Source organism: Streptomyces sp. GbtcB7 (genome assembly GCF_019091445.1).
Taxonomy (GTDB): Bacteria; Actinomycetota; Actinomycetes; order Streptomycetales; family Streptomycetaceae; genus Streptomyces; species Streptomyces mirabilis.
The window spans coordinates 1-55,534 of record NZ_JAGXJM010000012.1 but is presented as its reverse complement, the minus strand read 5'-3'; the positions used below and the strand labels follow the sequence as shown (position 1 = coordinate 55,534).

Below are 55,534 nucleotides of genomic sequence, written 5' to 3'. Positions count from 1 at the left end.
CTCGGCGGCCTGGTCCTCCTCTCCGTGGTGACCAGCAACACCATCTGGCCGGTCATCGGGTTCATGGTGCTGCTCGGCTGGCCCCAGATCTCGCGCATCGCGCGCGGCTCCGTCATCACCATCAAGCAGAACGACTACGTCCAGGCCGCCCGCGCCCTCGGTGCCTCGAACTCCCGCCTGATGCTCCGGCACATCACCCCCAACGCCGTCGCGCCGGTCATCGTCGTCGCCACCATCGCGCTCGGCACCTACATCGCGCTGGAGGCGACGCTCTCCTACCTCGGCGTGGGCCTGAAGCCCCCCACGGTCAGCTGGGGCATCGACATCTCCTCGGCCTCCGCCTACATCCGCACGGCCCCGCACATGCTGCTGTGGCCCGCCGGCGCCCTCGCGATCACCGTGCTCGCGTTCATCATGCTCGGCGACGCGGTGCGCGACGCCCTCGACCCGAAGCTGAGGTGACGGCCGTGCTGCTCGAAGTACGCGATCTGCACGTGGAGTTCCGCACCCGGGACGGGGTCGCCAAGGCCGTCAACGGGGTCGACTACGGCGTGGACGAGGGCGAGACGCTCGCCGTCCTCGGCGAGTCCGGTTCCGGCAAGTCCGTCACCGCGCAGGCCGTGATGGGCATCCTCGACATGCCGCCCGGGCGGATCACCGGCGGCGAGATCCTCTTCCAGGGCCGGGACCTGCTGAAGCTCAAGGAGGACGAGCGGCGCAAGGTCCGCGGCGCCGAGATGGCGATGATCTTCCAGGACGCGCTGTCCTCCCTCAACCCCGTGCTCAGCGTCGGCGACCAGCTCGGCGAGATGTTCACCGTGCACCGCGGGATGTCCCGCAAGGACGCCCGCGCCAAGGCGATCGAGCTGATGGACCGGGTGCGCATCCCGGCCGCCGCCGACCGGGTGCGCGACTATCCGCACCAGTTCTCCGGCGGCATGCGCCAGCGCATCATGATCGCCATGGCGCTGGCCCTGGAGCCCGCCCTGATCATCGCCGACGAGCCGACCACCGCCCTCGACGTCACCGTCCAGGCCCAGGTCATGGACCTGCTCGCCGAGCTGCAGCGCGAGCTCGACATGGGGCTCATCCTCATCACCCACGACCTCGGCGTCGTCGCGGACGTCGCCGACCGGATCGCCGTCATGTACGCGGGCCGGATCGTCGAGTCCGCGCCGGTCCACGACATCTACAAGGCCCCCGCCCACCCGTACACCAAGGGCCTCCTGGAGTCGATCCCGCGCCTCGACCAGAAGGGCCAGGAGCTCTACGCGATCAAGGGCCTGCCGCCCAACCTGATGCACATCCCGCCCGGCTGCGCCTTCAACCCGCGCTGCCCGATGGCCCAGGACATCTGCCGCACCGAGGTGCCGCCGCTGTTCGAGGTGGACCGTGACGGGGTGGACCGCGCAGAGGTGGACCGGGAAGCCGGGGCTCGCACCAGCGCCTGCTTCTTCTGGCGGGAGTGCCTCGATGGCTGAGGCGATTCTGGAGGTCAGCGGCCTGGTCAAGCACTACCCGCTGACGCGGGGGATCCTCTTCAAGAAGCAGATCGGCGCGGTCAAGGCCGTCGACGGGGTCGACTTCGAACTCGCCGCGGGCGAGACCCTCGGCATCGTCGGCGAGTCCGGCTGCGGCAAGTCGACGGTCGCCAGGATGCTGGTCAACCTGGAGAAACCGACGGACGGGACGATCAAGTACAAGGGCGAGGACATCACCAAACTGTCCGGCAGGGCGCTCAAGGCCGTACGCCGCAACATCCAGATGGTCTTCCAGGACCCGTACACCTCGCTCAACCCGCGCATGACGGTCGGCGACATCATCGGGGAGCCCTACGAGATCCACCCCGAGGTCGCGCCCAAGGGCGACCGCAGGAGACGCGTCCAGGACCTGCTGGACGTGGTCGGCCTCAACCCCGAGTACATCAACCGCTATCCGCACCAGTTCTCCGGCGGCCAGCGCCAACGCATCGGCATCGCACGGGGGTTGGCGCTGCGCCCCGAGATCATCGTCGCCGACGAGCCCGTCTCCGCGCTCGACGTCTCGGTACAGGCGCAGGTGATCAACCTGATGGAGCGGCTCCAGGACGAGTTCGACCTGAGCTACGTCTTCATCGCGCACGACCTCTCCATCGTGCGGCACATCTCCGACCGGGTCGGCGTGATGTACCTCGGACGGATCGTGGAGACCGGCAGGGACGCCGAGATCTACGACCATCCGACGCACCCGTACACCCAGGCCCTGCTCTCCGCCGTGCCCGTCCCCGACCCCGAGGCCCGTGCGCGACGGGAGCGGATCATCCTCGCCGGAGACGTGCCCTCCCCGGCGAACATCCCCTCCGGCTGCCGCTTCCGCACCCGCTGCTGGAAGGCCCAGGAGCGCTGCGCGCTGGAGGTACCGCCGCTCGCGGTGCCCGCGGAGTTCCGCTCCGTGGGGGGTCCGGCCGCGCACGACTCGGCCTGTCATTTCGCCGAGGAGAAGCGGGTCGTACCGCCGGAGGAACCGCCCGAGCGGGCGACATAAGCCCTCAAATGATGGCGAACTTCGTTAACATGCAGGCAACTTGGCCGAAGCGGCACCGATATACGGACGCGTCAAGGTAATCAGCGTACGGCCGTGCGGGTGCCGTAGATGGGCCGGGGCGCGCCATGTCGCCCCGGCCCGTCGCATGTGTTCAGCCGGTCATGCCCAGTGATCGCTTCAGGAAGTCCACCTGGAGCAGCAGGAGGTTCTCCGCGACCTGTTCCTGCGGGGTCATGTGGGTGACGCCCGACAGGGGCAGCACCTCGTGCGGGCGGCCCGCGGCCAGGAGTGCCGAGGAGAGCCGCAGGGCGTGCGCGACCACCACGTTGTCGTCCGCGAGGCCGTGCACGATCATCAGCGGCCGGTGCGGCTCGGCGGGCGCGGACAGCCCGTCGTCCGTGATCAGCGAGCTCTTCGCGTACGCCTCCGCGGCCGTCGCCGGATCACCGAGGTAGCGCTCCGTGTAGTGGGTGTCGTACAGCCGCCAGTCGGTGACCGGGGCGCCCGCGATGCCCGCGTGGAAGACGTCGGGGCGGCGCAGCACGGCGAGCCCCGCGAGCCAGCCGCCGAACGACCAGCCCCGGATCGCCACCCGGGACAGATCCAGCGGGAACCTCTTCGCGAGGCCGTGCAGCGCGTCGATCTGGTCGTCGAGGGTGAGTGTGAAGTCGTCGCGGACCGCCTTCTCCCAGGCGGGGGAGCGGCCGGGGGTGCCGCGGCCGTCGGCGACGACCACCGCGAAGCCCTGGTCGGCGAACCACTGCGAGGTGAGGTGCGCGTTGTGCGCGGCCAGCACCCGGGGGCCGTGCGGACCGCCGTAGGGGTCCATGAGGACGGGGAGGGGAGTGACACCGTCGTAGTCAGTAGGCATAAGCAGGGCGCATGAGATTTTCCGTGCGCCCCCCTCGGTGAGCGTCACGCGCGGGGACAGACCGGGACTTTCTGCATACGACGTGACAGTCGCCGCCCGCTTTCCGTCCCGCAGCACCTGCACCTGGGCTCCCGGGCGGTCCGGCACCGAGGAGACCAGCACGGTCACGCCCCCGCCGCGCACCGCCGCGTGCACGCCGGGTTCCTGGGAGAGACGCTCGACACCGAGCTCGTTGACGCGGTAGACATGCACCTCGCCCGTCTCCGGGACGGTCGCCGCCTCGCCGGCCGACGCCGCGATCAGCACGTCGTCGTCCGAGACGTCCAGCACCGCGCGCACATGCAACTGCGGTCCCGTGAACGGGCGTTCGCCGAAGGCCAGGACCCGCGCCCCGCCCTCGTCGGCGATCCGTACGAGCTGTCCCGCGGGGCTCCAGCACGGCACGCCAGGGAAAAGATCCAGCCATTGTCGATCTTCGTCGGCGTGCACCATCCGGGTCGCCCCGGTGTCCGGGTCGACGGCCAGGAACAGCTGGCTGCGCTGGTCCCGCGCCTGTACCAGAATCAGTGGCGCGCCCGCCGCTGACCAGTGCACATGCGCCAGGTACGGGTAGTGCGCCCGGTCCCAGACCACCTCCGTGCGCACCCCGTCGAGGCTGACCACGAAGAGCCTCACGTCCGCATTGTCCGTTCCGGCGGCCGGGTAGCCGACCTGCTGCGGAGCGCGTTCCGGTTGTGCGGGATCGGAAATCCACCAGCGCCGCACGGGCGCGTCGTCGACCCGCGCGACCAGCAGCCGGTCCCCTTCCGGAGACCACCAGAAACCGCGCGAACGCCCCATCTCCTCGGCCGCGATGAACTCAGCCAATCCATAGGAAACCGTCCCCGAATCCGCATCGGACTCCGGCTCCACGAGCGCCCGGTCGCCGTCCCCCTCGGCGCCGACGACCCGCAGGGCGCCCCCGCGGACATACGCCACGAGCCGTCCGTCGGGCGAGGGGCGCGGGTCGATCACCGGTCCCGGGACCCGGAGTTCACGTGCCGTACCGGCTCGCAGCTCCGCCGTGAAAAGCCGCCCTGACAAGGCGAAAGAGGCCAGCTCGACCGCCGTGTCCGTGGCATAGCCGACGATCCCCGCGCCGCCCTCGCGACTGCGCTCGCGGCGCGCCCGCTCCGCCGCCGACAGGCGCTCCGTGGCGCCGCCGAGCAGCGTCCCCGGGTCGGCCGCGACGCGCTCCTGCCCCTCCGCGACATCGAGGACCCACAGCTGATTCGCCCGGTCCGTACCGGAGGAGGACCTCAGGAACACCACCCGGGAACCGTCCGGGGAGACGGTGAACGCGCGGGGCGCGCCGCGGGTGAAGCGCTGCGTCCGGGCGTACCGGCGGGGGAAGGAGAGAGGCTCGGTCGTCATGCCTTGACCATATTGGCCATGCGCCCCCTTGTGCGGCCGTGCGCCGATCGATGCGCGCGTATGGATAGTTATGATCACTGGCGGTGTGTGGGTATGAACCCGCTGGCCGCTGTATGGATTTACCGACCCCCATGTCCGACCCCCCATGTCCCTGGGATCTTTGGAGGTGAGCCGCCGTGGCACTCTCGATTTCGGCGGTGGTGCTGCTGGCGATCATCGTCGTCATCCTGGTCAGGAAGTCCGGGTTGAAGGCCGGCCATGCGGTCGTGTGTGTCCTGTTCGGCTTCTATCTCGCCTCTTCGACGATGGCCCCCACGATCAGCGACCTGACGACGAACGTCGCGGACATGATCGGCAGCTTCAAGTTCTGACGGGGAGCTTCACGTCCTGGCGGGGAGCTTCACGTCCTGGCGGGGAGCTTGCGCCACGACCCGTGCCCGCCTCGGCGGTGGGCCGGGCGCCTCGTAGGGTGGGTTCCATGACGGAACTGCCCGACCGGCGTCTGCTCCTGGTGCACGCGCACCCGGACGACGAGTCGATCAACAATGGCGCGACCATGGCCAGGTACACGGCCGAGGGCGCCCATGTGACGCTGGTGACCTGCACCCTCGGCGAGGAGGGCGAGGTCATCCCGCCCGAGCTGGCGCATCTCGCGCCCGACCGCGAGGGCGGGCTCGGCCCGCACCGGATCGGTGAGCTGGCCGCCGCAATGAAGGAGCTCGGGGTCACCGACCACCGCTTCCTCGGCGGTCCCGGGCGCTTCGGCGACTCCGGGATGATGGGCCTGGAGCAGAACCGCCGCGCGGGCGCCTTCTGGTCCGCCGACGTCGACGAGGCCGCGGAGTACCTGGTCGAGGTGATCCGCGAGGTCCGCCCCCAGGTGCTCGTCACCTACGACCCCGACGGTGGCTACGGACACCCGGACCACATCCAGGCCCACCGCGTCGCCGAACGCGCCGTCGAGCTGGCCGCGGACCCCGCCGCCCGCCCCGACCTCGGCGCGCCCTGGGAGATCACCAAGGTCTACTGGAACCGTGCCCCGCGCTCCGTCGTCGAGGAGGGCTTCCGACGGCTGCGCGAGGCCCTGCCCGGACTGCCCTTCGAGCACTCCGCCGCCGTGGCCGACGTACCCGGCGTGGTCGACGACACGGTGGTCACCACCGCGATCGACGGGACCGCGTACGGCGCCGCGAAGGCCGCCGCCATGCGGGCGCACGCCACCCAGATCGAGGTGGCCGAACCCTGGTTCGCGCTGTCGAACGCACTCGCGCAACCGCTGTTCACCACCGAGTACTACGAGTTGGTGCGCGGGGAGCGCGCGGGACCCGGTCGTGAGACCGACCTCTTCGCGGGGATCGAACAGGGTTCCACGGGGACTGGACAGGGTTCCACGGAGACCGAGCAGAGATCCACGGAGACCGAGCAGAGATCCACGGGAACCGAGCAGAGATCCACGGGAACCGAGCAGGGAAAGGCAGACGCGTGATGAGCATGTCGGGACAGCGGGGGAGCGCGCTCGCCCAGCCGCTGCCGCGGCCCTCGGCCGGGCGGATCGTGGCCCACCTGGGCCTCTTCCTGCTCGGCGCGGTGGTCGGGGCCGCCGGAACGCTGGTGCAAGCCGCCTGGTTCCCGGGCGGGTTGCTGCTCGCCCTGGTTGGCGCGGCCGGGCTCTTCCTGGGCGGATCGCGGGCGACGGGCTCCCGGGCCGGCGCCGTCGCGCCCGCGGCGGGCTGGATGATCGCGGTCGTTCTGCTCACCTCCACCCGCCCGGAAGGGGACTTCTTCTTCGGCGCGGGGTTCGGTTCCTACCTCTTCCTGCTCGGCGGGATGGCCGTGGCTGTGATGTGCGCCACGCTTGGTCTGGGGCGGCAACCGCACGACTCCGTCGTCCGACTTGGGAAGTGACGTCCCACTTCGCCGTACCGGACACGTGCGGGTCCCGTGCGAGTTTCCTGGGCGGGCGAGGTTTGCGCGCCGAATGCGGCCAGTATGGTGGTGCGCGCCGCCGAGCTGCCCGAGATGAGGTCGAGTAAACGGGCGGCGGAGCCAACCGGGAGAACCTGCCTTGAGTCGTGAAACTGACAGTTCGTCCTCCGGGCCCAACGGGCGCGGTGGAGCCGCGTACCCGTCGGGGACGCCCCCCTACGGGACCCCCACGGCTTCCGAAAACGGTGCCGACGCGGGCCGTTCGGCCGGCGGCACCCCGCCGGAGGAGCGCAAGACCGAGACCACGCTGACGACACGGATCCGGATCAACATCCCCGGATCGCGGCCCATCCCGCCGGTCGTCGTGCGCACACCGGTCGGGGACGCCGAGTCGCCCCCCGAGTCCGCCGGTTCCGCGGGAGCCCCCGCGGAGGCGCAGCGTGCCGTGAGTGCGCCCGTGGCAGCGGCCACGGCCACCGAGACCTCGGCCGAAGCCGCCGCCGCGGGCGGTGCTCCGGCCCGAGAGAAGACCAGCGACTGGTTCGCGCCCCGCAAGTCCGGTGCGCCGGGCGGCGGTACGGGCGGCGGGTCCACCAACGGGGCGGGCCTGCCCGGCGGTTCGGGACCCACGGGTCCCGCGGCGCCGCAGGGCGCGGGTACGCCGGGCGGCAACGGCACCGGCGGTGCGCGTCCGGGTGCCCCCGGTGGCGCGAACGGTGCCGGTCCCCTGGGCGGCGCGGGCGGTGCCCGGCCCGGCGGGGCGAACGCGCCCCGCCCCGGGAGCGGCGGTACGAACGGTGCCGGGCTGCCCGGTGCCACCGGCGCCGGACCCGTGGCCCCCGGTCACGGCGGCGGCACCGGTTCCTTCGACGTCTCCGCGGCGCTGGGTAACACTGCCTCGTTCCCTGCCATAGGAAGCGACGGCCCGGGCGGGCCCGGTGGCCCTGGAGGCCCTGCAGGGCCCGGTGGCGAACCGCGCCGTGACGACCTCCCGTACTTCGCGGAGAACTTCTCGGAGAACGGCAGGGGCGGTCCCGCGGGTCCGACCGGCGGTCCGGTCACCGGTGACGGCCCGTTGGTGCCGCCGGTCGGCCCGGGCGTGGCTCCGGGCAGCCTGGCCGGTGGCCCCGGTGGCCCCGGTGGCCCCGGTGGCCCCGGTGGCCATGGCGTCCCCGGCGGGCACGGCGCGGCCGGCCTCGGCGCGGGATACCCCGGTGGCGGCCTCAGCGACGACACCGCGATCCTCACCCCGCAGAAGCCCGCGCCCGATCCGGGCGGCCAGGGCTACGGCGGCGGCCCGGTGGACAACGTCTCCGGGCACACCCTGACCAGCGGCATTCCCGTCGTGCCTGCCGCCCAGAACTCGCCGTTCGGGCCGGGCGCGCGCACCGACGGACCGCTGCCGCACACCCCGCCGAAGGCGCCCGAGCCGGCCCCGAAGCCCGCCGCCCCCTCGAAGAAGCCGGCCAAGAAGAAGGGCCGCAGCAAGCTGACGCTCCTTGTGGTCGGCGTGGTGTTCATCGGCGGTGGCGTCTACGGCGCGGGGCTGCTGATGAACCGCTCGGACGTCCCCAAGGGCACCACGGTGCTCGGCGTCGACATCGGCGGCGGCACCCGCGACGACGCCGTCAAGAAGCTCGACGACGCCTTCGGGGCCCGTATGAACAAGGCGCTCCAGCTGTCGGTGGACGGCACCACGGTCTCGCTCAAGCCGGACCAGGCCGGGCTCCAGTTCAACGCCCAGGACACGGTCCGCGCCGCCGCGGGCAGCGACTACAACCCGGTCTCCGTGATCGGCTCGCTGTTCGGTCAGCAGCGCGTCGTCGAGCCGGCGATGCCCGTCGACGAGGAGAAGCTCCAGGCCGCCCTGGAGCGCACCGCGAGCGGCTCCGGTTCGGCGAGCGACGGCACCATCAAGTTCGAGTCCGGTAAGGCCGTCGCCGTGTACGGCAAGGCGGGCAAGGGCATCGACGTGGCGGCCTCGACCCAGGCCGTCGAGGACGCGTACCGCGCCCAGGTCGAGACCGGCACCACCGCCCCGGTGAAGGTCGCCACCACGACCCGTCAGCCGACCGTCTCGAACGCCGAGGTCGACCGGATGATGAAGGAGTTCGCCGAGCCTGCGATGTCCGCCCGCGTCACCATTCAGACCGACGCGGCACACAGCATCCCGTTCGGCGCCCTGTCACTGCCGAAGATCCTCGGCTTCAAGGCCGTCAACGGCAAGCTCGTGGAGACGTACGACCTCACGGCGCTCAAGAAGGCGTACGGCGCCACCTTCGACGGCGTGCTGATCCAGACCGCGAGCGGGAAGCGCGCTGTCACGCCACAGGACGTCGTCACCGCACTGGGCAAGGCCCTTCGCGGCAAGACGGCGGCGGAGCGCGTCGGAGTCATCGACATCAAACCGAGCTGACCTCTGGTCGTCCGGATGAACGGAGCCCCTGCCCGCACCGGGCAGGGGCTCCGTCGTCGCAGGGCGAACGCGTGGAGGCCCGTCCTGGGAGGACGGGCCTCCACGGGCTTCACGAGGTCACGGACGCGTGATGCAGTACAGGGCTATGTAGCCCTTGACGCCCTGGTAGTTGATCGCGATCCAGAAGTATCCGTCGGTGTGGCCGCAGGCGGTGTAGGTGCCCCCCTCCGAGGCCCCGCCGCAGTCTGCCCCCGCGCCCTTGGGGAAGAGCCCGAGGGCGGTCGAGCTGGTCGACTTCGACTGCCGGATCCGTACGCTCTCCTTGGCGTGGCAGTTGATGTCCTGGACCGAGACCGTGTCCGACGGCGCCGCCTGCGCCGGGGCGGCGAAGGCGAGGCCGGCGACGGCGGCCATGGCGGTGGCGGCGCCGGCAAGAAGTCTGCGCATCACAGTTTCCCCCTTGTGGTGGTTGTGCCTGGCGGGTCAAGCCGAGCGGCGATCAAACTACTTATCTTGGCACGTGCATGCCACCGAATTACCGGCATGTGCATACGCGCTCCACGCGCACCGAGGCCGCCACCGTGCCGGCCGAAGGGGTCGACCAGCACCAGGCACGACATGACATCTGTCATCCGGCAGTCAGGACCGCCGACACTGCCGGGCACCGGGCCCGCGCGGCCACGATGGTCCCCATGACGACAACAGCGGCGCCCGCCACCACCCCGGTGGTCGGGTTCGATCAGGTGAGCAAGAGCTACGGGAACGTACGGGCCGTCGACGGGCTGACGCTCGACCTGCACCCGGGCGAGACCGTCGCCCTGCTGGGTCCCAACGGGGCCGGCAAGTCGACCACGCTGGACCTGCTCCTCGGCCTCAAGCACCCCGACACCGGCGCGGTCCGGGTGTTCGGCGCCGGCCCCCGCGAGGCGATCGTCGGCGGCCGGGTGGGCGCCATGCTGCAGAGCGGCGGCCTGATGGACGAGGTGACGGTCGGCGAGCTGGTGAAGCTGGCCTGCGATCTGCACCCGAAGCCGTACAAGGTCAGTGACGTGCTGGCCCGCGCGGGCATCTCGCAGATAGCCGACCGCAAGGTCAACAAGCTCTCCGGCGGCCAGGAACAGCGCGTCCGCTTCGCGCTCGCCACCGCCGGCGCCAACGACCTCATCGTCCTCGACGAGCCCACCACCGGCATGGACGTCTCCGCCCGCCAGGCCTTCTGGGCCACCATGCGCGAGCAGGCCGACCAGGGCAGGACCGTCCTGTTCGCGACGCACTACCTGGAGGAGGCCGACGCCATCGCGGACCGCGTCCTCGTACTGCACCGGGGACGCCTGCTGGCCGACGGCACCGCCGCCGAGATCAAGGCGAAGGCCGGCGCCCGCCGTATCGCCTTCGACCTGGAAGGCCCCATCGACGAGGCCCCGCTGCGCGCCCTGCCCTTCCTGACCTCGATCGACGTCTCCGGGCACACCGTCCGCATCCAGTCCTCCGACGCCGACGCGACCGTACACGCGCTGTACGGGCTCGGCCTCTACCCCCGCAATCTCGAAGTCGCCGGGCTCGGGCTCGAGCAGGCCTTCGTCGCCATCACGGCCGCCGAGGAGGCGAAGTCGCAGTGAACAGCCTCATCAAGCTCGAGATCACCCGCGCCCTGCGCAACAAGAAGTTCCTGTTCTTCTCGGTGGTCTACCCCTCGGCCCTGTTCCTGCTGATCGCGGGCAGCGCGGACAGCACCACCAAGGTGGACGGCACCGGGCTGACCCTGCCGACCTTCTTCATGGTCTCCATGGCCTCCTTCGGCGCCCTGACCGCCGTCCTGATGGGCAACAGCGAACGCATCGCGAAGGAGCGCGAGAGCGGCTGGGTACGGCAGCTCAGGCTCACCACCCTGCCGGGCCGCGGCTATGTCCTGGCGAAGACGGCCAGCGCCGCCGTGATCAGCCTGCCGTCGATCGTGGTCGTCTTCGCGGTCGCCGCCGCCGTGAAGCACGTACGGCTGGACGCCTGGCAGTGGCTCGCGCTCACCGGCGCGATCTGGGCCGGCAGCCTCGTCTTCGCCGCGCTCGGCGTGGCCATCGGCTATCTCGCGAGCGGCGACGCGGTCCGCCCGATCACGATGATCCTGTACTTCGGGCTCTCGGTGCTCGGCGGCCTGTGGATGCCCACGACCACCTTCCCCGACTGGCTCCAGAAGATCGCGTCCTGGCTGCCCACGCACGCGTACGCTGCCCTCGGGCGATCCATCGAACTGGGCGACGCCCCGCACGCGAAGGACCTCGCCATCCTCGCTGTCTCCTTCCTCCTCTTCGCGGGCGGCGCGGCATGGCTGTACCGGAAGGACACGCTGAAGGCGTGAGCAGCATCGGCATCGGGCAACGCCCGCAGAATCGCAGGCAGAAGATGGTCAAGGCCATCTGGACCGGCATCTGGCTCGTCTATCTGAGCGCGCCCGTCAGCGACTTGGTGCACGGCGGGCACAGCACCGGTGTCGTCGTACTCGGCTGGTTCGGCCTGGTGGCCTTCGTCGGGTGGTACGGGGCGCTGGTCTTCCGCACCGGCCGCGGCGAGACGACCCCCTTCGTGTTCGTCTCGCTCGTGGTCCTCGCGGCCGAGGCCGCCCTGCTCTCCTTCACCCTGGGGCGGGAGTGGCTCGTCCTGTTCGTGTACGTCTCGATCGCGTCCGGCGCGGTGCTTCCGCTGCGGATGGCGCGCTGGGTCATCCCGGCCGTCTCCGCCGTGCTGACGGGGATCGCCCTGACCGTGTCGGGCGGCAAGGCGTATCTGGCGGGGCTGCTCATCCCGGCCTTCCTCGGCGGGTTCGCCATGACCGGCGTCCGCGAACTGATCCGCACGACGATCGCGCTGCGCGAGGCCCGTGCGACGGTCGCCCAACTGGCCGCGAACGAGGAGCGCCTGCGCCTGGCCCGCGATCTGCACGACCTGCTGGGCCACTCGCTCTCCCTGATCACCCTCAAGAGCGAGCTGGCCGGCCGGATGCTCCCCGACCACCCCGAGAAGGCGGCCCAGCAGGTCGCCGACATCGAACAGGTCAGCCGGCAGGCCCTCGTCGACGTGCGCGAGGCGGTCACCGGCTACCGGCGCCCCCGGCTGTCCGGCGAACTCGCGGGCGCCCAGGTCGCGTTGACGGCGGCGGGCGTCACCGCGGACCTGCCCGCCGAGCCGGACCTCACCGACGTCGCCGAGGAGAGCGAGTCCGCGCTCGCCTGGGCACTGCGGGAAGCGGTCACCAATGTCGTACGGCACAGCGGGGCCCGGCGCTGCACCGTGGAGCTCGTCCGCCGCCAGACGCTGGACGGCCCGATGCTCGAACTGAGCGTGGAGGACGACGGTTCGGGCGGCTCGGGCCATGGTCCTGGCAATGGTCTGACGGGCCTGACCGAGCGGCTGGAGAAGGTCGGCGGAGCCTTGGAGGCGGGCCGGGTGCGGCACGGCTTCCGGCTGGTCGCACGGGTACCGGCGCAGGCCCCCTTCGAGGCCGCCGATCACCCCGTAGGATCCGGTGCATGAGCCGCACGATCAAGGTCCTGCTCGCCGAGGACCAGTCGATGGTCCGCGAGGCGCTGGCCGCGTTGCTGGGCCTGGAGCCCGACATCGAGGTGGTCGCCCAGGTGGCGCGCGGCGACGAGGTGCTGGCCGCGGCCCGTGCCCACGACGTGGACGTGGCGCTCCTCGACATCGAGATGCCGGGCAAGACGGGCATCGAGGCGGCGGCCGAGGTCCACAAGGAGCTCCCCGGCATCAAACTGCTCGTCCTCACGACCTTCGGCCGCCCCGGCTATCTGCGCAGCGCCATGGAGTCCGGCGCCGACGCCTTCCTCGTCAAGGACGCCCCGGCCGCCCAACTCGCCGCGGCGGTCCGCAAGGTGCTCGCCGGCGAACGGGTCATCGACCCCACCCTCGCGGCCGCCGCCCTCGCCGAGGGCGCCAACCCCCTGACCGACCGCGAACGCGAGGTCCTCCGCGCGGCGGCCGACGGTTCCACCAACGCCGAACTGGCCACCACCCTCCACCTCTCCCAGGGCACGGTCCGCAACTACCTCTCGACAGCGATCCAGAAGCTGACGGCCCGCAACAGGGCGGAGGCGGTCCGGATAGCGAGGGAGAAGGGCTGGCTGTAAGACCCCGGTTGGGCTGAGCGCCCCGAAAGGGGCGCGGGGCTGTGACATTGTGCGGCTCCGCCGCGTGGGCGCGACCAGCCACGACGAGCCCGCAGTCGCCCGAAGTCAGTTTTCTTCACGGCGCCTGGGCGAACTCAGTTCAACATCGCCCGAGCCGCCCGAGCCTGCCCCCGAACCTTCTCCGCCGAAGGCGGATCCACCGCGGCGACCACATCGGCGTAGGCATCCAACTCCGCGGCCCCACCCAGGAAATCCCCCCGCTGCACCAGCAACTGAGCCCGCTCGTACCGCAACCGCGCGGGATGCGACGGCAACAACAGCGCCAACTCCACGGCCCACAGGCCGACATCCGACCGCTCCGGCCGCGCCGCCGCCCACGCCCGGACGTTGTTCAGGATCCGCACGACCACGTCGAGGGGAGGGGCGGGGACGAGCATCGCGGGATCGAGGGGCGCCCCGGTGGCGCCCTGCACGAGCAGCTCGGCATCGGAGCCGCTCAGCACGCGCCCCCCGTCGAAGGGATCGGCGAGCACCTGCTGCTCGGCCGGCCCGAAGCCCACCACGAAATGCCCGGGCAGGGCGACCCCGTACACCGGCGCGCCGGCCCGTCTGGCCACCTCCATCCACACCACGGAGAGCAGGATGGGCAGCCCGCGCCGCCGCCGCAGCACCGCGTGCAGCAGCGACGACTCCAGCCGTTGATAGTCCCCGGGCGAGCCCCGGAACCCGCAGCGCCCGCCGAGCAGCTCGGCGAGCGCGGTAGCCCAGGACAGCGCCCCACCGGGCCGGAACGGCAGCTGTCCGGCGAGCCGGTCGAGTTCGATCTGGGCCGCGTCCGTCCCCGCCTCGTCCAGCGTGCCGTCCGCCGCCGCCCCGATCAGCAGACACAGCGCCGCCAGGTCGGGCCGCTCGGACCGTGCCTCCTCGGCGAACCTCCGCCGCACCTCGGCGGCTCGCTCCGGCTCCGGGGGATGGGGGGAAGGCATGGCGGTCTGGTACCCCATCACGCCGGTCGACGGCGGTCGTCGGCGGATGTCTCAGGCGCGCGGTAGTGGTGGTACGTGTGATGCGCCGCGAAGCCCATCCCGGCATACAGCGCCCGCGCTCCCGCGTTGTCCGCCTCCACCTGGAGCCAGGCCGCCGAGGCGCCCTCGTCCAGGGCACGGCGGGCGAGCGCGGCCATGACGGCGGTGGCGAGGCCCCTGCGACGCTGGGCGGGGTCGACCTCGACGGCCGCGAAACCGGCCCACCGCCCGTCGACGACACACCGCCCGATCGCGGCCGGAGGCTCCCCCTCGGCACCGGGCACCGTCGCGAACCACACCGAGGGTCCGCTGCCCAGGACGTGCAGCGCGACCTCGCTCAGCCCCTTGCGCTGGTAGCGGCCCAGCCAGGCCTCGTCGGCCGTGCGGGCGAGGACCACCCCGGAGGCCTCCGGTGCCTCGCGGTCGGCGAGTGGCGCGAGCGCGCCGATCCACAGCCCGGCACTCACCTCACGCGCCCAGCCGCGCGCCTCCAGCTCCGCACACAGCACCTCCTGCGTGCCCTCGGCCCCGGTGGCGGTCTGGACGTAGGCGGGCAGGTCACGGGCCGCGTACCAGTCGCGTACGTACGTCAGCGCCTCGTCGAGCGGCACGCCCGGGTCGCCGAGCGGCAGCACGGAATTCGCGCGCCGGGTGAACCCGGAGGCCGCCCGCAGCTCCCAGTCGCCGAGCCGCTCGCTCTCCACCGGCTGCCAGGCCCGCGCGGCGACCCGCGCCAGCTCCTCGTACGAGGCCGAGGGGCCCCGCCGACGCGCCGGGGCGGCCGGTACGACCTTGCCCGCGACCAGCGAGGATTCCGGAATCCGGACGATTTCGCCGTCGCGCCGTGTGATCAGCAGCACACTCTCGTCCCATGATGTGAGAACACCGACCGTGTCAGTGAACTTCTCACCGCCGGTGGCACCTTCGATATCTACGATCATCCGCCGAACAGAGACACGTTTGCCCACGTCAGCAGCGGTGATTCGGACCTCGAGACGTCCGGCCGCAGAGATTTCCACAGGTCAGTTCACCCCTCCTGTATGGATCACGCCCCGGAACGGAGATACTAGGTGCGGGCATCGACGACGCCGCGCTCCCGCGCGCCAGGCGGCGGAGCCTACGGAGGCCCGCCAGCGCCCTATCGAGGAGGAACGACAGCGTGACCTACGTCATCGCGCAGCCTTGTGTCGACGTCAAGGACAAGGCGTGCATCGAGGAGTGCCCGGTCGACTGCATCTACGAGGGCTCCCGGTCCTTGTACATCCACCCGGACGAATGCGTCGACTGCGGAGCCTGTGAGCCGGTGTGCCCGGTCGAGGCGATCTTCTACGAGGACGACACTCCCGAAGAGTGGAAGGACTACTACAAGGCGAACGTCGAGTTCTTCGACGAACTCGGCTCGCCCGGCGGCGCCAGCAAGCTCGGTCTGATCGAGCGCGATCACCCCTTCATCGCAGCGCTGCCGCCGCAGAACCAGTAAGCGGCCGCACCTACGCGCCGCCTCGGTCCCGTACGGTTCGATCCCCTCGATCGCCGTGCGGGGCCGAGGCGTTTGCCGTAGCGGCCCGTACCGGCCCCAGGCGCGCAGGCCGTGTGTGTACGGGTCGTACGAACGAGAAAGTGAGCCCGATCCCGTGTCCGCAGTCTCCGACCGGCTTCCCGTCTTCCCCTGGGACAAGCTGGAGCCCTTCAAGGCGACGGCCGCCGCTCATCCGGATGGCATCGTCGACCTGTCCGTCGGCACCCCGGTCGACCCGGTGCCCGAGCTGATCCAGAAAGCTCTGGTCGCGGCCGCGGACTCGCCGGGCTATCCCACGGTGTGGGGCACGCCCGAACTGCGCGACGCGCTCACCGGCTGGGTCGAGCGGCGGCTCGGCGCACGCGACATCACCCACCAGCACGTGCTCCCGATCGTCGGCTCCAAGGAACTCGTCGCCTGGCTCCCCACCCAGCTGGGCCTGGGCCCCGGCGACAAGGTGGCGTACCCGCGCCTCGCCTACCCGACGTACGAGGTCGGCGCGCGCCTGGCCCGCGCGGACCACGTGGTCTACGACGACCCCACGGAGCTGGACCCGACCGACCTGAAGCTCCTGTGGCTGAACTCCCCGTCGAACCCGACGGGCAGGGTCCTGTCCGCCCAGGAACTCGCCCGGATCGTCGCGTGGGCCCGCGAGCACGACATCCTCGTGTTCTCCGACGAGTGCTACCTCGAGCTGGGCTGGGAGGCCGACCCGGTCTCGGTCCTGCACCCGGACGTCTGCGGCGGCTCGTACGAGGGGATCGTCTCGGTCCACTCGCTCTCGAAGCGCTCGAACCTGGCCGGCTACCGTGCCGCGTTCCTCGCCGGTGACCCCGCCGTCCTCGGGGACCTGCTCCAGATCCGCAAGCACGGCGGCATGATGACGTCCGCGCCGACCCAGGCCGCGGTGGTCGCCGCCCTCGCGGACGACGTCCACGTCCGCGAACAGCGCGAGCGCTACGCGGCCCGCCGCACCGCCCTGCGCGAGGCCCTGCTGCGCCACGGCTTCCGTATCGAGCACAGCGAGGCGAGCCTGTACCTGTGGGCCACCCGCGGCGAGTCCTGCTGGGACACCGTCGCCCACCTGGCCGAACTGGGCATCCTCGTCGCCCCGGGCGACTTCTACGGCGAGGCGGGCGAAAACTTCGTCCGAGTGGCCCTGACGGCGACGGACGAGCGAGTGGCGGCGGCGGTAGAACGCCTGGCGCCCTAGGGGCGCGGGGAACTGCGCGATCAGCCCCCACCGGCCCGCACGCCGGGAACCGACACACGCGAAGGGGTCCAGGGAAACTCCCTGGACCCCTTCGCCGTACAGCTACAGCATGTGCACGGTCCCGGCGGCTAGCCGAGCGGCAGCCCCTTCAGCGGCAGCTGCCCGGTCGGCAGACCACCCTTGGTCACCGCGTCCGTCGGAAGACCACCACCGGCGGTCTTCGCGGTGTCACCGAGCAGACCCCCGGCCTGCCCCGCCGCGTCCCCGGCCACCTTCTGCGCGGCCGGCGTCGCCGTCCTGGCGACACTGCCACCCGTCTTGCCCGCGGCCGGGACGGCCTTCTTGAGGGCGTTGCCGCCGGTCGCGCCCGCGAGCCCGGTGACGTTCTGCGTCGCACCGTCGACCGTGTTGCCGACGTGCGCGCCGTCCAGAGCGGTCAGCCCGCCGAGGTCGGGGGTGGCCGGGAGTTCGGCCGCCGCACTGGCGGAGCCGGCCGCACCGACCACGGGCGCCGCTCCCGCTGCGATGAGCAGCGCGGCACGGGCGATCCGGCGGGTCAGGGGGAGGGACATGATGCTCCTTAGACGGAAGAGAACGGTGAAGTGTCCACCCGTGCCCGGGAGTTGACCGACCGGCCGCCGACCGGCTGTCGGGCGACCCGTTGATCGTTCCGGGCTCGGACGCAGTGACTACCGCTCGAGACCCGCGAAGGTTGCGGTGGCCCGACGTAAAGAGTTGGCAATGCGTCGCATTATCGGTTGTGGATAAAAACGGGCAAAGGGCATCCGGTCGGAAAGTCTGCCGAATCCTTACGGCCCTTTGTTTTCAAGGGGTCCGGCGGATTCCGGAGTGAGCACGCGAAAACCCGCTCGCAGCGGCAACGCGCCACGCCGCGCATCCCCCGTACAGGTGAGGCCCCGTACTACTGCGCGGTGACGATGCGGACCTCGCCGGGGGACTGCGTCGCCGTCGAACCGCCCGTGGTGACCGTCGCGCGCCACTCGCCGTTCCTTTCCCCGGCCGTCCACTCCCGCCCCGCGTAGGAGACCCGTTGGATGTGCAGCGCCGAGGAGTTGGCCACCGCCCAGTGCGCCAGCTCCCAGCCACGCTGGCGGACGGTGGAGTCGCCGGTGGGGTCCTTGCGCACGGGCACGGTCACGGTCCGGCCGGAGACGCTCGGCGAGGGGGCGAGCTTCGGCGAAGCCGTCGAGGAGGCGGGGGAGCCCGCGGTGCTCACATCGGCTCCCGCCTCCTGCAGCACCTCGCGCCCGAAGTCCCGTACGAGCGCGGCGCGCACCGAGTCCGGACCGCCGACCGGGGTCGCCCCCGGGCGGCCCTCGCAGGTCAGCGTGGCCGCCGCGCGGCCGGTCAGGGCCGCGGCCAGCAGCGTCGCGTCCGGCTCGTGCTTCGCGTACGCCTGCGGATAGCCGCTGCGCTGCACGCGCTGCGCGGCCACGGTGAGCGGCAGCCGCGTGTAGTCCGGCACCTTGGCCAGGTGTTCGTAGAAGATGCCGGCCGCGTACGTCGGGTCCATGATCTGTTTCGTCGTGCCCCAGCCCTGCGAGGGGCGCTGCTGGAACAGGCCGAGCGAGTCCCGGTCGCCGTGCTGGATGTTGCGCAGCCCCGACTCCTGGAGCGCGGTCGCGAGCGCGATGGCCACGGCGCGCTCCGGCAGCCCGCGGGTGGTGCCGACCGCCGAGATCGTCGCCGCGTTCACCGCCTGCTCCGGGGTGAACTCGTACGACGCGCCGTCGCTCTTGCCCGAGACGACTCTGCAGCGCGGCGCACCCGTCCCTCCTGTGAGGTACTGCACCGCGAGGTAACCCGCGAGCGCGAGCATGACTACGACGGCCGCCCCGAAACGGAAGAGGCGGCCGCGCCGGACAGGAGTGGGGGACGGCTCTGGCACGCGTACAAGGTACTGGAGGCGACTGTTGGCGACGTATGGGGTTGTGGACAATCCGTGTGCGGCAGAGCGCCGAGCAGGGGGCGCTAGGGTCGAGGGCATGGCCGACACCACCCTTGACCTCACGCTGGACGCCGCCGAGCTCACCGCGCGGCTCGTCGACTTCCCCTCGGAGAGCGGCAACGAGAAGCCGCTCGCGGACGCCGTCGAGGCCGCGCTGCGCGCCCTGCCGCATCTGACGGTCGACCGGTACGGCAACAACGTCGTGGCGCGTACGAACCTGCAGCGGGCCGAGCGCGTGATCCTCGCCGGCCACATCGACACGGTCCCCATCGCCGGCAACGTGCCCTCGCGCCTCGACGAGGACGGCGTCCTGTGGGGCTGCGGCACCTGCGACATGAAGTCCGGCGTCGCCGTACAGCTGCGCATCGCGGCCACGGTCCCCGCACCCAACCGCGACCTCACCTTCGTGTTCTACGACAACGAAGAGGTCGCCGCCCACCTGAACGGCCTGAAGCACGTCGCCGAGGCCCACCCCGACTGGCTGGCGGGCGACTTCGCGATCCTCCTGGAGCCGACGGACGGCCAGGTGGAGGGCGGCTGCCAGGGCACGCTCCGGGTGCTCCTGAAGACCAAGGGGGAGCGTGCCCACTCCGCGCGCGCGTGGATGGGCTCCAACGCGATCCACGCGGCGGCCCCGATCCTCGCCAAGCTCGCCGCCTACGAGCCGCGCACGCCGGTCGTGGACGGCCTCCGGTTCCACGAAGGCCTCAACGCCGTCCGCATCGAAGGGGGCGTGGCCACCAACGTCATCCCCGACACCTGCACCGTCGTCGTCAACTTCCGCTACGCGCCCGACCGCAGCGAGGCGGAGGCCGAGGCCTTCGTGCGTGACTTCTTCGCCGACTGCGACATCGACGAGTTCATCGTCGACGACCACACCGGCGGGGCCCGGCCCGGCCTGACGCACCCGGCCGCCGCGGCCTTCCTGGCGGCCGTCGGCGGCGAGGCCCGCCCCAAGTTCGGCTGGACGGACGTCGCCCGCTTCAGCGCGCTCGGGGTGCCCGCGGTGAACTACGGGCCCGGCGCGCCGCTCCTCGCCCACAAGGTGGACGAGCGGGTGCGGGCGTCGGAGATCCCCGAGGCCGAGGAGCGCCTGCGCGCCTGGCTGACGGCCTGAGGGGCCGCCCGAACCTTCGCGGTGCACGGCGGACATGCGCATGTCCCCCCTCCGTAACCCGCGTAGATCTACGCTGGGGCTGAACCACTTGCAAGCGGAGGGAGCGCACATGGCTACTGGCAACCCCGAGGGCAAGAAGCAGCCACCGGAGGAGCAGCGGCTGGGGCCGGTCCTGCGCAGGCGGGGCCAGGTGCAGGCGAGCACCACGGACCAGCGGCTGCTCGACGCGGGCGGCCCCTCCGACTGGGTGCACACCGACCCCTGGCGGGTCCTGCGCATCCAGTCGGAGTTCATCGAAGGCTTCGGCACGCTCGCCGAACTCCCGCCCGCGATCAGCGTCTTCGGCTCCGCGCGTACGCCGGTGGACTCGCCCGAGTACGAGGCGGGAGTCGCGCTCGGCCGAGGCCTGGTCGAAGCCGGCTTCGCCGTCATCACGGGCGGCGGGCCCGGCGCGATGGAAGCCGCCAACAAGGGCGCCTGCGAGGCCAAGGGCATCTCGGTCGGTCTGGGCATCGAGCTCCCCTTCGAACAGGGCCTCAACCCCTACGTCGACATCGGCCTCAACTTCCGGTACTTCTTCGTCCGCAAGATGATGTTCGTCAAGTACGCCCAGGGCTTCGTGGTCCTGCCCGGCGGCCTCGGCACCCTCGACGAATTCTTCGAGGCCCTCACCCTCGTCCAGACCCAGAAGGTCACCCGCTTCCCGATCGTCCTGTTCGGCACGGCGTACTGGGGCGGTCTCGTCGACTGGCTCAAGAACACCCTGATCGCCCAGGGCAAGGCCTCCGAGAAGGACCTCCTCCTCTTCCACCTCACGGACGAGGTGGACGAAGCGGTGGCCCTGGTCTCCAAGGAGGCGGGCCGCTAGCGGAGCGGCCCCGCAAGGGGCGCGGGGAACTGCGCGACCGGTGGGGGCGAGGAAGGTCTACGCCAGACCCCGGCGGGCCACCGTCGGTGGGCGGTGGCCCGCGATCGACGCCACCATGTCCAGGACCTGACGTGTCTCGGCGACCTCGTGCACGCGGTACACCTGCGCCCCCAGCCACGCCGACACCGCCGTCGTGGCCAACGTCCCCACCACCCGCTCCTTCACCGGCTTGTCGAGCGTCTCCCCGACGAAGTCCTTGTTGGAGAGGGAGACCAGCACGGGCCACCCCGTCTCCACCATCTCGCCCAGCCGCCGAGTCGCCTCCAGGCTGTGCCGCGTGTTCTTCCCGAAGTCGTGCCCGGGGTCGATCAACACCGACTCCCGGGGCACGCCCAGGGCCACCGCCCGCTCGGCCAGCCCCACGGTCACCCGCAGAATGTCGGCCATGACGTCGTCGTAGGCGATCCGATGCGGCCGCGTACGAGGCTCGGCGCCCCCGGCATGGGTGCACACCAGCCCCACCCCGTACCGCGCGGCCACCTCCGCGAGGCGTGGATCCACGCCACCCCACGCGTCGTTGAGCAGATCCGCTCCCGCCTCGCAGACCGCCTCCCCGACCTCGTGCCGCCAGGTGTCGACGCTGATGATCACGTCCGGGAACCGTCGCCGCACCTCGGCGACGAAACCGACCGTACGGCGCGCCTCCTCCTCGGCGGTCACCTCTTCCCCGGGCCCGGCCTTGACGCCTCCGATGTCGATGATGGCGGCGCCCTCGGCCACCGCCTGGTCCACACGCGCGAGCGCGGGCTCGTCGCGGAAGGTGGCTCCCTGGTCGTAGAAGGAGTCAGGGGTCCGGTTCACGATGGCCATGATCACCGGCTCGTGCGGGTCGAATTCGTGCCTGCCCAGCCTGAGCATCCCCTGTGACCTCTCCTATAAGTCCCGCTGCTTAGCCGCCTGCGACCTTAACTGTCAGACTCGCATGGCACGATCGGACCCTGACACTTTCAGCGCCGGACCGCTTCGGCACTCGTCAGACATTTTTCAGTAGCTTCAGTACTTTCGCGTCGGCGCCCAACGCGTCGGCACCAGAGCGTGGGGACCTCAGCGATGTTCATGTTCTTGTTCCTGGTCGTCGCGCTCGCCGTCGTGGTCGCCGCGGTGACACTGTCCGTGGTGGGCGGCGGCGAGAGCGCCCCCCTTCCCGACGCCGAGCCCGATCGGCTGGTGGACCCGCTGCCCCAGGACCGGCCGGTGAACCGCGCGGACGTGGAGTCCGTGCGCTTCCCGCTCGCCGCCCGCGGCTACCGCATGGCGGACGTGGACGACGCCCTCGGCCGGCTCGGCGCCGAGCTCGCCGAGCGGGACGCCAGGATCGCCGACCTGGAGGCCGCGCTGGCCGGCGCCCGCGCCACCGCGACCATGTCGCTGCGCAAGCCGGCCGAGGGGGAGCAGCAGTGAGCGACGCGCTCGCCGGGCCCGACGGCGCGCTGCGCTGCCCCTGGGCCCTGTCCACCGAGGACTACGTCTCGTACCACGACAAGGAGTGGGGCCGCCCGGTCCACGGCGACGACGCGCTGTACGAGCGGCTCTGCCTGGAGGCCTTTCAGTCGGGCCTGTCCTGGATCACGATCCTGCGCCGCCGGCCGGGTTTCCGTGCCGCCTTCGCCGACTTCGAGATCGCCTCGGTGGCCGCGTTCACGGACGCCGACAAGGAGCGCCTCCTCGGCGACCCGGGCATCATCCGCAACCGCGCCAAGATCGAGGCGACCGTCGCCAACGCGCGCGTGCTGGCCGACTGGGCGCCGGGCGAGCTGGACGAGCTGATCTGGTCCTTCGCCCCCGACCCGGCCGCCCGCCCGGCCCCGAAGCGGCTGGCCGACGTCCCGGCCGTCACCGACGAATCGACCGCTCTCTCCAAGACCCTCAAGAAGCGCGGCATCCGCTTCGTGGGCCCGACCACGGCGTACGCGCTCATGCAGGCGTGCGGCCTGGTGAACGACCACTTGGAGGATTGCGCGGCCAGGAGCGCTTCTTAAGGGGCGCGGGGAACTGCGCGACCAGCCACAGACGGCCCGCAGTTCCCGTACCGACCGCCGAATCCGGCGAAGCGTCACCGCCCCAAGTACTTCGGCTTCTCCTTGTTGACGAACGCCTGCACCGCGATCACATGGTCCTCGGACGCCCCGGCCCGCGCCTGCAGCTCGTCCTCCTTCTCCAGCGTCTCGTCCAGAGAGTGAGTGAGCCCGTACGCCACGGACTCCTTCAGCGCGGCGTACGCGACCGTCGGCCCCGCCGCCAGCGCCCGCGCCACCTTCTCCGCCTCGCCGCGCAGCTCGGACGACGGGACGAGCCGGTTGGCGATCCCGAGCTCGAAGGCCTCCTGCGCGGTGATGCTGCGCGGGAAGAGCAGCAGATCGGCGGCGCGGCCCGGTCCGATCACCCGCGGCAGGGTCCATGACATGCCCGAGTCGGCGGTCAGCGCGACCCCCGCGAAGGACGTGTTGAAGGCGGCGGTGTCGGCGACGATCCGGTAGTCCGCGCAGAGGGCGAAGCCGAAGCCGGCCCCCGCGGCGACGCCGTTCACCGCGGCCACCACGGGCTTCGGGGCCCCGGTCAGGGCGCGCACGATCGGGTTGTAGTGCTCGCGCACGGTGCTCATCGTGTGCCGCGACCCCGACTCCTTGTCAGCGGCCAGCAGCCCGATGTGCTCCTTGAGGTCCTGCCCGACGCAGAACGCCCGGTCACCTGCGGCGGTGAGCAGGATCGCCCGTACACCGCCGTCCGCCGCGGCGGCCTGGGCCGCGTCCCGGAGGGCGACCTTGGTCTCGGTGTTCATCGCGTTCATCGCCTCGGGGCGGTTCAGCGTGATCGTCGCGAGCCCGTCGCTCACCTCGTAGAGCACGGTGTCGGCCATGGTGGGTCTCCTCCGGTGTCGCGGCTCCGACGTACCGGTCGGTACGTCCTGCGTGCGAGGACAGCATGCAGGACAGCATGGCGGAGGTCACGGTCCGGGGCGTGCACAGGACATGTGACCTGCGTCAAAGAATTCCGCGCCGTGGAAGTCGATGCAGCGGCGCAGTATCGCAGTCACACCGCCGAATTGAGTGGTTTTGCTCAAGCGCGTTGCGCAAGCGATGCCGACTGATGTTGGTCATCGGGTCCTGAGATGCGGGATAATGGCCTGGAAGCAATGTGTTCGATGCCGGTGACGTGTGTCCTATGAGGGGACGTGCGTGCCCTTCAAGGGGCCGTCGGCGACGATGAGCTGGTTTCAGGAAGGGGAACGAGCATGGCGGCCATGAAGCCGCGGACGGGCGATGGCCCGCTCGAGGTGACCAAGGAGGGGCGGGGCATCGTCATGCGCGTTCCGCTCGAAGGCGGCGGTCGGCTCGTCGTCGAGCTGACCCCTGACGAGGCCGACGCGCTCGGCGACGCCCTCAAGAAGGTCGTCGGCTGACGCGGAACGCGACCATACCTTTCAGCTGCCCCGGCACCGTATTCGGTGCCGGGGCAGTGGTTTTCCTGGAGTGCGACAGCGGTGTGCCCGTGCGTATCGACGCAGGTCAGGGATGAACTGCGGTACGAGGCCGAGCGTGCGGTCAGCGCTTGACCCCGCACAGCAACCCGTCGCCCACCGGCAGCAGCGAAGGCACCAGGTCCTGGCTCTCGCGCACCGCGCGCAGCAGTTCGCGCAGCCGGCCGACCTCGGCGGGCTGCGGGCCCGATTCGACCGTGCGGCCGTCGGCGAAGACCCCCTCGAAGACGACCAGCCCGCCCGGACGCAGCAGGCGCAACGATTCAGCGAGGTAGTCCAGGCACTCCAGACGGTCGCCGTCGCAGAAGACGAGGTCGTAGCCGGCGTCCGCGAGCCGGGGCAGGACGTCCAGCGCGCGGCCGGGGATGAAGCGGGCGCGGTTGCTGGCGAAGCCGGCCGCGCGGAAGGCCTGGCGGGCGAACTGCTGGCGGTCCGGTTCCGGATCGACGGTGGTCAGTACCCCGTCCGGCCGCATGCCGTGCAGCAGATGAATTCCGGAGACGCCGGTCCCGGTCCCGATCTCCGCCACCGCTTTCGCGTCCACGGTGGCGGCGAGCAACCGCAGCGCGGCGCCCGTGCCGGGCGACACCGGGCGCAGCCCTGCCTCGTGGGCCCGGTCGCGGGCCCAGCGCAGCGCTTCGTCCTCGGCGACAAAGGCGTCGGCGAACGCCCAGCTCGTCTGCCGGTTGCCGGTAATGACCCTCTCCCTGTCCCCGTGGTTGCCTGGGCGTGACTGTATCCGTTGGTGCCGGGAACCCGCAGATGGGACCAGGCGTTTAGAGGGGTGCGGAAACAGAGCGGGGGGGAAGTCGATGGAACAGTGCGCGGAGCGGGCCGTGGAGCGGGGTGGCGACCACATGCTGACGCAGGCATATGAGCACGTATCAAATTCTCGTAAAACCGCTTATCCGGAGCTAACGGGCGAGGTGGCTATGGTAGGGGCTCCACTGGACACCACCAGAGCCGACAGGGGAGGTGCGGCTGCGCCTGTGGATCGGGGCGGGGTGCTGCGGCGCCTTCTCAGATCGGCGGGTGAGCCGAAATCCGTGACCGACATCGCTGACAAGTTCCATGCTGCTGCCCCGGCGCAGACCGCGACGTTCACCACCGACGCGGAGTCGCAGGCGTGGACTCCGCCCACCTGGGAGGAGATCGTCAGCACGCACAGCGGCCGGGTCTACCGGCTCGCCTACCGCCTGACGGGCAACCAGCACGACGCCGAGGACCTCACCCAGGAAGTCTTCGTCCGCGTCTTCCGCTCCCTGTCGACCTACACGCCCGGCACCTTCGAGGGCTGGCTGCACCGCATCACCACGAACCTCTTCCTCGACATGGTGCGCCGCAAGCAGCGCATCCGCTTCGACGCCCTCGGTGACGACGCGGCCGAGCGCCTGCCCAGCCGCGAGCCCTCCCCGCAGCAGGTCTTCAACGACGCGCACTTCGACGCGGACGTCCAGCAGGCGCTGGACACCCTCGCGCCCGAGTTCCGCGCCGCCGTCGTCCTCTGCGACATCGAGGGACTTTCGTACGAGGAGATCGCCGCGACCCTGGGCGTCAAGCTCGGTACGGTCCGCAGTCGGATCCACCGTGGCCGTTCGCAGCTGCGCAAGGCCCTCGCACACCGGTCTCCCGAGGCCCGTGCCGAGCGCCGCGGCTTCGCGATCACGGGAGTTCCCGCGCTGGGAGGAGGGGGCGCGACCGCGTGAGTGGATCCCAGCCCAACTCTACGGAGCGGCGTGTTGCCGACCAGCATCTTGGGGACCGACTCTCCGCCCTGGTGGACGGAGAGCTCGGTCATGAGTCGCGCGATCGCGTCCTGGCCCACCTCGTCACCTGCGCTAAGTGCAAGGCCGAGGCGGACGCCCAGCGCCGACTGAAGAACGTCTTCGCGGAAGTCGCCCCTCCGCCCCCCTCCGAGAGCTTCCTGGCCCGTCTCCAGGGACTGCCCGGGGGAGGTGACTTCGACGGCGGTGATGGCTCACCGTTCGGCGGGGGCGGATTCGGCGGAAGACTCCCCTCCGGCGCCCCGGTGACCGGCGTCTTCGGAGTGCGCGGAGAGCCCTTCGGGTACGTGCCCGCCGCGCCGCACGGCGACGTGCTGCCGCCCGCCTCCGGGCGCGGCTTCCGCATCCATGACGTCAGCCGTCACGAGACCGACCGATCGGCCTCGCGCGGGCTGCGCTTCGCCTTCGCCGCCGCCGGTGCGGTGTCGCTGGCGGCGGTCGCGCTCGGCGGGGTGTCGACCGGAGTGCCGGCCGACACCACGGACGCGCGTGGCGGCTCCGGCGGTAGCAATGTGACGCCGGCGCGTACGCCGGGCTCGGGGCCCGCGACGGCTCCCGAGACACAGCGTCGCCGCTCCGACGGGCCGCTGCTCGCCCAGGGCGAGCGTTCGCTCGGCGTGGCGCCCGCGGTGCCGACCTCGGTGTCCGCGCCCCTGCTCCCCGGAGTCCCCGCTCCGGTGACCCGGGCAGACGACGTCATGCACACGCTGACCACCCCCGTGGTGGCCGGTGCCGCCGTGATGTCCCCGCTCATACATCCGCTCACCGAGGCCCAGCCGATCGCGCAGACCTCCTGGTCGACGCCGCCCGGCCTCACGCCTCCGCGCCTGCTCGCCGCCCCGGCCACCACCCCGTCCCCCTCTTCCTCCCCGTCCCCCTCCTCCCGTACCGCCCACTGACCGGCCCTCTGCGCCCCGGCCCCGGAACCTGGTTGAATCCAGGGTGGGCCGCGTCCGCCGGAGGGATTCCCGGACGCGGAGTCGGCAATCTGCGGTGACCGTCGGCGTGTTGTGCCGCGGGCCAGGTGTGGGGAGAGCATGAACGAGGGGAAGCCCACGAAGGCGAAGTGGTGGAGTCGGCCCCGCCCGGTCCCTCCGGGGGTCGGCGAGGTGGGTCCGGTCGAGGACATCTCCGGACCCGAGGCGGACCGCGACTCCGACGCGAACCACCACTCCGACGGGGACCACCAGTCCGAGAGGGACTACCAGTCCGACGGGGACTACGAACTGGACCGGCCGGCGACGGCCACGGCTCCGACAGGTGTGGCCGGTGCGGTCGGTGCGGTCGGTGCGGCTTCGCCGTACGTCGCACCGGCGGGGCCCGGTGCCGGGAGTGGTGTCGGCGGCGGTGACTTCGAGTTGGAGCGTCCTGCCGTGGCTCTTCAGGGAAGCGCGCCGGATGCGGAGGCGGTCGGGGGTCCCTCCGACCCCGTGCCCGCGAGCAGGGCCCCGGTCGCCGCCGTACCGGTGCGGCAGGCCCCCGAAGACCGTCCCCGGCCCCTGCACGACCCCGACCCCTACAGCACCCCGCCGTACGGCGAGCCGGGCCCCTGGGCGCCCGCCCCGCCCGTCCAGCACCCGGCGGCCACCCCCGCGCACGGCACCGCCATGCCCCCGGGCCCGCCCCCGCTTCCGGCTCCGGCGCCGCTCCCGGCCCCGTACCCGAGCAACCCCCACCCGGCGGCCCCCGCCCCGTGGCAGAACTACGACCCCTGGGCCGCCCCGGGACCGCTCCAGCAGAACGGGGCGGCTGTCGAGACGAAGACCCAGCGGCGCAAGCGGGCGAGGAAGGCGCTGGTCCTCGGGGCCGTGGCGCTCGCCCTCGTCTCCGGAGGCGTCGGAGGCGCCGTAGGGGCCTATCTGGAGCGCAACGGCGGGGTCGGTGACGTCACGCTGCCGCAGGCCGCCAAGGAGGCGCCCGGGCGGCCCACGGACAGCGTGGCCGGGATAGCGGCCCGCGCGCTGCCCAGCGTGGTCACCCTGCATGTGCGCGGCTCCGGCGAAGCGGACACCGGCACCGGGTTCGTGCTCGACACCCGGGGTCACATCCTCACCAACAACCACGTGGTCGAGCCGGCCGGCAGCGGCGGCGAGATAACCGTGACGTTCAGCGGCGGCGAGAGCGCCAAGGCCACCGTCGTCGGACGCGACAGCGGCTACGACCTCGCCGTGGTCAAGGTGTCGGGAGTCGGCGGGCTGCGGCCCATGGCGCTGGGCAACTCCGACAGCGTCCAGGTGGGCGACCCCGTCATCGCCATCGGCGCGCCCTTCGACCTCGCCAACACCGTCACCTCCGGGATCATCAGCGCCAAGGAGCGGCCCATCACGGCGGGTGGCGAGAAGGGCGACGGGAGCGACGTCTCGTACGTCGACGCGCTGCAGACCGACGCGCCCATCAACCCCGGCAATTCCGGCGGCCCCCTCCTCGACACGCGGGCCCGCGTCATCGGCATCAACAGCGCCATCCGCTCCGCCGACGGCGGCACCGACCTCCAGGGCGGCCAGGCCGGTTCCATCGGGCTCGGCTTCGCCATCCCCGTCAACCAGGCCAGGCGCGTCGCCGAGGAGCTGATCAACACCGGCCGGGCGACCCACCCGGTGATCGGGGTCATGCTCGACATGGACTACACGGGCGACGGTGCCCGGGTCGGGACGAAGGGCGGCGGCGCGCCGGTCACCGCGGGTGGCCCCGGGGCCAAGGCGGGCATCAAGGCCGGCGACGTCATCACCGAGGTCGACGGAGAGCGCGTCCACTCCGGTGAGGAGCTGATCGTGAAGACACGCGCCCACCGTCCAGGCGACAGGCTCCGGCTTACCCTCCGGCGGGGCGGCTCGCAGCGGACGGTCACCCTGGTCCTCGGCTCCGCGAGCGGCGGCTGACCTCTTTCGACAGCAACTGACATGAACTTCACAGGAGGGGCCCCGAAGTCCGTGCTGAGCGGCGAACATCCGGGGAAACTCGTCGTGTACACGAACCCGGAAGCCCCGGGACAGTTCCGGACGGACGGGATCGACGGGTACCGTGGACACGGCCCGGACCACGGAAGAATCCCGAGGGCCGAGGACTGAGGACATCGCAAGGAGCTTCAGGTGTTCAATGACATAGGACCGCTCGAGCTGGTGACGCTCGTTGTCCTTGCCGTGCTCGTCTTCGGTCCGGAAAAGCTCCCGAAGATGATCCAGGACGTCACCCGCACCATCCGCAAGATCCGCGAGTTCTCGGAGAGCGCCAAGGCGGACATCCGCGAGGAACTCGGCCCGGAGTTCAAGGACTTCGAGTTCGAGGACCTCAACCCCAAGACGTTCATCCGCAAGCAGCTGGACAACGACGAGCTGGGGCTCAAGGAGATCCGCAACGGCTTCGACCTGAAGAAGGAGATGGCCGAGGTCACGGACGCGGTCCACAGCCGCGACACGGACTCCTCCTCGTCTTCTCCGTCCTCGTCCTCCGGTTCCTCCGGCGGCTCGATCGACATGACCAAGAAGCCCGAGAAGACCGATCCGGACGAGCGCCCGCCCTTCGACGCGGACGCCACCTGAGTCGTATCCGCAGGCGTGTGACACGGCCTGAGCCGTACCCGCAGGTTTGTGGCACGGCCTGAAAATGGCGCGTGCGCGCCCCACGCGCCGGGTGCTTTCCCTGCTGTTCGGAGCGGTGTGGCTATGCTGCCCAGTTGTTGTGCGGACCGCTGAGGACGCCCGAGGGGGGCGGGCCACCCGGTCCGACGAGAGCAAGGAGGCGTCCGGGCAGATGGAGACGACAAGTCGGGTAGGCGCGCAGGCGCCGGCCGCGGAAGACGGACAGCAGGTCCCCTCCGCCCGCCGCACGGTAGACGGATACCTGCTGGCACCCTTCCCGTGGTACGGCCTCGACGAGGCCTTCACGGGGCCGCGCTGGCTGATGCAGGTCGGTACGTCGGCGGACGGTGCCGTCGAGCACGGTTCGATCGGGCACGGGGAAGAGCCCTCGGTGCGCAGCGAGTCGACGGAGGACAAGGAGCGGTTCGCGGTCGTGGTGACCGTCGCGGCCAGCCCCTCGCGCCGCAGCGCGGACGGTACCGGGCTCCTCGAGGCCACGTCGGTGTCCTCGGCGGCCTGGCTGGCCGGTGTGGGGCTGCTGTCCTTCACCTGGCCCGGACAGATGGACCACACCCGGCGGGACAACTGGCTGGACCAGCAGACCGAGACGGCGTGGGTCCTCGCGGACGACCTCGAAGGGCCTGACTGGTCCTCGCTGTCCCTCCCCGTGGACGGCGTCCCCACGCCGTTCCACTACCGCGAGTTGGAGTTCGGCTGGGTCCTCGCGGGTTCCACCCGGGAGGGGGTCCATGTGGGGGCGTACGGGCGGGGGATGAGCGCGTACGGGTTGGGCTTCGCCATGATCAAGGACATCGCGGCGTACGCGTGACGGTGCCCTGCCCTCCGGGAGGGGGGACGGGAACGCGGGCCGATGTGGGACTTCGGCTCGTTCGGCGGCTGCGGGCCGGTTCTGGCCGGTCGCGCAGTTCCCCGCGCCCCTTTGGGGCGCTCCTCAGCGGGGCGCCCCTGTCTACGTGCTGCCGGGGAATGGGCTAGAACTTGTTCCTCGGGGTGATGCCCAGGGACATGCCCGACAGGCCGCGCTGGCGGCCGCCGAGCTTGCCGGCGATGGCGCGCAGGGCGGAGCCCGCGGGGGACTCCGGGTCGGTCAGGACGACCGGCTTGCCCTCGTCGCCGCCCTCGCGGAGGCGGACGTCGATCGGGATGGAGCCGAGGACGGGAACGCTCGTGCCGGTGGTGCGGGTCAGGCCGTCGGCGACGCTCTGACCGCCGCCCGTGCCGAAGACGTCGACCATCTCGCCGCAGTGCGGGCACGGCAGGCCCGACATGTTCTCGACCACGCCCACGATCTTCTGGTGGGTCTGGACGGCGATGGAGCCGGCCCGTTCGGCGACCTCGGCCGCCGCCTGCTGCGGGGTGGTGACGACCAGGATCTCCGCGTTCGGAACCAGCTGGGCCACCGAGATCGCGATGTCGCCCGTGCCCGGCGGGAGGTCCAGGAGCAGGACGTCCAGGTCGCCCCAGAAGACGTCCGCCAGGAACTGCTGGAGGGCGCGGTGGAGCATCGGTCCGCGCCAGACGACCGGTGCGTTGCCCGGGGTGAACATGCCGATGGAGATGACCTTCACGCCGTGCGCGGACGGCGGCATGATCATGTTCTCGACCTGGGTCGGACGGCCGTCGGCGCCGAGCATGCGGGGCACCGAGTGGCCGTAGATGTCCGCGTCGACCACGCCGACCTTGAGGCCGTCGGCCGCCATCGCCGCCGCGAGGTTCACGGTCACCGAGGACTTGCCGACACCGCCCTTGCCGGAGGCGACCGCGTACACGCGCGTGAGTGAGCCCGGCTTGGCGAAGGGCACCTCGCGCTCGGTCTGGCCGCCGCGCAGCGCGGACGCCAGTTCCTTGCGCTGCTCGTCGCTCATCACGTCCAGGGTCACGTCGACGCGGGTGACACCCTCGACTGCCGAGACCGCCTCCGTCACGGTCTTCGTGATGGTCTCGCGCATCGGGCAGCCGGAGACGGTCAGATACACGGTGACCGCGACCGCGCCATCCGCACCGATCTCCACCGATTTGACCATCCCCAGCTCGGTGATGGGTCGCTGGATCTCGGGGTCGTTCACCGTCGCCAGTGCTTCACGCACCGCGTCTTCCGTAGCCATAGGACGATGGTACGGCGCCGGGCCCGGGGCCCGGAAAGCCCCGTCAGCGGTCGTCTACGTCACGTCGTGGCGGCCGTTCTGCCGGGAATACGACCCGGCCGTCGGCGCGGTGTTCCTCCAGCTCCCTGATCAGGTCCTGGAATTCGGAGCGGATCCAGTCGCGGGTGGCGACCTCGCCGAGGCCCATGCGCAGGGCGGCGATCTCGCGGGTGAGGTACTCGGTGTCCGCGATCGAGCGCTCGTTCTGCTTGCGGTCCTGTTCGAGGTTGACCCGGTCGCGGTCGTCCTGGCGGTTCTGCGCGAGGAGGATCAGCGGGGCGGCGTAGGAGGCCTGGAGCGAGAGCATCAGGGTCAGGAAGATGAACGGGTACGGGTCGAAGCGCAGATGGCGCGGTGCCGCGATGTTCCACACCAGCCACACGATGATGACGACCGTCATCCAGACGATGAACCGTCCGGTGCCGAGGAAACGCGCGATCCGCTCCGAGAGCCGCCCGAAGGCCTCCGGGTCCCACTCGGGCACCAGCCGGCGGCGCGGCGGCAGCGGCTGGTCGAGGCGGGTGCGGGGCCGGGTGGTGGCGGTCGCCCTGGTGGCGGCCCGTTCGCGGGTCTCGCGGTCAGGTCCCATCGCGCCCCCCTTCGTCCACGTCTTCCTGGTCGACTTCCTGGTCGTCTCCCCGGTCGTCCTCGCGGCCGTCCTCGAGTTCGCGCAGGCGCCCGTCCTGAGGTTCGTCCAGGCGTTCGTCCTGGGGGTCGTCCTCGCGCAGGTGGAACTCGGTCTCGCGCCAGTCCTCCGGCAGCATGTGGTCCAGTACGTCGTCCACGGTCACCGCGCCGAGCAGTGAGCCGCTCTCGTCGACGACGGGCGCCGCGACCATGTCGTACGTGGCGAAGAAGCCCGCGACGACGGGCAGCGCCGCGTCCGGCGCGAGCGCCTGCAGATCGCCATCGAGGATCGAGCTGACCAGCGTGTACGGCGGGTCGCGCAGCAGCCGCTGGAAGTGCACCGTGCCCAGGTACTTGCCGGTCGGTGTCTCGTCCGGCGGGCGGCACACGTACACCTGCGCGGCGAGCGCCGGGGACAGGTCGGGGTTGCGGACCCGGGCGAGCGCGTCGGCGACCGTGGCGTCGGGCCGCAGCACGATGGGCTCGGTCGTCATCAGACCGCCGGCGGTCCGCTCCTCGTACGACATCAGCCGTCGTACGTCGGCCGCGTCGTCGGGCCGCATCAGCGTCAGCAGCCGCTCCACGTCGTCCTCGGGGAGTTCGGCGAGCAGGTCGGCCGCGTCGTCGGGGTCCATCGCCTCCAGGACGTCGGCGGCGCGCTCCTCCTTGAGCTTGCCCAGGATCTCGATCTGGTCGTCCTCGGGGAGTTCCTCCAGGACGTCGGCGAGGCGGTCGTCGTTCAGGGCGGCGGCCACCTCCCCGCGCCGCTTCGGCGACAGGTGGTGCAGGACGTTGGCCAGGTCGGCGGCGCGCAGCTGCTCGAAGGTGGCGAGGAGGCTCTCGGCGCCCTGTCCGTGCTCCTCCAGCGAGAACCCGGTGACGGCGGACCAGTCGACGGTCATCGTCTCGCCCTTGGTGCGCCGAAAGGTCCCGCTGCGGCCCTTGCGCACGAAGACGCGGCCGATCTCCCACTCCCGGCGGGCCGGCAGCTGCTGGACGGACACGTCGAGCACGGTCACCTCCTCGTGGGTCTCGACGAGCTGGACCCGCCGGTCGAGCAGTTCGCCGAAGACGAGCCGCTCGGTGGGCCGCGGTTCGAAGCGGCGCACGTTGAGGACACCGGTGGTGATGACCTGGCCGGACTCGATGCCGGTGACGCGGGTCATGGGCAGGAAGATGCGTCGCCGGGTGGAGAGTTCCACGACCAGCCCGAGCAGCCGGGGCGGGCGGCGTCCGACGCGGAGCATGGCGACCAGGTCCCGCACGCGGCCCACCTGGTCGCCGTTGGGGTCGAAGACGGCGACACCGGCGAGGTGCGAGACGAAGATCCGGGGGGCGCTTGCGGCCATGCCCGCGCCTCCTTCTTTCCGTGTTGCTCTTTCTTCCGTGTCGCTGGTCGCGTGATTCTCGTCGCGTGTTGCTCCGGACGCTTGCCGGCTTTCTCCGTACGGGCGTTTGGTCCCGACCTGTCCGCTCAGGTGGGCTTCAGGCTAGCCCGTCCCGGTCGGATACGCCCTGGTGAGCGGTCCGGACGGACTGGCTCCGCCGGGCACGCACGGCACCGGTACGCTGCCGTACGCCGTTGGGGACACCCGGCACGGCCACCCCGGCATGGGCACCCGCACGGACACGCGCACGGACACGCGCTTGGACACCCGCATGGACACCCGTATGAAAGGCAGCCCTACCTGTGACTGCGATTTCCCAGGGCCGTACCCGCAGGGCCGCACTGGTGGGCGTGATGTGCGCACTGGTCGTGACGGGGACGGCGCTGACGGGGTGCAGTAGTGAGGATCCGGACGCGGGCACGAACGGGGTGGGGAAGCTGTCCGCCACCGAGATCCAGTCGAAGACGCGCAAGGCCGCCACGGCGGCCGAGGCGGTACGACTCGCCGGGACCGTGGTGTCGAACGGGCGCACGTACAAGCTCGACATGCGGCTGAAGTCCGACGGCGGCACCGGTTCGGTCACCTCGGAGGGGGCGAGTTTCCATCTGCTCCGGGTCGGCCGGCATCTCTTCCTCAAGGCCGGCGCCGAGTTCTGGAACCACCAGGGCGGCAAGAGCGGTGCCACTTCGGCGGACACCGCGGCCGCCGACAAGCTCGACGGCAAGTACGTGAAGGTCCCGAGCGGCGACCCGGCCTACAAGCGCTTCATCAGCTTCACGGACAAGGACGTCCTGCTCGACGGTCTGCTGACCCTGCACGGCTCCCTCGCCACGGACGGCCACCACGAGCAGTCCGGCGTCCGCACCATCCGTATCACCGGCGACAAGGGCGCGGGCGGCACCCTGGACGTCTCCCTGAAGGGAACCCCGTACCCGCTGCTCCTGGTCCGCGCGGGCGACGCCGGCACGCTCAGCCTCACCGACTGGGGCAAGAGCTTCGCCCTCGCGGAACCCGCCAAGGACGAGACCGTGGACTACGGCCAGCAGCTGCCGACGTCGTAGCCCTGGGGCCTGTCCGCCGGACAGGCCCTAGCGGCGTCCCCGCTTCCTGAAGAGCAGGCGCGGTACGGCGGCCGGGATCGGTTGGCGGGTGGTCGCGGGGGACGGGACCGGCGCGGCGGCCAGCGAGCCGTCCGGCAGCGGGAGGGTGCCCGCCCGGGGCTCCAGGCGCAGCACCCGGCACTCGCGGGCCCAGCGGGCCGGCATCTCCTCGCCGTCGGGCGCGTTCAGACGCTTGCCCTTGAGTTCGGCGACGGTCGCCTCCCACGCGGGGGAGCCGGGCGCGAGTTCGACCACCTTCGCGGTCCACGCGACCAGCCGGCCGCCCTTGTCCTTGCTGCGGACGACGACGACCGCGTCGCCCCCGTCGACGAGCCCGGGCAGCGGCTGCTCTCCGGGCCCGTCGCCGACCAGGCAGGCCGCGCCGTCGTGCCACACGTGCCACAGGGCCCGGGTGGGCGCCTCGGCGCCCGGCGCCTCGTGCGCCCGCACGCCGCCGCTCCGCACCCAGATCAGCCCGGACTTCTTCGTGGCCTCCTCGACGAGGGCCCGGTCGAGCAGCTGTTCCGTCATGGGCCCAGCCTATCCAGGGGCACCGGGCGGTCACCCGGTGCGCTCAGAGCCAGCCGTTGCGCTTCAGGATCCGGTGGATCGACAGACACATCCCGACCGTGGCGCCCAGCACCAGCGGGTAGCCGAACTTCCAGTGCAGCTCCGGCATGTAGTCGAAGTTCATGCCGTACACGCCACAGACCATCGTCGGTACGGCGATGATCGCGGCCCAGGAAGTGATCTTGCGCATGTCCTCGTTCTGCGTCACGGACGCCTGCGCGAGGTTGGCCTGGAGGATGGAGTTGAGCAGTTCGTCGAAGCCGAGGACCTGCTCCTGGACACGGGCGAGGTGGTCGGCGACATCGCGGAAGTACTTCTGGATGTCCGGGTCGATCAGCCGCATCGGGCGCTCGCTGAGCAACTGCATGGGGCGCAGCAGCGGGGACACGGCCCGCTTGAACTCCAGCACCTCGCGCTTGAGTTGGTAGATGCGGCCGGCGTCCGTGCCGCGCGGGGTGCCCTTGCGGCCCGGCGAGAAGACCTCGGTCTCCACCTCGTCGATGTCGTCCTGCACGGCGTCCGCGACCGCGATGTACCCGTCGACGACATGGTCGGCGATGGCGTGCAGCACGGCGGAGGGGCCCTTGGCGAGCAGCTCGGGGTCGTCCTGCAGCCGGTGCCGCAGCGCCCGCAGCGAGCCCTGCCCGCCGTGCCGGACGGTGATGAAGAAGTCCCGTCCGGTGAAGCACATGACCTCGCCGGTCTCCACGATCTCGCTGGTGGCGGTGAGTTCGTCGTGCTCGACGTAGTGGATGGTCTTGAAGACGGTGAACAGGGAGTCGTCGTAGCGCTCCAGCTTGGGCCGCTGGTGGGCCTGGACGGCGTCCTCGACGGCCAGCGGGTGCAGTCCGAACTCACCCGCGATACCGGCGAATTCGGCCTCCGTGGGCTCGTGCAGCCCGATCCACACGAAACCCCCGTCGCGGTGCACCAGCCGCATCGCCTCCTGGGGCGACAGCGGCTCGGGGGTCTGGACGCGGGCGCCGTCGCGGTAGACGGCGCAGTCGACCACGGCGGAGTTGGTCCCGGGGGCGCGGGTGTGGTCGTACGAGCCACTGTCCTTGCGCAGCGAGGGACGGGGGCGGACCGCGGCACGCAGGTCACGAATCATCGACATGACGGGCTCCTTCGCAACGGAGGCGACCGACGACGGTTGGAACTACCCGGAATGGGGACGTCCTGACTGCGGATGTTTGGCACGTCCACAAAGCGGGGAGCACCGCACCGTCGCGGTGGCAGCTTCGCTACTGATTCAGATCAGACAGATCGGATGGATCAGGCGGAAACGAAGCGCTCTTCCGTGGTGCACCGGGACAACGCTGACACGTATGCACACGTTTGCAGGAGGAAGCAGCCGACAGAGCTACGAGAGCCGGGGAGCGGCTGGAACCAGCTACAGAACTTCAGCGACCGGAAGAGCGGGTGGTACTGCCAGGTCGACTTCGGTCCATTGCAGCCCCACCTCCTCCGGTCGGTCCCCCGTGAGGGACGATCCATCCCCCGTGGGGGAGCTGGCTCCCCCCGTGGGGAAGACAGTCAGCCTCAGTGCGTCGGAGCTTGAGAGCGACGCTTCTGCGTGCTGCCCCGACCAGCGGCCAAGACTATCAGCGCACTGAAGCGTCAAGCCGCCGCTTTGCCCGTTACTGACGAGTTCTATGCTCGGCTCATGGCTGATGTTCTTCCTTTGGTCGAGGCCCGGTTGCGCTCCGCGCTGGGCGAACCCGACGCCCGGGCCGCGGTCACCTTCCTCGGCACCGACCGTATCGAAGTGCTGCGCTTCACAGAGGGTGACGTCGTCCGCTACGCCACGCTCGGTATGTCCGCCCAGCCGATGGCAGACCCCACGGCGGTCCTCGCCGACCCGGTCAAGGGCCCGCGCGCGGAGCTGGTCCTGTCGGTCCGCCCCGGCGCCGCCGACACCGACAAGGTGCTCCGCCCGCTCGCCGTGCTCGCCGCGTCCCCGCAGGTCGAGGGGCTGATCGTGGCCCCCGGTGCCTCGCTTGACGTGGGCGGGGCGCTGTGGCCCGGCGCGCCGTTCACCTCGGTCCTGGTCGCGGAGTCCGGTGGTCTGGTGGAGGACCTGGAGCTGGACGCGCCCGCCGATCCCGTACGGTTCCTGCCGCTGCTCCCGATGACGCCGAACGAGGCCGCGTGGAAGCGTGTGCACGGCGCCGGGGCCCTTCAGGAACGCTGGCTGAACGGCGGAACGGACCTGCGCGATCCCTCGCGCAAGTCCGTTCCGCTGGATTGAGTACTTCTCGCCCCGTCTCCGCCGACCTGAGACCAGGCCGGTTTCCTGGCCGAAAACAGTCAGTTGGCGAACACGGTCACACTGTCCTCGGTGGCGTGCTTCGGCTGGAGCTCCTCCGCCTCGTGGGAGAGCGCGTTCCGGCGTACGAAGACCACGACCGCTCCGATCGCGGCGGTGATCGCGGCGACCACGAACGGGATTTGGATGTCGCTCCACTCCTCGATCTTCGGCGCGAAGTAGGGCGCGGCCGCGGCCGCGAACCACCGGACGAAGTTGTAGCCGGCGCTCGCCACCGGGCGCGGCGCGTCCGACACGCCGAGCGCCAGCTCGGTGTAGACGGTGTTGTTCACGCCGATGAAGGCGCCCGACAGGATCGTGCAGACCACGGCCGCGGTGTGGTCGCCGTACCCGAGCACGAGCACGTCGGCGGCGAGCAGGACCAGGGAGCCGCCCAGCACCTTGAGCGAGCCGAACCGTGCCTGCATCCGTGGCGCCACGATCACCGAGAAGACGGCGAGCAGCAGGCCCCAGCAGAAGAACACGGCGCCCGACTTGTAGGGGGTCATGTTCAGCACGAACGGGGTGAAGGCCAGCACGGTGAAGAACGTGTAGTTGTAGAAGAACGCCGACACGGCCGCCGAGGCGAGGCCGCCGTGGCCGAGCGCCTTGATCGGGTCGAGCAGTGAGGTCTTCTTCGCGGGCCTCGGCTGCTCCTTCAGGAACACCGTGATGCACAGGAAGCCGACCGCCATCAGGAACGCGGTGCCGAAGAAGGGGTAGCGCCAGCTGGCGTTGCCGAGCAGGGCGCCGAGCAGTGGCCCGCACGCCATGCCGAGGCCGAGTGCGGACTCGTAGAGCAGGATCGCCGCGGCGCTGCCGCCGGCCGCAGCGCCGACGATGACGGCGAGGGCGGTGGAGACGAACAACGCGTTGCCCAGACCCCAGCCGGCCCGGAAGCCGACGAGTTCGCCGACCGAGCCCGACGTGCCCGCGAGCCCCGCGAAGACCACGACGAGCGCGAGGCCGAGCAGCAGGGTCTTCTTGCCTCCGATGCGGCTGGAGACGAAGCCGGTCACCAGCATCGCGACCGCGGTGATCAGGAAGTACGAGGTGAACAGCAGCGAGACCTGGCTCGGGGTGGCGTCCAGGCCCTTGGCGATGGAGGGCAGGATCGGGTCGACGAGCCCGATGCCCATGAACGCGACGACGGATGCGCCGGCGGTCGCCCAGACGGCCTTCGGCTGCCGCAGGATGCTGCCCGCGCCGGCGTCGAATGTGTCCCCCTCGGCGGGACCTCCCGTGGTGTTGGTCATGCTCGCTCCTCGACTGCGTAGGGAGAGATCGGTGGCCATGGATCGATGGCAGATCGTTGGCGTATACACATAATAAGTTAGAAGGGCTAATTAATGCAAGCTGCATCTAGTTCCATCGGGTGACCGGCACGCTCCGGACGGGTGATCGTCCTTGACGCGGCGAAATACGGGGAGGACCGTGGGGCCCTATGAGGGGCGAACCCAGTTGCCCGAAGTGTGGTGGCCGGGTCAGGGCTCCCGGCCTCTTTGCCGACTCCTGGCAGTGCGATGCGCACGGGGCCGTGTATCCGTTGCAGCCCGTGATCCCGCCCAGCGTCGAGGCCCTCGGTGTAGTGGTGCACCGTGCCCAGGTGCCGGTGTGGATGCCGTGGCCGCTGCCGGTCGGCTGGCTGTTCACCGGCGCGGCCTTCGCCGGTGACGATCGCAGCGGAGGGCGCGCGACGGCGGTGGCCTGCTCGGGCCCCGGACCGCTCGGCGGCATAGGGGAGCTGATCCTCGTCGCCGAGGAGCTCGGCGTCGGCCTCGGCGCGCGGTACGCGGGCATCGACGGACCCGACCCCGGGCCGTACATGAACGTCGAGAAACCACCCCAGGCGAAGGTCCTCGCGGCCGGCCGCCCGACCCCGCTCTGGCATGTGACCGGCAGCCCCGACGACCGTGCCGTCTTCGCGGGCGAGGCGCTGGGGCTGTGGGTGTGGGCGGTGGTGTGGCCCGAGCAGTCGGGGCTGCTGATGTACGACGAGCTGGTGCTGACGGATCTGCGGGATGCGGGGGCGGAGGTGGATCTGTTGCCGTGCGGGGCGTTGTCGCCACGGATCCTGGAGCCGTAGCGCTCCGCTGTGGTGCGCGGAGCCTTGGGTGGTCGGGTGGGTGCGTGCGGGTTGTTCTGGGCTGAGCGTGCGGTTCCTCGCGCCCCTGGCGGGGCGCTACGCGCAGGTTGGTTGTAGGGGGCGCCCGGTACTTGCGGGTGTGACAAGACGCTCGGAACTCCCGTTATGCTTGAGCGTCCCCTGTTACCCCGTCATCGCCTGGAGTCCGCGTCGTGCGCATCGATCTGCACACCCACTCCACCGCGTCGGACGGTACGGACACCCCCGCCGAGCTGGTGCGCAACGCCGGCGCCGCCGGTCTCGACGTCGTCGCGCTGACCGATCACGACACGACCCGCGGGTACGCGGAGGCGCTGGCCGCGCTTCCCGAGGGGCTCACCCTCGTCACGGGCGCCGAGCTCTCCTGCCGCCTCGACGGCATCAGCATGCACATGCTGGCCTACCTCTTCGACCCCGAGGAGCCCGGGCTGCTCGCCGAGCGCGAGCTGGTGCGCGACGACCGCGTGCCGCGCGCCCGGGCCATGGTCGCCAAGCTCCAGGAGCTCGGTGTGCCGGTCACCTGGGAGCAGGTCGCGCGCATCGCGGGCGACGGATCCGTCGGGCGACCGCACGTCGCCTCCGCCCTGGTCGAGCTGGGGGTCGTGGACAGCGTCTCCGACGCCTTCACGCAGGACTGGCTGGCCGACGGCGGGCGGGCCTACGTCCCCAAGCACGAGACCGACCCCTTCGAGGCGATCCGCCTCGTCAAGGCCGCGGGCGGCGTGACCGTGTTCGCGCACCCGGCCGCCGCCAAGCGCGGCCGGACCGTGCCGGAGTCCGCGATCGCCGACTTGGCCGCCGCCGGGCTCGACGGCATCGAGGTGGACCACATGGACCACGAGCCGGCCACCCGCGCCCGGCTGCGCGGCCTCGCCGCCGACCTGGGGCTGCTCGCCACCGGATCCAGCGACTACCACGGCAGCCGCAAGACCTGCGTGCTCGGGGAGTTCACCACCGACCCCGAGGTGTACGGCGAGATCACCCGGCGTGCGACGGGGGCGTTCCCCGTGCCGGGCGCCGGCGGAGTCTGACACCAGCCTTCGCGCCCCAGGTTCCTCGAAGCACCGACAAGGCACCCGACAGGGCACCTGACGAAGCGCCTGCCAAAGCGCCTGCCAAAGCGCTCGGCAACGTACCCGACGCCGACCGTCGTGTGCCTCCGTTCCGCCCGGCGGAACGCCTTTCCCCAGCGGTGGCGGCAGATCTCGCCGCGCCGATTTCCCCACCTTCGCAAGGCCTCACTCACTCATGTTCGACGTCGCCGTCTTCGGCTCCCTGTTCCTCACTCTCTTCGTCATCATGGATCCCCCGGGGATCACCCCGATCTTCCTCGCGCTCACCGCGGGACGCCCCGCCAAGGTGCAGAAGCGGATGGCCTTCCAGGCCGTCTGTGTGGCCGGCGGCGTGATCGCCGTCTTCGGCCTCCTCGGCCACCAGATCCTCGACTACCTGCATGTGTCCGTGCCCGCGCTGATGATCGCGGGCGGGCTGCTGCTCCTGCTGATCGCCCTCGACCTGCTGACCGGCAAGACCGACGAGCCCAAGCAGACCAAGGACGTCAACGTCGCCCTCGTACCGCTCGGCATGCCGCTGCTCGCGGGCCCCGGCGCGATCGTGTCGGTGATCCTCGCGGTCCAGAAGGCCGACACCGTCGCCACCCAGGTGTCCGTGTGGGTCGCGATCCTCGCCATCCACGTCGTCCTGTGGCTGGTCATGCGCTACTCGCTGCTGATCATCCGCGTCATCAAGGACGGCGGTGTCGTGCTGGTGACCCGGCTCGCGGGCATGATGCTGTCCGCGATCGCCGTGCAGCAGATCATCAACGGGATCACCCAGGTGGTCCGGGCGAGCTGACCGTGAGCCGGTGAGAACGCGCAAAGCCCCGTACGGCGTCGTGCCGTACGGGGCTTTGAAATCTGAAGGCGTCCGCCCGGAGGTGAACTGCTCCGTGATGCTTCGAACTGCTCTGAAATGTTATGAAGCGGACGATTCGGTCGGGCGGATCCACAGTCGCTGCCCGATGGCGGCGGCCTGCTGAACGATCCGGTTGACGGAGGCGGCGTCTACAACGGTGGTGTCCACGGGCGTGCCGTCGACATCGTCGAGTCGCATGATTTCGAAGCGCATGGGCTTCTCCCTTCGTCTGGTCATCCTCCTGAGGAGAACTACTGGCGTGTGGTGCGCGAGACGTCGGTGCTCGCGCTTCCGTTCGTATTCAACGGGGTGCGTGTTACAAACATTCCCTACGCTAAGGAAATTTTTCGAGAACCTAATTACTGTCGGGTAAGAAGTCTGAAGGAGACTGAACGGGACCGGTTGTGTTCGCAGCGTGACCGCCGGGACAATGGAGGTGATGAACGACGACCACGCGGCGCTCGGCGCCCGCATCGACCGCACGAACGAGCTGCTCCAGCGCATGCTCGCCGAGGTGGCGAAGACGCCCTCGACCCATGCGATCTTCGTCGACGCCGGGTACCTGTACGCGGCCGCGGGGCGGCTCGTCGCCGGGACCGAGGACCGCCGCGCCTTCGACCTCGACGCCGAAGGTCTCATCGACGCGCTCATCGACAGGGCCCGCACCATCTTCGCCGACAGCAGGCTGCTGCGCGTCTACTGGTACGACGGCGCACGCCGCCGTATCCACACCGCGGAACAGCAGTCGATCGCCGAACTCCCGGACGTGAAGGTCCGGTTGGGCAACCTCAACGCCAACAACCAGCAAAAGGGCGTCGATTCCCTCATCCGCTCCGACCTGGAGTCCCTCGCCCGGCACCGCGCCATCAGCGACGCCGCACTGCTCGGCGGCGACGAGGACCTGGTGTCGGCGGTCGAGGCGGCGCAGGGGTACGGGGCGCGGGTCCACCTCTGGGGCATCGAGGCGCCCGAGGGTCGCAACCAGGCCGAGCCGCTGCTGTGGGAGGTCGACAGCCAGCGCACGTTCGACCTCGAATTCTTCAAGCCCTACGTGTCCCGGCGCACCTCCGCGACCTACGACCCGACGGCGGCGAGCCGGCCCTCCCGCGAGGACGTGCGGTTCGTGGGCGCCCAGATCGCCGCGAAGTGGCTGGCCGCGCGGGGGCGCGAGGCCCTGGTGGAGCTGCTGCCCGGCCACCCCTACCTGCCCGGCTCGGTCGACCAGGATCTGCTGGTCGAGGCCGAGGGGCTGCTGCAGTACTCCCTGCGGGGCCAGGCGGACCTGCGCCGCGCGCTCCGGGACGGCTTCTGGGAGCACCTGCAGGCGCAGTACTAGCTTCTAGCGTCTACCGGTCCCGCCCCCAGGTCACTCCTGCGTCTGATCCCAGAACTTGGCGAGGGCGAGGGCCGTCCGCTCGGGCTGGTCCGTGTTCGGGGAGTGCTCGGCTCCTCGTACGACCGTGCGCCGGGCCTTGAGACGTACGGCCATGTCGTCCAGGAGCGGCACCGGCCAGGTGTCGTCGAACGCACCCGACAGCACATGCTTGGGCAGGTGTACGGCGGCCAGCTCGGCGACGCGGTCGGGCTCCGTGCACAGCTGACGGCCGGTCGCGATCAGCTGGGCCGGTCGGGTGAGCAGCCAGCGGCGCCGCAGGTCCGCGCGGTCGTCCAGCCCACCGTCGAGATCGGCGGTGTCGACCTCCTCCGGAGGTTCCATCGCCTGGATGGCGTCCCACACCTGGGCCATGTCCATCACGGCGAGGGCGTCCCGGAGCAGTTTGACGCGCTGTTGCTGGGAGGTGGAGATCTGGGCGGGGCCCGAGGCCATGAGGGTGAGTGAGGCGAAGGGGGTCGGGTCGAGGAGGACGGCGGCGCGGGCGACCAGTCCGCCGAGGGAGTGGCCGACGAGGTGCACGGGGGTGCCGACGGCTGCCGCCTGGGCGAGCACGTCCTTCGCCAACTCGGCCTGCGCGTACGCCGATTCGTCGTGCTCGGGACCGTCGCTCTCGTACTGCCCGCGGCCGTCCACGGCGACGGTACGGTACCCGCGCGCCGCGAGCGGCTCGTGCAGCGCGATGAAGTCTTCCTTGCTGCCGGTGAAACCCGGCAGCAGCAGCACGGTTCCCTGCAGCCGCGCCTGCGGCGCGGCGTCGAGCGCGGCGAACTCGCCGCGGGCGGTGCGGAGACGGTAGGCACGGACACCGGCGGGCGGCGCGAAGGAGGGGGGCCTGCTCATGCCCCGAGGCTATCGGGCGGGGCTGCCCCCCGGCTCCCCGCCCGCCCGTAGTTGTCCGGCTGACGGCCGGTGGGGGCTGAGCGCGCAGTTCCCCGTGCCCCTAAAAGCCCCCAGCTCGTCCGGCGTGTGAGGACGAGGCCGTCAGGCCGATGGGGCACCGGGGCGCAGCCCCGTGCCCCAGGAGCGCGGGGAACTGCGCGCCCAGCCCCCACCGGCCCGCAGTCGAAGAACCCACCCGGGGGTCCGGAGAACGCCGATGGCCCGGCCCCACTGCACGTGGGACCGGGCCATCGGGCTGAGGATCAGCTCTCCGCGGGCTCCGCGGCAGCCGCCGCCTTGCGCGTACGCCGCCGCGGCGCTGCCGCCTCAGGCGCGGCCTCCGCGGCGACCGCGGCCTCCACGACCTTGCGGGCACGCCGACGCGGCTTGGCCTCCGGCTCGTCAACGGCGGCCGACTGAGCGGGAATCGCCGCCTCGACGGTCTCCGCGACGGCCTTGCGGGTCCGGCGACGGACGGGCTTGGCAGCGGCTTCGGCGCTGTCCACGGCCGCTTCGGCGGGCGCCTCGGCCGTGGCCTTGGCCCGCGTACGCCGCGGCTTGGTGGCGGGGGCCTCCGGCGCGGCCTCGACCGCGTCCACCACGGCCACCGCCGCCTTGCGCGTACGCCGCGGCTTGGCGACCGGCGCCTCGGCGACACCCTCCGCCGTGTCGACCGCGACCTCCGCGGCCTCCGCGACCTTGCGGGTACGGCGACGAACCGGCTTGGCCGGAGCCTCCGCGACGGCCTCGACGGCGACGGCGGCGGTCTGCGCCGGAATCTCGGCCTCGACGGGCGCGACGGCCTCGACAGTCGCGACGGTCTCCGCGACGGCCTTGCGAGTGCGGCGACGGACGGGCTTGGCAGCGGCTTCGGCGCTGTCCACGGCCGCTTCGGCGGACGCCTCGGCCGCGGCCTTGGCCCGCGTACGCCGCGGCTTGGTGGCGGGGGCCTCCGGCGCGGCCTCGACCACACCCTCGGCCGTGTCGACGACGGCCTCGGCGGCCTTGCGGGTACGGCGACGAACCGGCTTGGCCGGAGCCTCCGCGACGGCCTCGACGACGGCCTCGGTGACGGCTTCCACGACCGGCGCGGATTCCGCGACGACGGCCACGGTCTCGACCGGGGCGGGAGCGGCCTCCGCCGTCTTACGGGTCCGACGGCGACGCGGCTTCGCGACCGCGTCCTCCGGCGTGGCCTCGACCACGCCCTCGGCCGTGTCGACCGCGGTCTCCGCGGCCTGCGGGGCCTCGCTCACCGACGGCTCGGAGACCGTGGCGGCAGCCGCCACCGTCTCCGCCGTACCCCCGGTGCGCGTACGGCGACGGCGGCGCGGGGAGCGGGGCTCGGTGGACTCCGCGGCGGCGGGCTCGGTGGTCGCCTCCGGAGTCGGCGTCGTGGACGTCTCCTCCAGCGCGGCACCGTTGCGCGTACGGCGACGACGGCGGGGCGTGCGCGCCTGGCGCTCACGCTCGCGCTCCACGGGCGCCGGCGCCGACGAACGGCCACCGCGGCCGCCGCGCGGACCGCCACGCCCGCCGGTCTCGCCGAGGTCCTCGACCTCTTCGGCCGCGAGGCCGGCGCGGGTGCGCTCGGAACGCGGCAGGACACCCTTGGTGCCGGCCGGGATGTTCAGTTCCTCGAAGAGGTGCGGGGACGTGGAGTACGTCTCCGGCGGGTTGCCGAAGCCGAGGTCCAGCGCCTTGTTGATGAGCTGCCAGCGCGGGATGTCGTCCCAGTCGACGAGGGTGATCGCGATGCCCTTGGCGCCCGCGCGACCCGTACGGCCGATGCGGTGCAGGTACGTCTTCTCGTCCTCGGGGGACTGGTAGTTGATGACGTGGGTGACACCCTCGACGTCGATGCCGCGGGCGGCGACGTCGGTGCAGACGAGGACGTCGACCTTGCCGTTGCGGAACGCGCGCAGTGCCTGCTCGCGGGCGCCCTGGCCGAGGTCGCCGTGGACCGCGCCGGACGCGAAGCCACGCTGCTGGAGCTGGTCGGCGAGGTCCGCCGCCGTCCGCTTGGTGCGGCAGAACACCATCGCGAGCCCGCGGCCGTCGGCCTGCAGTATGCGTGCGACCAGCTCGGGCTTGTCCATGTTGTGCGCGCGGTAGATGAACTGCGCGGTGTTGCGGACCGTCGCGCCCTCGTCGTCCGGCGCCGTGGCGCGGATGTGCGTGGGCTGCGACATGTAGCGGCGCGCGAGACCGATGACCGCACCCGGCATGGTCGCCGAGAACAGCATGGTCTGACGGCGGGCCGGCAGCATGTTCATGATCTTCTCGACGTCGGGCAGGAAGCCCAGGTCGAGCATCTCGTCGGCCTCGTCGAGGACGAGCGCCTTGATGTGCTTGAGGTTGAGCTTCTTCTGGCCCGCGAGGTCCAGCAGTCGGCCCGGGGTGCCGACGATGACGTCGACGCCCTTCTTGAGGGCCTCGACCTGCGGCTCGTACGCCCGGCCGCCGTAGATGGCGAGAACGCGTACGTTGCGGACCTTGCCGGCGGTCAGCAGGTCGTTGGTCACCTGGGTGCACAGCTCGCGCGTCGGGACGACGACGAGGGCCTGCGGGGCGTCGGTGAGCTGCTCGGGCTGGGCCCGGCCCGCCTCGACGTCCGCGGGGACGGTGACACGCTCGAGGAGCGGGAGGCCGAAGCCCAGCGTCTTGCCGGTGCCGGTCTTGGCCTGGCCGATGACGTCGGAGCCCGAAAGGGCTACGGGGAGCGTCATTTCCTGGATGGGGAAGGGGGTGACGATGCCGACGGCTTCAAGGGCTTCGGCCGTCTCGGGAAGGATTCCGAGCTCTCGGAAAGTCGTAGTCAGGGTGCTGCCTCTTCTGTGTACGCGGTGCGAGGCGAGCGCGGGGGTCGTGTCGGGGACCGTGCCGGGGACGTCGGCCGCTCTTGACGGGCTGGCCGAGTGGCATGGGACCACTGCCGACGCTCGAGCTCTCGTACCGCTGAGGGTTCCCTCCGGATGTCGTACGCAATGTGCCGTACGGACGAGGAGGGCTGTCGGGTCGGAGCCGATCGGGCCACCGACCGGGCATCCTCATTCGTGCGGCCCGTCGAATACTCGCCGGGCGCATTACCACCATACCCCGGAATCGCGCATACGCGATGGCCGATTTGGTCACGTAGTCGTCGTCACACTGATTGACCAGGGACTTCCCTGTTGCGTTGAGCGGGCTATTGTGCGCTTCATGACGACGCCTGACAACGCCGCTGACCCGTCCGCCGAGGCCACCGACAAGACCACCCCCACGGCCACCGGAGTCGCCGCGCAGAACTGGGACACGGCCGCCGCCGACCCCCAGTACCGCGCCGCGGTCGTGGACCTGCTCGGAGCGCTCGCGTACGGCGAGTTGGCGGCGTTCGAGCGGCTCGCGGAGGACGCCAAGCTGGCCCCGACGCTCAGTGACAAGGCCGAGCTGGCGAAGATGGCGTCGGCCGAGTTCCACCACTTCGAGCGGCTGCGGGACCGGCTCGCCGCGGTCGGCGCGGAGCCGACCGAGGCGATGGAACCGTTCGTCGCCGCGCTCGACGGCTTCCACCGGCAGACGGCTCCCTCGGACTGGCTGGAGGGCCTCGTCAAGGCGTTCGTCGGCGACTCGATCGCCAGCGACTTCTACCGTGAGGTCGCCGCCCGCCTCGACGCCGACACGCGTGGGCTCGTGCTCAGTGTCCTCGACGACACCGGGCACGCGAGCTTCGCCGTCGAGAAGGTGCGCGCCGCCATCGACGCGGACCCGCGCGTGGGCGGCCGGCTCGCGCTGTGGGCGCGGCGGCTGATGGGCGAGGCGCTGTCGCAGTCGCAGCGGGTCGTCGCGGACCGTGACGCGCTGTCGACGATGCTCGTGGGCGGTGTGGCGGACGGGTTCGACCTCGCGGAGGTCGGCCGGATGTTCTCGAGGATCACCGAGGCCCACACCAAGCGGATGGCGGCACTGGGCCTGGCGGCCTAGACCCGGTTCCCTCGGTTCCCTTGGTTCCCTCGGTTTCCTTGGGGCTTGTCGGCCTCAGGAGTTTCGCCGTCGCCCGCTTCGGTCACGCCGTCGCCGAGCGGCGGCGAAATCTTTCCGCGGGGCGCAGCAGAAGCGACAGCAGCGCGGCGGAGACGATCACGGCGCCGGCGAGGATGACCAGGAAGTGGCCGGAGCCCAGCGCCGTGTGCGTCAGGAAGGCCCCGAACAGGGCTCCGGCGACACCGGTCGACAGGACCAGGCCGCGGCTCGGAAGACGGTGCGGCAGTCGGTACGCCGCCCCCCATGCCAGCGCGAGACCGAGCATCGCGGCGCCGAGCGCTTCCAAGAACATGGTGGGGGTCCCTCCCGCACGGCCCGTGCAAATCGGTCGTAGCGGGTTTACCCCCGAGGTGCGGAACGCAATCCTCCCCTGTGGATGTTCTGTGCTCCATCCGTGGTGGTGAGAGCACGGGTACGGGCCCGACACGACGCGCGCGGAGGATCCGGTTCCGTGCACGCGAAGGGGCCCGGCGACAGCGTCACCGGGCCCCTTTTGCTCGCCTGAACTACAGCGCGCTGAATCCCACCTTGCGCTGCGTGGGCTCGCCGAGCTCCACGTACGCGAGGCGGTCGGCCGGAACCAGGACCTTGCGGCCGTGGTCGTCCACGAGGCTCAGCAGCTGCGACTTGCCGGACAGCGCCTCGGACACCGCGCGCTCGACCTCCTCCGGGGTCTGACCGCTCTCCAGAACGATCTCGCGGGGCGCGTGCTGCACGCCGATCTTGACCTCCACGGCTTTGTCCCTCCGACGGTCAGTCATGTGCGCGTCTCTCCGCGCCGTACGCTGCACACATTAGCCCGGTGAGGGGACGTGCACGTTCCGGCCGAGAACGCCAAGAGCGAACAGCGGACGGGAACAAAGAGACGGTCGGGGCGGTCGAGCGTGAGTCGTCGGGCGTGAGTCAGTGGTGATCGGTGCCGTGCAGCGGGAAACCCGCGATACCGCGCCAGGCCAGTGACGTCAGCAGCTGCACCGCCTGGTCGCGCGGGACGCTGCGGTCGCTGTGCAGCCAGGAGCGGGCCACCACCTGTGCGAGGCCGCCCAGGCCCGAGGCGAGGAGCATCGACTCGGCGCGCGAGAGACCGGTGTCCTCCGCGATGACCTCGCAGATCGCCTCCGCGCACTCGTGCGTGACCTTGTCGACGCGCTCGCGGACCGCGGGCTCGTTCGTCAGGTCGGACTCGAAGACGAGCCGGAAGGCGCCGCCGTCGTCCTCGACGTACGCGAAGTAGGCGTCCATCGTGGCGCGGACGCGCAGCGAGTTGTCCGTGGTGGACGCGAGCGCCGTCCGTACCGCATGCAGCAGGGACTCGCAGTGCTGGTCCAGCAGCGCGAGGTACAGGTCGAGCTTGCCCGGGAAGTGCTGGTAGAGAACCGGCTTGCTGACGCCCGCGCGCTCGGCGATGTCGTCCATGGCGGCCGAGTGATACCCCTGCGCAACGAATACTTCCTGGGCGGCGCCGAGGAGCTGGTTGCGTCGGGCACGGCGCGGCAGGCGAGTGCCCCGCGGGCGTGCCGCCTCTGTCTGCTCGATGGCTGTCACGCCGCCTCCCAAAATTGTCCACATGCGGTGTGCGCCGCGCCGCCATCGTACTTTTCGGTAACCCCACTGTGCGCGGTGCGAGCGCAGAATTTCACGGACCGGACGCGTGCGATAACGACACAGAGGGTGACGAACGGGGTGAGAAGGGCGTGACGTCTCGCCGGATGCCGCTGGTCGGCGGGGTCCGGTCACATGGGGTCATCCCCTGTAGTCGTCCTCGTTGAGTCGGACGACCCTGGCCTGCTCGGCGAGGTCGGCCTCGTTGGCGTTGAGGGGGTCACCGGGGGGTTCGGGGTCGATGTCGTCCACCGGATCCAGTTCGCTGAGCTGCTCGGCGAGGTCCGCCTCCGGGGCTTCCGGGTCAAGGATCTCCCGGAACCGGTCGTTGAAGGTCTCGGGGTCTGTCGGGTCGACTGTCATGATTCCTCTTCCCGAGCGGTGCGAGTGCGCTCCTGATGTACGGATCCCTGGGTACGGATCCTGGTGTACGTACGAGTGCCCTCGATCGAAGCCTAGGAGACACCCGATCGAGGCGCTAGACGATCCGCGCACGATCTGTGACAGCGAACACATGAACCACTGCGTGATCGTCTCGTAACATTGCCGCATGTCTTCGACCGAGCTGCCCGCCGCGCTGGCCACCACCGTCACGCCGAGGGTCGGGACCGTCCGGGTCGCGGAGGGGGAGCGTCTGCGATCGGTCGGGCTGCCCGGGATCACCCTGACCGTGCGTTCGAGACCGCCCGCGCGCGAGGGACTGCCGCCCGCCCTGTACGTCCATGGGCTGGGCGGTTCGTCGCAGAACTGGTCGGCGCTGATGCCGCTGCTCGACGGGCTCGTGGACAGCGAGGCGCTCGATCTGCCCGGCTTCGGGGACTCGCCGCCGCCCGACGACGGCAACTACTCGGTGACCGGGCACGCGCGCGCGGTCATCCGTTATCTCGACGCGGCCGAGCGCGGCCCCGTGCACCTCTTCGGGAACTCGCTCGGCGGAGCGGTCGCGACGCGCGTCGCCGCCGTACGGCCCGACCTGGTCGAGACGCTCACCCTGATCTCGCCCGCGCTCCCCGAGATCCGCGCGCAGCGCACCGCGTGGCCGACCGCGCTGCTCTCGGTGCCGGGTGTGGCGCGGCTGTTCACCCGGCTCACCAAGGACTGGAGTGCCGAGCAGCGCGTCCGCGGGGTCATGGCGCTCTGTTACGGCGATCCCGGCATGGTGACGCCCGAGGGGTTCCGCGACGCGGTCGAGGAGATGGAGCGGCGGCTCGCGCTGCCCTACTTCTGGGACGCCATGGCGCGTTCGTCGCGCGGCCTCGTGAACGCCTACACGCTGGGCGGCCAGCACGGGCTGTGGCGCCAGGCCGAGCGGGTGCTCGCGCCGACGCTGCTCGTCTACGGCGGCCGTGACCAACTCGTCGCCTACCGCATGGCCCGGCGCGCGGCGCGCGCCTTCCGCGACTCCCGGCTGCTGTCGCTGCCGGACGCGGGGCATGTCGCGATGATGGAGTACCCGGAGACGGTGGCCTCGGCGTTCCGCGAACTCCTCGCGGAAACGGGCGAGTTGACCTCCCCGGCCGGCGCGGACGCGGGGAGCTGAGGCGGGGCGTGGGACGTCACAGTCGCCGGGGGCGGGCCGGTAAGAGCGACACGGGGGAGCTGCCGAGGGTTCCGGCACCCGGTGCCGCACCGCGCGCGGCTCAAGGGGTGGCGCCGGGTACGGGCCCTGCGGCGACCTCGCCGCAGGGGGCCACGCGCGGCCCGCTGGGCCCACAACCACCGGGACCTCGACGCCCCACGCCGACCGGCACTCCGCTCCCCGGAACTCCCCGCCCCCAGGACGGCACGCCTGCGCATGGCGTGCCGCGTTATCCGGACGGGACTCCCGCGCATGGCTTCCCGCGTCTTCCCGACGGCACACCGGCGCATGGCTTCCCGCGGATGGCGAGCGGGGCTCCGGTGCAGGGTGTTCCGCGTCTTCAGGACGGGACTCCGGCCCACGGTGTGCCGCGTTATCCGGACGGGACTCCGGCGCACGGTTTCCCGCGTCTTCCCGATGGCACGCCAGCGCAGGGTGCGCCGCGCTACGCGGACGGGACTCCGGCGCATGGTTTCCCGCGCCTTCCCGACGGCACGCCGGTCCACGGTGTTCCGCGGTTCGCCGATGGGACGCCCGCGCACGGCATCCCCCGTATGACCGGCGCTGCGCCCGCTCGTGAGGTGCCCCGGTCGCCGGACGGCACCCCCGCGCGTGGTGTGCCCCAGGCGCGTGCGGGACACCCCGAGCAGCGTGAACCCGGCGGTGGCTGGGGCGCGTTCAGGGGTGGCCCGCGGACGGCGGGGGCCACGGACGGCGGGCCGCAGGCCATGCCGCAGGGGGCGCCGCAAGGCATGCCCCAGGGGGCACCCGGACCGCGCATCCCCCGGCAGCGGCAGGAGGCCGACGCCGGGCTCGGGCCCGACCCGGGGCTCCGGCAGGCCTACGTCGACGCCTTCGACGAGAGCGAGGGCAGCGGCGAGGAGCCGGGGACCGACGAGTCGGGGACCGAGGAGGCGGGGAAGGGCAAGGGCGCCAAGGGGCGGGCGTTCACCGGAATCGCCGCGGCCGCCGTCACCACCGTGCTCGCCGTAGTGGTGGCCGGGCAGGTGGCCGCCGGGCGGCACGACGCCACCGCGCAGACGCAGGCCGCCGCCGGTGGCGGACTGGACGCCCGCGCGTCCGCCTCGCCCGGGGGCACCGGGTCGACCCCGTCCGTGGCGCCGAGCGCGACTCCGCTGACGTACGACCAGAAGATGGGTGTGAGGTACGCGCTCAGTGCCACCCTCAAGGCCTCGGGGAAGTTCGACGCCGTCCCCGGGTTCGACAAGGCACCTGGAAAGGGTCAGAAGTACACATACCGGGTGGACGTGGAGAAGGGCCTCGGCCTCGACGCCGCCCTCTTCGCGCAGGCCGTCCAGAAGACGCTGAACGACAAACGGAGTTGGGCCCACAACGGCGCCCGTACCTTCGAGCGGATCTCCTCAGGCGAGCCTGACTTCGTGATCACGCTGGCCAGCCCCGGCACCACCGCCGAGTGGTGCGCCAAGTCCGGGCTGGACACGACCGAGGACAACGTGTCGTGCGACTCGGCCTCCACCGAGCGCGTGATGATCAACGCGTACCGCTGGGCGCAGGGCTCCAAGACCTACGGTGACGCGATTCACCCGTACCGGCAGATGCTCATCAACCACGAGGTCGGCCACCGCCTCGGATACGGCCATGTCACCTGCGAAAAGGACGGCGAGCTCGCGCCCGTCATGCAGCAGCAGACCAAGTTCCTCGACCATGACGGAATCCACTGTCGGGCCAACCCCTGGCCCTATCCGGGGAGTTGACGGAGGGTTCGCGGGGGGCCACTGGGGCCACGTTGACATGCTCCGAAAGTTCGTTCATATTTTTGCGCATGTGGTCTAGTCATGCCGTCCGTCGCGCCGCCATCGAGCTGGCGCTGATTGGCGTGACCGCGCTCTGCGTCGCAGACATCCACTGTCGCTGACGCCCGCCCTTGGCGTGTGCGTCGTACTTCCGCTTCCGTCGTGACCGTGTGTGACCTTATCGGTCCCTGGTTTTCCGACTTCGCGACCTTTTTTGACGACCTGACGCCGGGGCAGACGTCCGTTCACTTCCGTCTCACTCCTCGTCAATCTGTCTCATCATTCGAGAGGTCGTCTTCCGATGCGTCAACCGTCCGTCATAGCCCGCCGCGTGGCCGCGGCATCCGTCACCCTGGTCGTGGCAGCGGGCGCGGCCGCCTGCGGGCCGAAGGACAACGATGCCAAGGGCGCCGGTGGCGACTCCAAGCCGCAGAAGGGAGGCACGCTCACCGTCCTCAACTCCAACCCGCAGGAGGACTTCGACCCGGCGCGCCTCTACACCTCCGGCGGCGGCAACGTCCCCTCCCTCGTCTTCCGTACGCTGACCACGCGCAACCGCGAGAGCGGTGCCGCCGGCGCCAAGGTCGTCCCCGACCTCGCCACCGACACCGGCCGCCCGAGCGAGAACGCGACCGTGTGGACGTACACCCTGAAGAAGGGCCTCAAGTACGAGGACAGTACGCCGATCACCTCCGCCGACATCAAGTACGGCATCGAGCGTTCCTTCGCGGCCGAGCTCTCCGGCGGCGCGCCCTACCTGCGGGACTGGCTCATCGGCGGAGCCGACTACCAGGGGCCGTACAAGGACAAGAAGGGCCTCGCCTCGATCGAGACCCCGGACGACCTGACCATCGTCTTCCACCTGAACAAGCCCGAGGGCGAGTTCCCCTACCTCGCCACGCAGACCCAGTTCACGCCCGTCCCGAAGGCCAAGGACAACGGCACGAAGTACGAGGAGCACCCGATCTCCTCCGGTCCGTACAAGGTCGTCAAGAACGAGAACGACGGCGAGCGGATCACCCTGGAACGCAATACGTACTGGTCCGCCGCGACCGACGCCGAGCGCAAGGCCTACCCGGACAAGATCGACGTACGGTCGGGCCTGGACTCCTCCGTGATCAACCAGCGGCTGTCCGCGTCCCAGGGCGCGGATGCCGCCGCCGTCACCACGGACACCAACCTCGGCCCGGCCGAGCTCGCCAAGGTGACGGGTGACAAGGCGCTGGCGGCACGCGTCGGCACCGGGCACTTCGGCTACACCAACTACATCGCCTTCAACCCGAAGGTGAAGCCGTTCGACGACCCGAAGGTGCGGCAGGCGATCGCCTACGCCGTCGACCGTTCGTCGGTGATCAACGCGGCGGGTGGTTCGTCGCTGGCCGAGGCCGCGACCACCTACCTGCCGAACCAGAAGTCCTTCGGCTACACGCCCTACGACCACTTCCCGGCGGGCGCGTCGGGCAACCCGGCCAAGGCCAAGGAACTGCTGAAGGAGGCCGGTCACCCGAACGGGATCACCGTCACCCTCACGCACTCCAACGACAAGGACTTCGAGACCAGCCCGGAGATCGCGACCGCCCTCCAGGACGCCCTGAAGAAGGCCGGGATCACGGTCAAGCTCCAGGGCCTGGAGGTCAACGACTACAAGGACAAGATCCACAGCGTCAAGAGCGAGCCGGGCTTCTTCCTCGCCCACTGGGGTGCCGACTGGCCCTCCGGCGGTCCCTTCCTGGCCCCGATCTTCGACGGCCGCCAGATCGTCAAGAACGGCGCCAACTTCAACACCGGCTTCCTCAATGACAAGTCCGTCAACGACGAGATCGACGCGATCAACAAGTTGACGAATCTTGACGAGGCCGCCAAGCGCTGGGGCGCACTGGACAAGAAGATCGGCGAGCAGGCCCTGACCGTGCCGCTGTTCCACCCCGTCTACAAGCGCCTGTACGGCAGCGCGGTCAAGAACATCGTGATCAGCGACTGGACCGGCGTGCTGGACATCTCCCAGGTCGCGGTGAAGTAGCGCCGTGAGCGAGGCAATCGTCGCCTCTCAGGCCCCCGGGGCGGGCCTCGCGTCCGTCCCGGGGGGCTCGGGGGGCCGTCAGGTCTGGGGGGGGGGGGGCCCGCCGCGCCCCCCCCCCCGCGCGGCGGGGGGCGGCGCGCCTCTCCTCCCGCCCCCCCTCCCCC

At 71.1% G+C, this 55,534-nt stretch carries 56 protein-coding genes (1 of these 56 cut by a window edge); 34 read left to right on the top strand and 22 right to left on the bottom strand.

Annotation, left to right across the window (positions count from 1 at the left end; genetic code table 11):
• The 3 genes in view from KVT44_RS20680 to KVT44_RS20670 are tightly spaced (at most 5 nt apart) and all read left to right on the top strand, a layout consistent with a single transcriptional unit that may run on beyond the window.
• Positions 1–462, top strand: partial view of an ABC transporter permease gene (locus KVT44_RS20680; RefSeq protein WP_075028759.1) — the end only. Its footprint begins 525 nt before the window's first position; the window shows 462 of its 987 coding nt (coding positions 526–987); its start codon lies off the left edge, out of view; it ends in the stop codon at positions 460–462.
• Between the two features lie 5 nt (positions 463–467).
• Positions 468–1,481 carry an ABC transporter ATP-binding protein gene (locus KVT44_RS20675; protein ID WP_099925402.1) on the top strand — a complete coding sequence of 338 codons (1,014 nt, stop codon included), beginning with the start codon at positions 468–470 and terminating at the stop codon, positions 1,479–1,481.
• On the top strand, positions 1,474–2,523 hold the full coding sequence (locus tag KVT44_RS20670) for an ABC transporter ATP-binding protein (RefSeq protein ID WP_217568082.1): 1,050 nt from the start codon (positions 1,474–1,476) through the stop codon (positions 2,521–2,523). Before KVT44_RS20675 ends, KVT44_RS20670 begins: the two co-directional genes overlap by 8 nt.
• Before the next feature lie 151 nt (positions 2,524–2,674).
• On the opposite strand, the gene KVT44_RS20665 is transcribed toward KVT44_RS20670, so the two are convergent.
• Positions 2,675–4,807, bottom strand: a complete 2,133-nt coding sequence (locus tag KVT44_RS20665) for a S9 family peptidase (RefSeq protein WP_217568081.1) — start codon at positions 4,805–4,807, stop codon at positions 2,675–2,677.
• Between the two features lie 176 nt (positions 4,808–4,983).
• Between KVT44_RS20665 and KVT44_RS20660 the strand changes: the two genes are divergently transcribed.
• The 4 genes from KVT44_RS20660 (at position 4,984) to KVT44_RS20645 (ending at position 9,149) form a co-directional block, all read left to right on the top strand.
• On the top strand, positions 4,984–5,178 hold the full coding sequence (locus KVT44_RS20660) for a hypothetical protein (RefSeq protein ID WP_054228237.1): 195 nt from the start codon (positions 4,984–4,986) through the stop codon (positions 5,176–5,178).
• Between the two features lie 107 nt (positions 5,179–5,285).
• Entirely contained in the window at positions 5,286–6,293 is a 1,008-nt protein-coding gene (gene mshB / locus KVT44_RS20655; RefSeq protein WP_217568080.1) for an N-acetyl-1-D-myo-inositol-2-amino-2-deoxy-alpha-D-glucopyranoside deacetylase, read from the top strand.
• Positions 6,293–6,712 carry a DUF6113 family protein gene (locus KVT44_RS20650; protein WP_099920793.1) on the top strand — a complete coding sequence of 140 codons (420 nt, stop codon included), beginning with the start codon at positions 6,293–6,295 and terminating at the stop codon, positions 6,710–6,712. Before mshB ends, KVT44_RS20650 begins: the two co-directional genes overlap by 1 nt.
• 160 nt (positions 6,713–6,872) lie before the next feature.
• Positions 6,873–9,149, top strand: a complete 2,277-nt coding sequence (locus KVT44_RS20645) for a hypothetical protein (RefSeq protein ID WP_217568079.1) — start codon at positions 6,873–6,875, stop codon at positions 9,147–9,149.
• Positions 9,150–9,266: 117 nt separating this feature from the next.
• On the opposite strand, the gene KVT44_RS20640 is transcribed toward KVT44_RS20645, so the two are convergent.
• Positions 9,267–9,596: a hypothetical protein gene (locus KVT44_RS20640; RefSeq protein ID WP_190172289.1), complete on the bottom strand. Its 330-nt coding sequence runs from the start codon at positions 9,594–9,596 to the stop codon at positions 9,267–9,269.
• Positions 9,597–9,841: 245 nt separating this feature from the next.
• On the opposite strand from KVT44_RS20640, the gene KVT44_RS20635 reads away from it, so the two are divergent.
• From KVT44_RS20635 to KVT44_RS20620, 4 genes are read left to right on the top strand one after another with little or no spacing between them, the layout of a single operon-like run.
• The gene (locus KVT44_RS20635) at positions 9,842–10,768 is read left to right on the top strand and encodes an ABC transporter ATP-binding protein (RefSeq protein WP_201264300.1); all 927 of its coding nucleotides are present in this window, start codon (positions 9,842–9,844) and stop codon (positions 10,766–10,768) included.
• The gene (locus KVT44_RS20630) at positions 10,765–11,505 is read left to right on the top strand and encodes an ABC transporter permease (protein WP_101400493.1); all 741 of its coding nucleotides are present in this window, start codon (positions 10,765–10,767) and stop codon (positions 11,503–11,505) included. The genes KVT44_RS20635 and KVT44_RS20630 overlap by 4 nt, the downstream gene beginning before the upstream one ends.
• The gene (locus KVT44_RS20625; RefSeq protein ID WP_217568078.1) at positions 11,502–12,677 is read left to right on the top strand and encodes a histidine kinase; all 1,176 of its coding nucleotides are present in this window, start codon (positions 11,502–11,504) and stop codon (positions 12,675–12,677) included. Before KVT44_RS20630 ends, KVT44_RS20625 begins: the two co-directional genes overlap by 4 nt.
• Positions 12,674–13,288, top strand: coding sequence for a DNA-binding response regulator (locus KVT44_RS20620; RefSeq protein ID WP_217568077.1), 615 nt, complete (start codon positions 12,674–12,676; stop codon positions 13,286–13,288). The genes KVT44_RS20625 and KVT44_RS20620 overlap by 4 nt, the downstream gene beginning before the upstream one ends.
• A gap of 134 nt (positions 13,289–13,422) precedes the next feature.
• On the opposite strand, the gene KVT44_RS20615 is transcribed toward KVT44_RS20620, so the two are convergent.
• Positions 13,423–14,274: a transglutaminase-like domain-containing protein gene (locus tag KVT44_RS20615; RefSeq protein WP_217568076.1), complete on the bottom strand. Its 852-nt coding sequence runs from the start codon at positions 14,272–14,274 to the stop codon at positions 13,423–13,425.
• A 17-nt stretch (positions 14,275–14,291) separates the two neighbouring features.
• Entirely contained in the window at positions 14,292–15,332 is a 1,041-nt protein-coding gene (locus tag KVT44_RS20610) for a GNAT family N-acetyltransferase (protein WP_217568075.1), read from the bottom strand.
• Positions 15,333–15,472: 140 nt separating this feature from the next.
• Between KVT44_RS20610 and fdxA the strand changes: the two genes are divergently transcribed.
• Both fdxA and KVT44_RS20600 read left to right on the top strand, forming a co-directional pair.
• Entirely contained in the window at positions 15,473–15,793 is a 321-nt protein-coding gene (fdxA, locus tag KVT44_RS20605) for a ferredoxin (RefSeq protein ID WP_018089397.1), read from the top strand.
• 154 nt (positions 15,794–15,947) lie between these two features.
• Entirely contained in the window at positions 15,948–17,045 is a 1,098-nt protein-coding gene (locus KVT44_RS20600; RefSeq protein ID WP_217568074.1) for a bifunctional succinyldiaminopimelate transaminase/glutamate-prephenate aminotransferase, read from the top strand.
• 128 nt (positions 17,046–17,173) lie between these two features.
• On the opposite strand, the gene KVT44_RS20595 is transcribed toward KVT44_RS20600, so the two are convergent.
• Positions 17,174–17,617, bottom strand: a complete 444-nt coding sequence (locus tag KVT44_RS20595) for a hypothetical protein (protein ID WP_054228227.1) — start codon at positions 17,615–17,617, stop codon at positions 17,174–17,176.
• A 350-nt stretch (positions 17,618–17,967) separates the two neighbouring features.
• The gene (locus KVT44_RS20590; protein WP_217568073.1) at positions 17,968–18,954 is read right to left on the bottom strand and encodes a heavy metal transporter; all 987 of its coding nucleotides are present in this window, start codon (positions 18,952–18,954) and stop codon (positions 17,968–17,970) included.
• A 97-nt stretch (positions 18,955–19,051) separates the two neighbouring features.
• Here KVT44_RS20590 and dapE point away from each other — a divergent pair, with 97 nt between their 5' ends.
• Both dapE and KVT44_RS20580 read left to right on the top strand, forming a co-directional pair.
• Complete coding sequence (gene dapE / locus KVT44_RS20585) at positions 19,052–20,131, top strand: succinyl-diaminopimelate desuccinylase (protein ID WP_217568072.1); 1,080 nt, start codon at positions 19,052–19,054, stop codon at positions 20,129–20,131.
• Positions 20,132–20,240: 109 nt separating this feature from the next.
• Positions 20,241–20,999 carry a TIGR00730 family Rossman fold protein gene (locus KVT44_RS20580; protein ID WP_067368476.1) on the top strand — a complete coding sequence of 253 codons (759 nt, stop codon included), beginning with the start codon at positions 20,241–20,243 and terminating at the stop codon, positions 20,997–20,999.
• A 57-nt stretch (positions 21,000–21,056) separates the two neighbouring features.
• Here KVT44_RS20580 and folP read toward each other — a convergent pair whose 3' ends face one another.
• Positions 21,057–21,917, bottom strand: a complete 861-nt coding sequence (gene folP, locus KVT44_RS20575; protein WP_217568071.1) for a dihydropteroate synthase — start codon at positions 21,915–21,917, stop codon at positions 21,057–21,059.
• Positions 21,918–22,109: 192 nt separating this feature from the next.
• Here folP and KVT44_RS20570 point away from each other — a divergent pair, with 192 nt between their 5' ends.
• Together KVT44_RS20570 and KVT44_RS20565 are read left to right on the top strand one after the other, a co-directional pair.
• Positions 22,110–22,460 carry a DivIVA domain-containing protein gene (locus tag KVT44_RS20570; RefSeq protein WP_054228222.1) on the top strand — a complete coding sequence of 117 codons (351 nt, stop codon included), beginning with the start codon at positions 22,110–22,112 and terminating at the stop codon, positions 22,458–22,460.
• Positions 22,457–23,038 carry a DNA-3-methyladenine glycosylase I gene (locus KVT44_RS20565; RefSeq protein WP_217568070.1) on the top strand — a complete coding sequence of 194 codons (582 nt, stop codon included), beginning with the start codon at positions 22,457–22,459 and terminating at the stop codon, positions 23,036–23,038. The genes KVT44_RS20570 and KVT44_RS20565 overlap by 4 nt, the downstream gene beginning before the upstream one ends.
• A 74-nt stretch (positions 23,039–23,112) precedes the next feature.
• Here the strand turns inward: KVT44_RS20565 and KVT44_RS20560 are convergent, their stop codons facing one another.
• A complete protein-coding gene (locus KVT44_RS20560; RefSeq protein WP_054228220.1) occupies positions 23,113–23,916 on the bottom strand; it encodes an enoyl-CoA hydratase/isomerase family protein in 804 nt (267 codons plus the stop codon).
• 375 nt (positions 23,917–24,291) lie between these two features.
• Between KVT44_RS20560 and KVT44_RS20555 the strand changes: the two genes are divergently transcribed.
• Positions 24,292–24,459: a DUF3117 domain-containing protein gene (locus KVT44_RS20555; RefSeq protein WP_003966491.1), complete on the top strand. Its 168-nt coding sequence runs from the start codon at positions 24,292–24,294 to the stop codon at positions 24,457–24,459.
• A 142-nt stretch (positions 24,460–24,601) separates the two neighbouring features.
• Here KVT44_RS20555 and KVT44_RS20550 read toward each other — a convergent pair whose 3' ends face one another.
• Positions 24,602–25,276: an O-methyltransferase gene (locus tag KVT44_RS20550; protein ID WP_306459639.1), complete on the bottom strand. Its 675-nt coding sequence runs from the start codon at positions 25,274–25,276 to the stop codon at positions 24,602–24,604.
• 265 nt (positions 25,277–25,541) lie between these two features.
• On the opposite strand from KVT44_RS20550, the gene sigE reads away from it, so the two are divergent.
• The 5 genes from sigE (at position 25,542) to KVT44_RS20525 (ending at position 30,728) form a co-directional block, all read left to right on the top strand.
• A complete protein-coding gene (gene sigE, locus KVT44_RS20545; RefSeq protein WP_054228218.1) occupies positions 25,542–26,243 on the top strand; it encodes an RNA polymerase sigma factor SigE in 702 nt (233 codons plus the stop codon).
• Entirely contained in the window at positions 26,240–27,220 is a 981-nt protein-coding gene (locus KVT44_RS20540; protein ID WP_075028784.1) for an anti-sigma factor, read from the top strand. Before sigE ends, KVT44_RS20540 begins: the two co-directional genes overlap by 4 nt.
• Before the next feature lie 138 nt (positions 27,221–27,358).
• Positions 27,359–29,200 (top strand): trypsin-like peptidase domain-containing protein, encoded by a 1,842-nt coding sequence (locus KVT44_RS20535; RefSeq protein WP_217568069.1) that lies wholly within the window; start codon positions 27,359–27,361, stop codon positions 29,198–29,200.
• Between the two features lie 210 nt (positions 29,201–29,410).
• Positions 29,411–29,860 carry a sec-independent translocase gene (locus KVT44_RS20530; RefSeq protein ID WP_067368492.1) on the top strand — a complete coding sequence of 150 codons (450 nt, stop codon included), beginning with the start codon at positions 29,411–29,413 and terminating at the stop codon, positions 29,858–29,860.
• A 211-nt stretch (positions 29,861–30,071) separates the two neighbouring features.
• Positions 30,072–30,728, top strand: coding sequence for a hypothetical protein (locus KVT44_RS20525; RefSeq protein WP_180292874.1), 657 nt, complete (start codon positions 30,072–30,074; stop codon positions 30,726–30,728).
• Positions 30,729–30,891: 163 nt separating this feature from the next.
• Here KVT44_RS20525 and KVT44_RS20520 read toward each other — a convergent pair whose 3' ends face one another.
• Genes KVT44_RS20520 through KVT44_RS20510 form a run of 3 tightly spaced genes read right to left on the bottom strand, consistent with a single transcriptional unit; the run spans position 30,892 to position 34,040 of the window.
• Entirely contained in the window at positions 30,892–32,025 is a 1,134-nt protein-coding gene (locus tag KVT44_RS20520; RefSeq protein WP_217568068.1) for an Mrp/NBP35 family ATP-binding protein, read from the bottom strand.
• A 43-nt stretch (positions 32,026–32,068) separates the two neighbouring features.
• Positions 32,069–32,653, bottom strand: a complete 585-nt coding sequence (locus tag KVT44_RS20515; RefSeq protein WP_217568067.1) for a DUF1003 domain-containing protein — start codon at positions 32,651–32,653, stop codon at positions 32,069–32,071.
• The gene (locus KVT44_RS20510) at positions 32,643–34,040 is read right to left on the bottom strand and encodes a CBS domain-containing protein (RefSeq protein WP_217568066.1); all 1,398 of its coding nucleotides are present in this window, start codon (positions 34,038–34,040) and stop codon (positions 32,643–32,645) included. The genes KVT44_RS20515 and KVT44_RS20510 overlap by 11 nt, the downstream gene beginning before the upstream one ends.
• Positions 34,041–34,381: 341 nt before the next feature.
• Between KVT44_RS20510 and KVT44_RS20505 the strand changes: the two genes are divergently transcribed.
• Positions 34,382–35,140, top strand: a complete 759-nt coding sequence (locus KVT44_RS20505; RefSeq protein WP_308314054.1) for a hypothetical protein — start codon at positions 34,382–34,384, stop codon at positions 35,138–35,140.
• 27 nt (positions 35,141–35,167) lie between these two features.
• Here KVT44_RS20505 and KVT44_RS20500 read toward each other — a convergent pair whose 3' ends face one another.
• Entirely contained in the window at positions 35,168–35,710 is a 543-nt protein-coding gene (locus tag KVT44_RS20500; RefSeq protein ID WP_190172302.1) for a hypothetical protein, read from the bottom strand.
• Positions 35,711–35,753: 43 nt separating this feature from the next.
• Positions 35,754–36,866: a magnesium and cobalt transport protein CorA gene (locus KVT44_RS20495; RefSeq protein WP_099920773.1), complete on the bottom strand. Its 1,113-nt coding sequence runs from the start codon at positions 36,864–36,866 to the stop codon at positions 35,754–35,756.
• Positions 36,867–37,415: 549 nt separating this feature from the next.
• Between KVT44_RS20495 and KVT44_RS20490 the strand changes: the two genes are divergently transcribed.
• The gene (locus KVT44_RS20490; protein WP_075028794.1) at positions 37,416–38,000 is read left to right on the top strand and encodes a suppressor of fused domain protein; all 585 of its coding nucleotides are present in this window, start codon (positions 37,416–37,418) and stop codon (positions 37,998–38,000) included.
• 59 nt (positions 38,001–38,059) lie between these two features.
• Here the strand turns inward: KVT44_RS20490 and KVT44_RS20485 are convergent, their stop codons facing one another.
• Positions 38,060–39,313, bottom strand: a complete 1,254-nt coding sequence (locus tag KVT44_RS20485) for an MFS transporter (protein ID WP_217568065.1) — start codon at positions 39,311–39,313, stop codon at positions 38,060–38,062.
• 188 nt (positions 39,314–39,501) lie between these two features.
• Between KVT44_RS20485 and KVT44_RS20480 the strand changes: the two genes are divergently transcribed.
• The 3 genes from KVT44_RS20480 (at position 39,502) to KVT44_RS20470 (ending at position 42,036) form a co-directional block, all read left to right on the top strand.
• Positions 39,502–40,143, top strand: coding sequence for a DUF6758 family protein (locus tag KVT44_RS20480; protein ID WP_099920772.1), 642 nt, complete (start codon positions 39,502–39,504; stop codon positions 40,141–40,143).
• Positions 40,144–40,355: 212 nt separating this feature from the next.
• A complete protein-coding gene (locus KVT44_RS20475; protein ID WP_217568064.1) occupies positions 40,356–41,213 on the top strand; it encodes a PHP domain-containing protein in 858 nt (285 codons plus the stop codon).
• A gap of 217 nt (positions 41,214–41,430) precedes the next feature.
• Complete coding sequence (locus KVT44_RS20470; RefSeq protein ID WP_217568063.1) at positions 41,431–42,036, top strand: MarC family protein; 606 nt, start codon at positions 41,431–41,433, stop codon at positions 42,034–42,036.
• 120 nt (positions 42,037–42,156) lie between these two features.
• Here the strand turns inward: KVT44_RS20470 and KVT44_RS20465 are convergent, their stop codons facing one another.
• A complete protein-coding gene (locus tag KVT44_RS20465) occupies positions 42,157–42,309 on the bottom strand; it encodes a hypothetical protein (RefSeq protein WP_097286158.1) in 153 nt (50 codons plus the stop codon).
• A 217-nt stretch (positions 42,310–42,526) separates the two neighbouring features.
• Between KVT44_RS20465 and KVT44_RS20460 the strand changes: the two genes are divergently transcribed.
• The gene (locus tag KVT44_RS20460) at positions 42,527–43,432 is read left to right on the top strand and encodes an NYN domain-containing protein (protein ID WP_177324096.1); all 906 of its coding nucleotides are present in this window, start codon (positions 42,527–42,529) and stop codon (positions 43,430–43,432) included.
• 30 nt (positions 43,433–43,462) lie between these two features.
• Here KVT44_RS20460 and KVT44_RS20455 read toward each other — a convergent pair whose 3' ends face one another.
• Positions 43,463–44,332: an alpha/beta fold hydrolase gene (locus KVT44_RS20455; protein ID WP_217568062.1), complete on the bottom strand. Its 870-nt coding sequence runs from the start codon at positions 44,330–44,332 to the stop codon at positions 43,463–43,465.
• A gap of 302 nt (positions 44,333–44,634) precedes the next feature.
• The gene (locus tag KVT44_RS20450; protein ID WP_217568061.1) at positions 44,635–47,100 is read right to left on the bottom strand and encodes a DEAD/DEAH box helicase; all 2,466 of its coding nucleotides are present in this window, start codon (positions 47,098–47,100) and stop codon (positions 44,635–44,637) included.
• A 472-nt stretch (positions 47,101–47,572) separates the two neighbouring features.
• On the opposite strand from KVT44_RS20450, the gene KVT44_RS20445 reads away from it, so the two are divergent.
• Positions 47,573–48,334 carry a ferritin-like fold-containing protein gene (locus KVT44_RS20445; protein ID WP_099925400.1) on the top strand — a complete coding sequence of 254 codons (762 nt, stop codon included), beginning with the start codon at positions 47,573–47,575 and terminating at the stop codon, positions 48,332–48,334.
• An 82-nt stretch (positions 48,335–48,416) separates the two neighbouring features.
• On the opposite strand, the gene KVT44_RS20440 is transcribed toward KVT44_RS20445, so the two are convergent.
• The 4 genes from KVT44_RS20440 to KVT44_RS20425 all read right to left on the bottom strand — a co-directional run bounded on the left by KVT44_RS20440 (position 48,417) and on the right by KVT44_RS20425 (position 50,359).
• Positions 48,417–48,686, bottom strand: a complete 270-nt coding sequence (locus KVT44_RS20440) for a hypothetical protein (RefSeq protein ID WP_054228201.1) — start codon at positions 48,684–48,686, stop codon at positions 48,417–48,419.
• A gap of 214 nt (positions 48,687–48,900) precedes the next feature.
• Positions 48,901–49,128 carry a DUF3107 domain-containing protein gene (locus KVT44_RS20435; protein WP_095852722.1) on the bottom strand — a complete coding sequence of 76 codons (228 nt, stop codon included), beginning with the start codon at positions 49,126–49,128 and terminating at the stop codon, positions 48,901–48,903.
• Between the two features lie 169 nt (positions 49,129–49,297).
• Positions 49,298–49,939, bottom strand: coding sequence for a TetR/AcrR family transcriptional regulator (locus KVT44_RS20430; protein WP_054228200.1), 642 nt, complete (start codon positions 49,937–49,939; stop codon positions 49,298–49,300).
• Positions 49,940–50,137: 198 nt separating this feature from the next.
• Positions 50,138–50,359, bottom strand: coding sequence for a hypothetical protein (locus tag KVT44_RS20425; protein WP_067368536.1), 222 nt, complete (start codon positions 50,357–50,359; stop codon positions 50,138–50,140).
• A 187-nt stretch (positions 50,360–50,546) separates the two neighbouring features.
• On the opposite strand from KVT44_RS20425, the gene KVT44_RS20420 reads away from it, so the two are divergent.
• The 4 genes from KVT44_RS20420 to KVT44_RS20410 all read left to right on the top strand — a co-directional run bounded on the left by KVT44_RS20420 (position 50,547) and on the right by KVT44_RS20410 (position 55,370).
• Positions 50,547–51,536 (top strand): alpha/beta fold hydrolase, encoded by a 990-nt coding sequence (locus tag KVT44_RS20420; protein WP_095852720.1) that lies wholly within the window; start codon positions 50,547–50,549, stop codon positions 51,534–51,536.
• A gap of 341 nt (positions 51,537–51,877) precedes the next feature.
• Complete coding sequence (locus KVT44_RS20415) at positions 51,878–53,311, top strand: DUF3152 domain-containing protein (protein WP_217568060.1); 1,434 nt, start codon at positions 51,878–51,880, stop codon at positions 53,309–53,311.
• A gap of 68 nt (positions 53,312–53,379) precedes the next feature.
• Positions 53,380–53,472 (top strand): Ms4533A family Cys-rich leader peptide, encoded by a 93-nt coding sequence (locus KVT44_RS61070; protein WP_312639156.1) that lies wholly within the window; start codon positions 53,380–53,382, stop codon positions 53,470–53,472.
• 179 nt (positions 53,473–53,651) lie between these two features.
• Positions 53,652–55,370: an ABC transporter substrate-binding protein gene (locus KVT44_RS20410; RefSeq protein ID WP_217568059.1), complete on the top strand. Its 1,719-nt coding sequence runs from the start codon at positions 53,652–53,654 to the stop codon at positions 55,368–55,370.
• Positions 55,371–55,534: the final 164 nt, after the last annotated feature.

Coding starts and splice junctions, on each gene's coding strand:
- KVT44_RS20670 (WP_217568082.1), top strand. CDS start 1,474: ATGGCTGAGGCGATTCTGGAGGTCAGCGGCCTGGTCAAGCACTACCCG.
- KVT44_RS20665 (WP_217568081.1), bottom strand. CDS start 4,807: ATGACGACCGAGCCTCTCTCCTTCCCCCGCCGGTACGCCCGGACGCAG.
- mshB (WP_217568080.1), top strand. CDS start 5,286: ATGACGGAACTGCCCGACCGGCGTCTGCTCCTGGTGCACGCGCACCCG.
- KVT44_RS20650 (WP_099920793.1), top strand. CDS start 6,293: ATGAGCATGTCGGGACAGCGGGGGAGCGCGCTCGCCCAGCCGCTGCCG.
- KVT44_RS20640 (WP_190172289.1), bottom strand. CDS start 9,596: ATGCGCAGACTTCTTGCCGGCGCCGCCACCGCCATGGCCGCCGTCGCC.
- KVT44_RS20635 (WP_201264300.1), top strand. CDS start 9,842: ATGACGACAACAGCGGCGCCCGCCACCACCCCGGTGGTCGGGTTCGAT.
- KVT44_RS20620 (WP_217568077.1), top strand. CDS start 12,674: ATGAGCCGCACGATCAAGGTCCTGCTCGCCGAGGACCAGTCGATGGTC.
- KVT44_RS20615 (WP_217568076.1), bottom strand. CDS start 14,274: ATGCCTTCCCCCCATCCCCCGGAGCCGGAGCGAGCCGCCGAGGTGCGG.
- KVT44_RS20595 (WP_054228227.1), bottom strand. CDS start 17,617: ATGTCCCTCCCCCTGACCCGCCGGATCGCCCGTGCCGCGCTGCTCATC.
- dapE (WP_217568072.1), top strand. CDS start 19,052: ATGGCCGACACCACCCTTGACCTCACGCTGGACGCCGCCGAGCTCACC.
- KVT44_RS20580 (WP_067368476.1), top strand. CDS start 20,241: ATGGCTACTGGCAACCCCGAGGGCAAGAAGCAGCCACCGGAGGAGCAG.
- folP (WP_217568071.1), bottom strand. CDS start 21,917: ATGCTCAGGCTGGGCAGGCACGAATTCGACCCGCACGAGCCGGTGATC.
- KVT44_RS20570 (WP_054228222.1), top strand. CDS start 22,110: ATGTTCATGTTCTTGTTCCTGGTCGTCGCGCTCGCCGTCGTGGTCGCC.
- KVT44_RS20560 (WP_054228220.1), bottom strand. CDS start 23,916: ATGGCCGACACCGTGCTCTACGAGGTGAGCGACGGGCTCGCGACGATC.
- KVT44_RS20555 (WP_003966491.1), top strand. CDS start 24,292: ATGGCGGCCATGAAGCCGCGGACGGGCGATGGCCCGCTCGAGGTGACC.
- KVT44_RS20535 (WP_217568069.1), top strand. CDS start 27,359: ATGAACGAGGGGAAGCCCACGAAGGCGAAGTGGTGGAGTCGGCCCCGC.
- KVT44_RS20525 (WP_180292874.1), top strand. CDS start 30,072: ATGGAGACGACAAGTCGGGTAGGCGCGCAGGCGCCGGCCGCGGAAGAC.
- KVT44_RS20520 (WP_217568068.1), bottom strand. CDS start 32,025: ATGGCTACGGAAGACGCGGTGCGTGAAGCACTGGCGACGGTGAACGAC.
- KVT44_RS20515 (WP_217568067.1), bottom strand. CDS start 32,653: ATGGGACCTGACCGCGAGACCCGCGAACGGGCCGCCACCAGGGCGACC.
- KVT44_RS20510 (WP_217568066.1), bottom strand. CDS start 34,040: ATGGCCGCAAGCGCCCCCCGGATCTTCGTCTCGCACCTCGCCGGTGTC.
- KVT44_RS20500 (WP_190172302.1), bottom strand. CDS start 35,710: ATGACGGAACAGCTGCTCGACCGGGCCCTCGTCGAGGAGGCCACGAAG.
- KVT44_RS20495 (WP_099920773.1), bottom strand. CDS start 36,866: ATGTCGATGATTCGTGACCTGCGTGCCGCGGTCCGCCCCCGTCCCTCG.
- KVT44_RS20490 (WP_075028794.1), top strand. CDS start 37,416: ATGGCTGATGTTCTTCCTTTGGTCGAGGCCCGGTTGCGCTCCGCGCTG.
- KVT44_RS20485 (WP_217568065.1), bottom strand. CDS start 39,313: ATGACCAACACCACGGGAGGTCCCGCCGAGGGGGACACATTCGACGCC.
- KVT44_RS20480 (WP_099920772.1), top strand. CDS start 39,502: ATGAGGGGCGAACCCAGTTGCCCGAAGTGTGGTGGCCGGGTCAGGGCT.
- KVT44_RS20470 (WP_217568063.1), top strand. CDS start 41,431: ATGTTCGACGTCGCCGTCTTCGGCTCCCTGTTCCTCACTCTCTTCGTC.
- KVT44_RS20465 (WP_097286158.1), bottom strand. CDS start 42,309: ATGCGCTTCGAAATCATGCGACTCGACGATGTCGACGGCACGCCCGTG.
- KVT44_RS20460 (WP_177324096.1), top strand. CDS start 42,527: ATGGAGGTGATGAACGACGACCACGCGGCGCTCGGCGCCCGCATCGAC.
- KVT44_RS20455 (WP_217568062.1), bottom strand. CDS start 44,332: ATGAGCAGGCCCCCCTCCTTCGCGCCGCCCGCCGGTGTCCGTGCCTAC.
- KVT44_RS20450 (WP_217568061.1), bottom strand. CDS start 47,100: ATGACGCTCCCCGTAGCCCTTTCGGGCTCCGACGTCATCGGCCAGGCC.
- KVT44_RS20445 (WP_099925400.1), top strand. CDS start 47,573: ATGACGACGCCTGACAACGCCGCTGACCCGTCCGCCGAGGCCACCGAC.
- KVT44_RS20440 (WP_054228201.1), bottom strand. CDS start 48,686: ATGTTCTTGGAAGCGCTCGGCGCCGCGATGCTCGGTCTCGCGCTGGCA.
- KVT44_RS20425 (WP_067368536.1), bottom strand. CDS start 50,359: ATGACAGTCGACCCGACAGACCCCGAGACCTTCAACGACCGGTTCCGG.
- KVT44_RS20420 (WP_095852720.1), top strand. CDS start 50,547: ATGTCTTCGACCGAGCTGCCCGCCGCGCTGGCCACCACCGTCACGCCG.
- KVT44_RS20415 (WP_217568060.1), top strand. CDS start 51,878: ATGGCGAGCGGGGCTCCGGTGCAGGGTGTTCCGCGTCTTCAGGACGGG.
- KVT44_RS61070 (WP_312639156.1), top strand. CDS start 53,380: ATGTGGTCTAGTCATGCCGTCCGTCGCGCCGCCATCGAGCTGGCGCTG.
- KVT44_RS20410 (WP_217568059.1), top strand. CDS start 53,652: ATGCGTCAACCGTCCGTCATAGCCCGCCGCGTGGCCGCGGCATCCGTC.